This is a genomic window from Paraburkholderia podalyriae (genome assembly GCF_014397785.1).
GTDB lineage: Bacteria > Pseudomonadota > Gammaproteobacteria > Burkholderiales > Burkholderiaceae > Paraburkholderia > Paraburkholderia podalyriae.
In genome coordinates this window covers 1-57,671 of the sequence record NZ_VZQQ01000034.1, presented here as the reverse complement: position 1 = coordinate 57,671, position 57,671 = coordinate 1, and the positions used below count along the sequence as shown (strand labels likewise).

The following is a 57,671-nucleotide window of genomic DNA, read 5'->3' as shown; positions in this document are numbered from 1 at the left end:
CGCGTTCGTCAAGGCCTTGGGCGAGAAGGGCAACTACGTCGAACTGGTCGGACGCGAGTCCGATATCAACGCGGGCATCCGCTCGAAGGGCTATCACGACGTGATCGATCAGTTCCCGAACCTGAAGATGGTCGAGCGGCAATCGGCGAACTGGAGCCAAACGGAAGCGTACCGGGTGATGGAAACGATTCTGCAGAGCCATCCGGACATCAAGGGCGTGATCGCCGGCAACGACACGATGGCGATGGGCGCATCGGCGGCACTGAAGGCGGCCAGGCGGCCGGACGTGATCGTGGTCGGCTTCGACGGCAGCAATGACGTGCGCGACGCGATCAAGCGCGACGAAATCCGCGCGACCGTGCTGCAACCGGCCGCGCTGGCCGCCAACGAAGCGGTCGAACAGGCGGACAAGTATCTGAAAACGGGCGCGACCGGCAAGCCCGAAAAGCAGCTGATCAACTGCACGCTGATCACCAAGGCGAACGCCGGTAAGCTCGACCTGTTCGCGCTGCGCTGATCGCGGAGCGCCGTGAGGATGCGGGTGAGCATCCCTCGCGGCGCGACATGCTGTTCCATCGGTGTGGCATGAGGTGAACCATGAGAGGTTGCATCCGCGGCGCGCTCATCGTGATCGCAATGAGCGGTGCCCTGACCGGTTGCAAGCTGGTCAAGCATGACGCGCAGGCGTCGAAACATTCGCGCGATGCGTACGCATCCGCGGGCTACGATCCGACCGCGATGGTCGCGTCGATGTGGTCCAGCAAGATCGTGCCCGATGTCGAGAAGCGCGCGACCGACTACCCGACGTTGCGCGACGCGATCAAGGCGGACCCGGACGCGGCGGGCCGCAAGTACGGCTATCGCGGCAAGGACGACAGCGCGCCGTGGAATTTTCCGACGAAGCTGCACGGCAAGATCGTCGAAGTGGACATGCAATCGAGCCAAGGCACCGTCGGCGTCGATGTCGATGGCGGCGGCAAGGTCGACGTCATCGTCGATATCGGCCCGACGGTACTCGGCACCACGCTGCGCGACACGCTCGATTTCCTCTCGTTCGAGAGCTTTCGCAATCAGATCGAATATGCGCAGTTCGGCACCGCGCTCAACAGCTATGCCGCGGCGCATGTGATGAAACCGCTATCGCGCGACGGCCTGAAGGGCAAGGAAATCACCGTAACGGGTGCGTTCTCGTACGACTCATCGGCGGAACAGCCGGAAGTCGTGCCGCTCGCCATCGCCGTCGGAGACAAGCCATGAGCGCGACGCAAACGCAGGACGAGGTGATTCTGCAAGTCGAGGCGGTGACGAAGATCTATCCGGGCACGATCGCGCTAAAGGAAGTGAACTTCGCGGTGCGGCGCGCGGCCGTGAACGTGCTGGTCGGCGAAAACGGCGCAGGCAAGTCCACGCTGATGAAGATCATCGCGGGCGCCGAGACGCCAACGTCGGGACGGCTGATGCTCGACGGCGCGCCGATCGAGCTGGAAAACAGCGCACACGCATTGCAGCGAGGCATCGGCATTGTTTATCAGGAACTGAATCTGTTTCCGAATCTGTCGATTGCCGAGAACGTCTTCATCGCGCACGAACTCACGCGTGCCGGTGTGCACATCGACATCGACGCACAACGGGAGCGCGTGCGTGAGCTGCTCGCGCGTCTCGAACTCGACCTGAGTCCGGATACGCTGGTCGAGGATCTGCGCATCGGCCAGCAGCAACTCGTAGAAATCGCGAAGGCGCTCGCGCACGACGCGCGTGTGCTGATTCTCGACGAACCGACTTCGGCGCTGAGCGCGGCCGAAGTCGACGTGCTGTTCCGGGTCATCGCCGAACTGAAAGCGCAGGGCGTGGCGATCGTCTACATCTCACATCGGCTGGAGGAGCTGATCCGGATCGGCGACTACATCACGGTGCTGCGCGATGGCCGTATCACCGGCCATCAACCGATGGCACAGGTCGACGTCCCGTGGATCGTGCGCCAGATGGTGGGCCGCGACACCAAGGATTTCTCGCGGCCGATCGGACACGCGCGCGGCGACGAGGTGCTGTGCGTGCGAGACGTGTCGCTGCCGGGCAAGACCCACGGCTTCACGGTCGATCATGTGTCGCTGACGCTGCATGCCGGTGAAATCGTCGGCATTTATGGGCTGATGGGCGCCGGGCGCTCCGAGCTGTTCGAGTGCATTCTCGGCTGTCACCGCCAGGCGAGCGGCGAGGTCGTGCTCAACGGTAAGCCGCTGCAACGCACGCCGGTGGCGGGCCGGGTCGCGGCGGGCATCGCGCTGATTCCCGAGGATCGCAAGACCGATGCGCTGTTACCGGTGCTGTCGATCGGCGAGAACATGACGATCGCGAGCCTCGCCGAGTTTGCGCGCGGCTTTCATATCAATTCCGCGCGCGAGCAGCGCTCGATCGGCCAGTACATCCGCGAGCTCGCGATCAAGGTCGCGGACTGGCGACTGCCGGTCAGCTCGCTGTCGGGCGGCAATCAGCAGAAGGTGGTGATCGCACGGGCGCTGATGACCACACCCACCGTGCTGCTGATGGACGAGCCGAGCCGCGGCATCGACGTCGGCGCGAAGGCCGACATTTTCAAGGTGATGCGCGATCTGGCCGTGAAAGGGCTCGGCATTCTCTTCGTCACGTCGGATCTGGAAGAGGTGATGGCGCTGTCCGACCGCATTCTGGTGATGTCGAACGGGCGCCTGACCGCCGGGTTCGACGCCGCCGACGCGACCCAGCACGCGCTCGTCGCCGCCTCGGCGATCGGGCATCGTACCGCTCACGTCAGCGCATCCAACCACACAATCACTGCATGAGGGAGAACCGGATGGCGATCATCTTGAAGGGCGAGGTTTCGGGCGCGAGCCTGAGCGAGGCGCCGCTCCTGTTGCTGTTGAAACTGCGCACCTTCATCGCGTTGTTCGCGGTGGTGATTTTCTTTTCGTTCGCGGCGCACAACTTCGTGAGCTGGGAAAACCTGCTGATCATGTCGCGCCACGTCGCGCTCAATGCCTTTCTCGCGATCGGCATGACCTTCGTGATCGTGGCGGGCGGCATCGATCTGTCGGTCGGGTCGATCGTCGGCCTGTCGGGCATGGTGGCGGGCGGGCTGATTCTGCACGGCATTCCGCTCGGCGACGAATACACGCTTTACCTGAGCGTGCCGGAAGTGGTCATCGTCGCGCTGCTGACGGGTGTCGCGCTCGGCGCGATCAACGGGCTGCTGATCACGCGGCTGAACGTCGCGCCGTTCATCGCGACGCTCGGCACGTTGTATATCGCGCGCGGCGCCGCGTTGCTGTCGTCGAACGGCGAGACGTTCCCGAATCTGACCGGCGATCCGGACTATGGCACCACCGGCTTTCCGATCCTCGGCTCGGCGACGATCCTGGGGATTCCGTTGACGATCTGGCTGCTCGTTGCGCTCGGCGCGATCGCCGCCTACATCGCCGGGCGCACGCCACTCGGCCGTCAGATCTACGCGGTCGGCAGCAACGAGCGCGCTGCGCAGTTGTCCGGCGTGCGAGTCAATCGCGTGAAGATGTTCGTTTATATGTTCTCGGGGCTGTGTGCGGCGATCGTCGGCTTGATCATCGCGTCGGAACTGGTCGCCTCGCATCCGATGAGCGGCGAAACCTTCGAACTCAACGCGATCGCGGCGGCCGTGCTCGGCGGCACCTCGATGTCCGGCGGGCGCGGCAAGTTCGGCGGCACGATCATCGGCGCGTTCGTGATCGGGATCCTGTCGGACGGGCTCGTGATGATGGGCGTCAGTGCGTTCTGGCAGACCGTGATCAAGGGCGTCGTGATCGTCGCGGCAGTAGTCGTCGACCAGATCCAGCGGCGTGTGCAGCAGCGCTTCGCGTTGCAGAAGCAGGCGGCGACGGGGGCCTGAGCGATGAGCGCAGCGAGCATGCGGACCGTTTCCAACGGGGAGCAGACAGTGTTCAAAGGTGCGTTGATCGGCTGTGGGTTTTTCTCGCGAAATCATCTGCACGCGTGGCGCGAAATCGGGGAGGCGCGCATCGTCGCGCTGTGCGACGCGGACCAAACGCGGCTTCAGGCGGCCGGCCGCGAGTTCGGCATCGAGCGTCTTTACACCGATGCGGCCGCGATGCTGGCAGCAGAGCAGTTGGATTTCGTCGATATCGCAACCACGGTGGCGAGCCATAAAGCGCTTGTCGAACTCGCCGCGCGGGCAAAGCTCGCAGTGATCTGTCAGAAGCCATTCGCGCGCACGCTCGACGATGCCCGCGCGATGGTCGACGCGTGCAAAGAGGCGGGCGTAGCACTGATGGTTCACGAGAACTTCCGCTGGCAAAGCGCGATTCAGTCGGTCGGCGCGGCCTTGCAGCGCGGCGAGATCGGCAAGCCGTTCTGGGGACGCGTGTCGTTCCGCTCGGGATTCGACGTGTTCAGTGGCCAACCGTATCTGGCCGAAGGCGAGCGCTTTATCGTCGAGGATCTCGGCATTCATGTGCTCGATATCGCGCGGTTTCTGTTCGGCGACGTGAAGCGGCTCTATGCGAGCACATCGCGCGTGAATCCGGCGATCAGAGGCGAGGACGTCGCGACGATCATGCTGAGCCACGAGCAGGGCGTGACCAGTATCGTCGATTGCAGCTACGCGACACGGCTGCCGCGCGAGCTGTTTCCGCAAGCGCTGGTCGAAGTGGATGGTTCGGCGGGCACGCTACGTCTGTCCGCGGACTATCGGTTGCAGATTCATACCGCGGCAGGAACCGAAATGCGCGACGTGACACCGCCGACCCTTTCGTGGGCGAGCGCGCCGTGGGAGGCGATCCAGGGCAGCGTGGCGAGCATTCAATCGCACTGGATCGACTGCCTGCGCCGCGGTGTCGAGCCCGCGACCAGCGGGCGCGACAATCTCGCGACGCTCGCGCTCGTCGAGGCGACTTATGTTTCAGCGCGGCAAGGACGCGGCATCGAGATGACGGAGATGCTCGGCGCCGCTGCGAAGAAGGCGCAATGAGCGTGGACGTCGCGATAGCCCGCTATGGCACGACGCAGAGCAGGGAACAGGAGCGGTGTGTGCGGGCCGGCCCGTGGTCGGCGCTGCTGGTCGACGGTGCGTTGCGCGAAATCCGCTATTGCGATGTCGAAGTGATCCGCTCGGTCGCGTTGCTGGTTCGCGACAAGGACTGGGGCACCTGCCGTCCGAAACTGGAGGGCGTCGAACTCGACGAGGACGAGCACGGCTTTCGCATCGCTTATCGGGCGCAGTGTGCGAATCCCGATGGACAGGTGCTGAACTACGACCTGCGCATCGTCTGCTCGGCCGATGCCGCGCTGCGCTTCGATGCGTCCGTGACCGCCCAAAATGATTTTCTGACGGCCCGCTGCGGATTCTGCGTGCTGCATCCGATCGATGGTGTGGCAGGCGCGCCCGCACGCGTCGAGCATGGAGACGGAACGCAAGAGCAATCGGCATTTCCAGAGCTGATCGATCCGTGGCAGCCGTTCAAGGACATCTGCGCGATCGAACACGATCTCGCCTGCGGGCTCACGGTGCGCTGCGCATTCACCGGCGACGTGTTCGAGATGGAAGACCAGCGCAACTGGTCCGATGCGTCATTCAAGACTTATTCGCGGCCGCTCGCGTTGCCGTGGCCTTACACGCTCCGGGCAGGGGCCGTGGAGCGCCAGAGCGTGACGCTGAGTGTCGAAGCCTGCAGCGGGGCGGTCTCGGGCGGCGCAGGCGTGCCGTCGATCCCGGCGCAGGACGATACTGCGACGATCACACTCGACCTGACTCAGGAAACGAACGAAACGATGCCGGCCCTCGGCATCGCGATTGCCGCTAGCGAGATCGACGCAGCGCTTGCGCATCCCGGATTGCTTGCCGAGCTGGCCCCTCAGCAACTCACGTTGAGCTTCGATCCCGTGGCGGGACACGGCATGGCCGAACTGGAACGGTTCGCGGCATTGCAGCGGCGCACGGGTATCGCGGCCGTGCTCGAATACGCGCTGCCCGGCATCGATGAACCGCGGTGCGAACTCGACGCGCTGGCCGCGCTGATCGAGGCGGCAAAACTGCCTATCGACGGGATCATCGTCAGCCCCTCCGTGCACCGGCAGTCGAATCCGCCGGGCAGCATCAGCCCGCCGTGCCCGGCGCTCGACGACGTGTATCGCGCCGCGCGCGCCGCCTTTCCGGGACGGAGGATCGGCGGCGGGATGCTGAGCTATTTCACCGAGCTCAATCGTAAGCGCCCGTCGCTCGCGCGTGTCGATTGGGTCACGCATGCGACGTGTCCGATTGTCCACGCGGCCGACGATCGTAGCGTGATGCAGACGCTCGAAGCCATTCCACACATCACCCGATCATGTCGCTCGCTGGTCGGCGCGCAACCTTACTCGATCGGGCCGGTGTCGATCGGCATGCGCCAGAATCCGTACGGCTCGCGCGTGATGCCCAACCCGCACCGCGAACGGATTGCGATGGCCGGCCTCGATCCGCGGCAGACCTCGCTGTTCGGCGGCGCGTGGCTCGCGGGTTACGCGGCGGCGCTCGAAGGTGCGCAGATCGACACCTTGACGCTAGGTGCGTTGACGGGAGAGCGAGGTCTCGCAGACGTCAGCGATGGCGTGACGCGATATCCGATGTTTGCAGTGGCCCGCGTGCTCGCTGCCATGTCGGGGTCGGACAGGCTTCCTGTCGCCGTCGCAGCGGCGCAGCGGTCCGCGATCGCATGCATCGCCGCCCGCGACACGCAAGGGCGCATTCGAGTCGTGGTAGCCAATCTGACTGACCGCGCGCACACGGTGCGACTGACGCTTGTTGGGGGGACCGCATCTTTCCACGCGTCTATCCTTGATGAAGAGACGGTGCGAGACACGGACGTCATGCCGTGTCCCGCGCGGGCGGAGCTTATTCGCCTGGTGTTGCTGCGTCCGTATGCTTTGGTTATCGCGGTGGCTGTTTGACTTTCGTGCATTGACTCGACGTGATGACGGAAATTGCGCGGTAGCGCGTCAAACATGTAGCCGCCTTGGACAACAGCGCGCGCGTCGCTGATTGCGCTCAGCCGGTTATCCCTTCTTGCGATCGAAAAGCGACGATTTTTGTCGCTCAGCCAGAGTCAGATATCTGCGCTCGCGCGCATTTGCCGCTGCTCCAGCCGTAACTTTTCGATACAACTCCCTACGGTCTTGGGCGCCAATGTCGAACAAATGTCTTTCCGCTTCTCTCTAACTGATAGGAGGTGAAAGTGGTGTCGGTGTCGGCTTCAGTGGCCACGGCGAGCACGGTGGACATGGCGGCCACGGCAGGTAACTTTAGTAGCCCCGCGGTGAGATATTTGCCTGGAAGGTCATGCCGCACCTGCAGCATTCCGGCCGGAACAGGCATCGAACCGCACGTATTGAGCGCCTCCACTGTTGGACCGATGGAGAGGACGATGACTATGATCAGATGGACCCTGGCGGTTGGCCTGGTATGCGGATGCAGCCTGGCCGGTACGGGCAACGCGGGAACAAACGACCGGGCTTTAAAGCTGCTGCAGTTGCAAACCTTAAATCGTATAGCGTCGGAGAGCGCGCCGACGAAGAAGAACGCTTCGAGCGACAACAGTGCGCGCCAGGATCGTGGGGCAGGCCGTCCAGGGGGCCAGCCACAGCCAGACAATCGAGGCGCTTCCGGCAACGTGCCGGCGCGAAAGCCATAACGGATCGGCCGGGTACAGCGCTTGCTGCTGGTAGCGCACTCTGTCCGTGCTCCGCGAGGGATGAACAACCACGATGGTACGAGGATAGCTCCTTGCATAAGCTGACATTCCTCCGTTAAATCTTATGGAAATCTGAAGCACGACATCTACTACCTGGGAAAACGATAAGGACCGCTGTTTAACGAAATGCCTAAGCTATAGCAGCGTCCCTTTCTTCCGGCACGCGCTTGAGCCAGGTCTATTCCGACGACGATGATGGGAGGTGTACGATGCGGAGATACGTGTGGACGAATGCATTGGCGACTTCTGCGGCTATCGCGATTGCAGGTTGTGGTGGTGGGGATCATCTCAACACTAGCGGACCGCATCATGTATCGGACATCGCCATCCCAAACATCGCGGCAGGCGTCAACTTCTCATTCGATATCGGCACCGTTTCGGGTAGCCAATACTATTTCACCGACAGGAATAACGCATCTCTGGATCAAATCGACATACTGTCGAAGACCTTCGTCAAGTCCATCAAGGGAAGCGGCCCGCTCGCGTTCACGGGGCTTGGCCCGGGGCCGAATTCACAGGCCGGTCCGGACGGCGCGACCCCTGTCGGCGACCTCATCTACGTGGGCGACGTGAACTCCGTGAAGGTGGTCGATCCCGCTGCTGGCGTCGTGACAAGCAAAATCACGGTTAGCACGACGGGCCTGCGCGCGGATGAAGGTTGTCTGGATCCCACGCACGGCATCTTTATGATATCGAGCCCGGAAGAGACGCCGCCGTTCGCCACCTTCATCAACACGGCCACGCAGACCGTCGTCGCCAAAGTGACGTTCACCGACAGCGCAGGCAAGCCCACCGCGGGCCTCGAAGCCTGCCGGTACGATTCCGCCAGCGACAACTTCTATGTGAACGTCGACGGAAGCACGGCGAATCCTCATGGCGAACTGGTGAAATTGCCTGGGGCGTCCATTCGCGCGATACCGAAGGGTGGCACGCAGAACTACGCGACCCTTGCGGGCGTCGCGATGTACCCCGAAGGCAATTGTGATCCTACTGGGCTGGCACTCGGACCCGGAAACGATATCGCGGTCGGGTGCAGGGAAGGGACGACTGGCGCGCCCTTGCTCATGCAGATTTTTGACCGTTCGAACGGCGCGCTTCTGGCGTCCCTGAACGCAGGCGGCGGCGATCAACTCGAATATGATCCGTCCACCAATCGCTACTACAACGCAGCGAGCCGGTGGACGTCTTCTGGCAATGCGTCGACGAACGGCGCCTGCTCGACGGCATCTCCATGCACGCCTGTGTTGACTATCGTCGATGCCGGCAATCGCAGTGTCGTTACCCGCCTGAACGCGGGCAATAACGCGCATTCGGTTGCGATCGACCCGGCGAGCGGGCTCATCTTCGTTCCATACTCTTCAGCGACAGCGCCGGCGGGGTGTCCGAGTTGCGCGGCAAACGGGTTCGTCAACGGCGGGGTGTCGGTATTCGCCGCTAAGTGAGGCGCGGCACAACTTCGGGGTTCACTTGCGTGACATCTTGACGCGCATGTAATAGTAAGCTGGAAGGCGGCGCGCCGGCCTGGAGGTACGGGTCGCCGCCCAACCAGTCCCATCCGCACTCGTCGTATAAGGTCTCGAACCAGCCGGCGCACACGCGCCATTCCATCTCACATCATCCGACCTTAGCGGATCCCGCGTTTGATCAGTCGAGAGGACCGTATTCCAAACAATAAGGGCTTCCGCCCCTCTGCGCTGTCGAACTCAATCCTCACCGGCGTCATGGGAGCCCAAGCTATCGCTCTTCCCGATCAACTTTCTCGCGATGGTCTCCGCGCGCGTCATGTCATCGTCAGGCGCTGGTGCCGCGTTTGCATCCGCCCGCGCGGTGGCGCTGGTGCTTAGCGCTCCGTCGCGTTGATGCGTATCGACCGACACTGTCATCGAGAGGCCGACTCGCAACGGATGCGCGGCCAGTTCCTCGGGGTTCAGCGAAATGATGACGGGCACGCGCTGAACGACCTTGATCCAGTTGCCGGCCGCGTTCTGCGGCGGCAACATGGAAAAGGCGCTGCCGGTTCCCGGTGACAGTCCGCCAACCCGGCCATGAAATACCACGTTCGATCCGTAGAGGTCGGCGACCGCGGAAACTGGCTGGCCGATACGCAGGTTGCGGACTTGTCCTTCCTTGAAGTTGGCCTCGATCCACAACTGCTTGACGGGCACGACCGTCATCAGCTGTGCGCCGGCCGCAACCGGCTGGCCGATCTGCACCGAACGCAGGGCAACGGCGCCTTCGACCGGCGCAACGAGTGTCGTTCGCGCGTTTCGGACATACGCAAGCTCCACTTGCTGTACGGCCTGCATCACGGCCGGGTCGTCTTCGATTCGGCCCGAGCCGCTCGCGGCGAGTCCGCTGGCAAGCTGACTGCGGGCCGATGCAAGATTGGCCCGCGCAACTTTCACCGCTTCCTCGGCTCGTGCATACTCTTCCGCGGAGACCACTTCCACCGTTGCGCCCGAGCGCGCTTTCAGGCTCTGTTCGGCAAGCGCGAGCTCCGCGGCGCGCGCGTCGACGGCAGCCCGGTACATGGCGTTGGAGAATCTGGCGCTGCGCGCCTGCCTCACCGCGCGGATCAACTGTCCCTCGGCCTCTTGCAGCGCGATGCGCGCCTCGGTGTCGTCGAGCCGGACAAGTGGTTGACCGGCCTTGACGTACTGCGTATTGCCGACCAGCACTTCGCGCGCCGTGCCTGCAATCCGCGCGGCGATCGGCACCACGTTGCCGCTGACATACGCATTGTCCGTTTCCTCGACGTAACGCCCAGAGACGAACCAGTGCCCGCCCGCCGCAACCGCCGCCACCGACACGACGCCGAACAGCAGCGCGAGCCGGCGGTTCCGGCGGCTGACCTTCGTTGTATCGCGCTCCGTCATCGGCACGCGTTCGCCAAGCAGATTTTCTGTACTCATGAGGCCTGGCTGGAGGAGGGAAGGAAAGAAGAGCGGCTATCGCGGCGGCTATCGCCGATGTTTTCGTGCGACTCCTGATTCGCGTGGCTGCCCGGCGAAGCGGCCGAGGGGCTGCTTGCGGTCGCATCGAACCCACCGCCGAGCGCCCGGATCAACGCGATACGAGCGTCGCGTCGTTGCCCGTTGAGTTCGAGCAGACGCAACTGATCATCGAGCCGCATGTCACGCAGCGCCAGCACGTCCGCCTGCTGGACGAGGCCACGGCGTTGCCGTTCGGTGGCGACGGTGAGCATCCTGTCGCGCGCCGCGGCTATCTGTGTCTGCGCGTCGATGAGTGCGGTGACGTTGCGCATTGTCGCGATGGAACGGGCGACCTCGGCCAGCGCGCCGTCAAGCGTCTTGTTGTACAGCGCGATCATTTCGTCGGCTTGCGCGTAGTCGCCATGCAGTTGTGAGCGCAGCCGCGAGCGTTCGAAGACCGGCAACGAAACGGCAGGGCCCAATGCGAAGAAGAGCGACGCGCTCGAAAACAGCGAGCCGAGGCTAAGCGAGGCCAGGCCGCCCGCCGCCGACAGATTGATGTTCGGATAGAACGCCGCGCGCGTTGCCGCGATTTTTGCGGTCGCGGCCTGCACGCGCAACTTTGCGGCGACGACGTCCGGGCGCCGGCCGAGCAGGTCGAATGGCAGATTCGCGGGCACGGAGATAGTAGCGGCGTCGGCGTTGGCAAGCGTGGGGCGCCGCAATGCGAGGCCGCGTTCCGGTCCGTCGCCAGTCAGGACGCCGATCTGCAATTGCGTTTGCGTGATCGCGTCGTCGGTCGTCTGCAATTGCATGCGCAGCGTGGCCTGCTCGATACGTGCCTGCTGCGCGGCGTAGGTGCTGTCGATTCCCCTTGCCTCGCGCGTGCGCCGGATCTCATCGAGTTGGTCCGCTTGTTGCCGCTTCGCCGCAATCAGATCCCGCTTTGCGTATTCGTCGGCAAAACGGCCGTATAGCGTGACCAGCGACGTGGTGATGATCAGGCGGGCCTGCTGTTCTTCGACATGCGCAGCGTCGCGTGCGGACACGAGCTCCTGGGTCACGGCACGGTTCCTGCCCCACAGATCCAGGTCGTAGTTCGCACCGGCGATAACGCTCGCGGGCGAGACCCACGGATCGCTGAAGAGATTGATGGGAACCGTGGTGCCCGCCACATTCACGTCCGCCGCGCCGTTGATGGCGGGCATGCGCGCTTTGTATGCCGCGGCCGCGACGCCGCCCGTGAGTCCCGTGCCCGAAGCGAACTGGTCGAGTTGCGATTGCGCCTCGGCCAGACGCGCGCCGACGGCCTGGATATCCGGATTGCCCGCGCATGCCTCGGCGATCAATGCATCGAGCTGCTTGTCGTGAAACGACTCGAACCATTGCGCTTGCGGCCATGCGTCGTTCGTGGCCTTCGCATCTTGCCTGATCCGCGCGAGCGCCTCGGGGCCCGGCGAATGCATCGCAAGCGGATGGTAAGGGCTGTTGTCCGCGCAACCCGCGACTGCGCACAGCGCGCATAGCGAAGCGGTGGACACGAACGCCGTCCATAAGCGCTTTGGTGCGAAGCCGATGCGGCAAGAATCGGTCGTCATCGGTCAGCCGTGTCGGAGGCGCGCCGCAAGCCGCGGGCGCGCCGTTTCGAGCGGACCGAGCCGGCCGAGAAGGCCGTCGACGATCCCGCAACCGATACTGGAGAGTTTCGCCAGCTTGCCGGACTCGAACAGCAGCACCTGGAAGACTTGCAGCAGCGTGATGAAATTGGGCACGAGCGCGACCGGCAGGGACGGGACATATTGAACGCACAGGTGCATGCCGTTACGCGCCATGTAATAGCGTCGAAAAGCCGGGTGATTCATCGACGTGATGCGCACCGGGCCGAGACGATGTTGCCGTTTGTGGCCGATGCGATGTAACAGCGTGAGTCGCGGCTCGACATAGAACTGGACGCCGCGCAGCAGTGCGCGCAATGAATATTCGGTGTCGACGTGATCGATGAACAGCGCTTCCGCGAACGCACCGAGGCGCTCGTACGCGAGGCGCGAGATCACGCAACCGGAGGACAGCAGAAAGGAGCACGGCTGCAAGGATGCGTCCGCTTCGAACACCAGCGTGCGGATCGAAAAGCCGTTGCTAACCATCTGCGGCAGGAAGTGCCTGACGTTCTCGTCGTAAATGCGCGGTCCGATCGCGAAAGCTCGTGGGCCGAGCGCCTTGCATGACTCGAGCATCAACCGGAAGTAATCGGTGCTCACCTGCGAATCCTGATCCAATAGCGCGACGGCGCCGAGGCCGCGTTCGAACATCCGCGCAAGGCCCCGGTTATAAGCACCGGCAATGCCGCCACGATTCGCGTTGCACAGATACTCCGCGCCGTGCGCGTTCAGCGCATCAGCCAACGCGCCGGAGGCCGCCGGCGAATTATCGACGACCAGCAACGGCGTGCCGTGCGCGCAGAGTTCCAGCAGATGAGTCAGGTGCTCGGAAGTTGGGCGGTACAACACCACCAGCGCGCCGAGCAGCGGCACTGCGTAACCGGCGCTGGCCGCAGCGCCGGAAGAGGAGATCGTCTGGCTCATGATCGTCACCCTGTCAGGAGTATTAATGTCCGACGCGCTGGGCCGATACGCCGCGCCAGGGTTTGGTGGCCCACATCAGCGCCGCGAGCGCGAGGCACACGAGGCTCGCCACGTAAAACAGGTCGTTGGTCGCCATCATGTACGCCTGTTGCTGAACGACATCGCGGATGGCCGCTAATGGGTTGGCGCCGAATCCGAGCGTTTGCAGCGACCGCGTGAAAAGGCCGGTGCCCTCGGATGCCTGCGTGACAGATTGCGCGAGTGTGCCGTAGTGATGTGCCGCGCGGTTGTCCCACCAGGTCACGCTGAGGGCGGTGCCGAGCGCGGCGGACAGCGTGCGCAGGAAGTTCGACAGGCCCGATGCGGCAGCGAGCTTCTCGTTGGGAATGCGCGACAGAATCGCTGCGCTCAGCGGAATGAAAAAGCAAGGCAGGCCGATACCTTGAATAAACGTCGGCGTGACGATTTGCCAGAAGGACATCGTCAGCGTGAAGTGCGCGTCCCATGCCAGCACCGCGAAAAACACGAGAAAGCCGAACGATGTCACGACGCGGGCATCGAACCGGTCCAGAAAAATCCCTATCAGCATGGAAAAGACGAGGGCGAGGATGCCGAGCGGCGCAACGCTCAGTCCGGCCTGAAACGCGGAGTAGCCCATCACGGTTTGCAGCCACAGCGGAAAGATGACGCCGATCACCGAAAAGCTCACCATCCCGAGGCAAATGATCGCGACGCCGAAAGAGAAAGTGCGGTCGCGAAACAGGTCGAGGTCGATGACGGGAAAAGGTTCAGCCGACTCCCAGATCAACAGGCAAACCAGCGCGAGCGCGGCCGTCAACGACAGCGCAACGATCAGCGGCGAGTCGAACCAGCCGTGGTCGCGCCCGAGGTCGAGCACAGCCTGTAGTGCGCCCACGCCGACGACGAGCAGCACGATACCCATCATGTCGATCGGCGGCTGCCGGATATCCGGACGCTCGCGCGGCAATAGCGCGGCGCAGGCCGCGAAGGCGAACAGGCCGATCGGCAGATTGATGAAGAAGATCCACGGCCAGGAGAATTGATCGATGATCCAGCCACCGAGCACCGGACCGAAGATCGGCGCGAGCAGAACCGTCATTGCCCACAGTGCAAGCGCGAGCACCCGCTTTTGCGGCGGAAACGAGCGCAACAGGATGGCCTGCGACAGCGGCACCATCGGACCTGAACAGAGTCCCTGCATGGCGCGGCATAGAACGAGCAGTTCCAGGTTGCCGGCGATGCCGCACAGCAGCGACGTCAGCGTGAACAGCAGCACTGACCAGACGAAAAGGCGTGCTTCGCCAATCCTCTGTGACAGCCATCCCGTCAGCGGAACCGCGATAGCCGCCGCGACCGAATAGGAACTGATGACCCACGTCGCCTGGGAATTCGACACGGCGAGGCTCCCGGCGATGGACGGCACGGCGACGTTCGTGACCGTCGAGTCGAGCACCTCGATGAAGGTGGCGAGCGAGAGCGCGAAGGTCAGCAACGCGAGCCACGCGCCGCGCAGTGGCGGCGCGTCGCGGCCGCCGACGTCCTGTATGACCATGCCGCTTGAAGTACTCATGTGGACGATATTTCCCGAAGCCGTTCAGGCGACCGAACGGATGCTGAGGTCGCCGCGCTGATCTGCGCAGCGTTCGATATATCGCGCGGCCGCCTCGCAGGCGTCGGGCGCCGCATCGATGAGCCGTTTGACGATCGAGCAACGGGCTGTCACGAGCTTGTCCGTGGTGACGCGCACGAGTGCCGAGGCCTGTGCCTTGCCGCTTGCGGGACTGTCGATGCGAAGGCCGCAGCCGCTTTTCGCCACGCGCTGCGCATTGTCGAACTGGTCGTGCGCGAACGGGGTGACGACCTGTGGAATGCCTGCCGCGTATGCGAGTGCCGCCGTGCCGATGCCGCCGTGATGGACCATGGCTGCGCAGTGCGGCAGCAGCATTCCCAAGGGTACGAAGTCGCGCACCAGCACGTCGCGGCGCGCGAGCGCCCGCGCTGCGGCGGTGCCGGCGAGCACGATCGCGCGGGCACCCGTGCGGCGCACGGCTTCGTCGACGGCGCTCAAATAGATCCGCTCGTCGATCAGCGAGGAGCCTGGCGTGAACACGACCGGACGTTCGCCCGACGCGACGAAGGCGCGCAGTTCGTCGTCGAAGGCGTTCGGCGCTACATCGTTGAAGAGGGGAAAGCCCGCCATGAAATGATTGCGCGGCCAGTCGGGTTGAGCAGGGGCAAACCAGTCCGGGAACAGACACAGCACGCCGTCGGGCGAGTGCAGCCACTCACCGAGTATGCGGTTCGCGGGCGCAAGCCCAAGCTTTTCCCGGACGTCGTTCAGAGCAGGTCCGCACGCCTTGTCGAGCACGCCTTTTTCGATCATTTCCATGCACTTTGCCCTGACGGGTAGCGGCAGCCACATCGGCACGGTCAGACGCTTGTGCGTGGGAGGAGCGCTTGCGGAAAGCAGCGTCGAAGGCGACACCTGGACCGATACGTAGGGCGTGCCATGAACCTCTTGCATCAGACGCGCGGCGAACGCCCACAGCGAGCCGACCAGTATGGTGTCGGAGGTCGCTATCGCGGCGAGCGCATCGAAGTGAGGACGGATGGTCGGCGCGATGACGGTCCATAGCGTGCGAAACGAGGTCCGCGGATTCCACAGCGCCGGGCTTGCAATCGCCCGCGCATACTCGTCCCACGTTCCGATCGGCACGAACGCGAAGCCGTGTTGTGCCGCGAGCGCGGCGAACTGCGGATGCGTGCAGAACACGATCCGATGTCCGCGTTCTGCCAGCGTTCGCGCAATGCCGATGAACGGATGAACGTCGCCTGCCGAGCCGATTGCAGTAATGACGATTTGTGCCATGGTTTGCTCGCGGCTCCTCAATAGAGCCACGGCACGAGCGCCCGTACCTCCTCGCGATAGGCACGGTACGGCGTACCGAAATGCTCGGATAACCACTGTTCCTCGACGCGCACCTTATACGCGAGCGAAGCGAAGATCAGTATGAAGCCGATCACGCCGCGCCATTGTTCGTTGACGAGCGCGGCGCCGGCAATCGCCAGCAGGCAACCTGAGTAGATCGGATGACGCACGAGCGCGTAAGGGCCACTGCGGACGAGTTCGTGGTCGGCTTTCAGCGTGACCGACACGCTCCAGTTAGGCCCGAGATGGCGACGGCCCCACACCGAGAAAGCGAGACCGGCCACGACGATCGCGAGGCCGATCCATTGCTGCAAATCGAATTGAGCAGCCGCCGGACTCGAGACGGTGATGCCGTCCGGCAACACAACCAGCGCGCAGCCGACGATCAGCGGGATCGACTGAAGCGTGCGTGAAAGTCGATCCTCGCGTCTTAGGGTTTTCTTCACACCGGACGATGCTTTCATCCAGTAGGCGACCCAGACGGCCCATGGGCCGAGAACGGCAAGCGTGTGATAGATCGTCATTTTCCGCTCCCGAATTCGACGTTCAGTCCCGAGTGAGCAAACGTTTGCGCTTCTGCCGCGGACGACAGCGCGTCGAGCCGTGAACGATCGAACTCCTGGTTGACGCCGAAGAAGCCGAGAATCTCTTCGCGCATCGTGGCGGCCTGCGCCCGTCCTTCGAGTTCAAGGAAATGCCCGGTGTTCGGTGCGGTCGCGAAATGCGCGTGACGGACATAGCGCGCCATGGTGCGAATGTCGTGCGCAGTGGTGTATTCGTCGAGCTCGCCGTTGATGAACTTGACCCGGCAGCGAATGTTCGCCAACTGATCCAGATAGGTTTCGGGCCTTAACGTCAGTATCTGCTCGACGTGAAAGGCGACCTGGCTTTGCTCTTCCTTCGGCAGGCTCGTCAGATAGCGGTAATTCAGGAGTTTCAGTATGCGCGGCAGATGTTTGCCCACGGTGTCGTTCAGCAGTTGCGCGGCTTGCAGATTCTCGCCCGTATCGAGCAGATGCCTCGCTTGCGTCACATAGGCGACCATCGCATCGTTGAGAAACGGTGAGAAGGAGCCGATTACCGCCCGCTCGATAGAAGCAGGCTGCCGCGCCAGCGCGAGCAATGACGCGAGTCCTCCCCATGACACGGAATACAGGAAGCGGGGTTCGAAGTGTTGAATCAGGCGCAGCAGGATTTCGACTTCGTCCTCTTTCGTCAGGAGGGATCCGGCCCGATTGTGCTGCTTTGATTGCCCCGCATACGGCAGGTCGAAGCAAATGACGTTGTATCGCTCACCGAGATACCTGATTGTCTGTCCGAACGATGCCGTTGTTGCTAAAGCACCATTGACCAATATTACGGTTTTACGACCGACTTCAAAAATGTGCGATTCGACTTGTACTTTAAGCGAGTTGGGTAAGCGAAAGATAATTTTCTCGACAGACATAGGTCCCCCTGCATTTGAAAATGCATGACGAATTGACGTTTATATGACGGCGACAATGCGGCAGATACGACAGGACACCGCCAGCTAAGCTGCTGAAATAAATCGCATTTAACGGTGGTTCGGCGCAATGTCCGGCGAATTGATATTGTCTTAACAAATGTGAAAAATCAAGCGTGTTTTTTCTGATTTTTTAACAAGCAAATTGAGTAAAAAATACTGCTTCATGCTTAATGGATTATTCTTCCACTTATCGCCGATAAGCACCATTAGCATGAAAACTCACGGCATCAGAAAAGCAAGGTCGGCCGCAGCGTACGCATCGACTCCATTCACGAGGCGCGAATGTCTGGAAACCAACCCCTGGGCTTCTCATCACCCTCTGCGCGAGCAGATCAATCTGAAGCACCGGCTGGTGCGTCTGGCCGATCTGATCAACTGGGATCGGCTGAGTGTGTCGATGAGCGAAAGATTCGTGTCGCGCAAGGGTCGAAGGCAGCGGCACGGCATGGCCTGAAGCTGCGGCAGAACTACAACCGAGAGGCGCCGCGTCTGGGGCTGCAGATTGGCCGCTACGCTCACGCGAAGCAGTACAAACGCATGAGGAAAGCGTTGCGCACGCTACGCTCGCGCGTTGGGCGGGTGATGCGTGACGTGGAGCGACGGTCGCCCAGGTGGCAGAGTCAGGCCGTGCTGCATTAACGGAGTTGATTGGATGCACGAAGCGCATCCTGGCGCAGAAGCCGAAAGACAGGAACAAGCTTTACGCGCTGCATGCGCCGGAAGTCGAGTGTCTGGCCACGGGCAAAGCCCGCACACCCTACGAATTCGGCGTGAAGGTGTCGATCGCGACGACCCACAAAGACAGACTGGTGGTTGGTATGCGCTCGATGCCGGGCAATCCGTACGACGGTCACACGCTGGCTGAAGCGCTGGAACAGGGCGAGATCCTGAGTGACGCGAAGCCCGAGGTGGCAATCGTGGATCGTGGTTACAAGGGTGTCACTGTCGACGGCGTGAAGATCTACCACCAGGCTTGCGCCGGGGTATCACACGCGGACTACGCGCAATGAACAATCGACGCGGCGCAATCGAGCCGGCCATCGGTCACATGAAGACAGACGGAAAACTTGATCGCAACTGGCTCAAAGGCGCGCTCGGCGCCCGTTCAACTGCTGCATTGCCGCTGATGTGCCGGCGTGACGCCGGCGGCACGTGAAGCGAATTGTTCAGGGGCGACCAAATAGTCGCCCGTATTACCTCGTCCAAACCACCAAGCAACGAACCGACGTCAACAAGGCAAAGAGAACAGAGCGCCATAGCCGGCGCTCCGTTCATTCATGAGTTACAGCAGGCAGGCTTACTTGATCGCAGTCAGATAAGAGCCCGACAGGAAGCGTTGCGAACGCGGAATGCTCGCCGTGTAGGCTTGAATCGCGGCTGCCAGCTGCGGACGAATCAGGTTGCGGTTGTAGTCGTAGATCGAATAGCCGTCGCCTTCGCCATTGCTCGGATCGCCGTTACGCACGACATACCAGAACGCCTTTGCCACCGAACCGTTGTTCATCAGGACCTTCAACTGGTTGAATGCGGCCGTTTGTCCAGCGTCCGTACCGCTGGTGCCATTGTTGGTCTCGGTCAGCCAGATCGGCTTTGCGCCACTGCTGGAGAGGTTGGCCACCGTGGTCATGAATGCCTGCACCAGCATGTCGTAGTCGGCGCTGCTGAAGTACGGGTGAACGTCGACGACGTCGATCGTGGTGTTCAACGGGCTGGTAGCACTCTTCGTGTTGTTACCCATCGCCTTGATGTAGTCGGTCGCCTGGATCAGCTCGTTTCCTGCGGGCGGTTTCCAGCCGTTATTCGGGTACGCCGAGTTGTAGAAGTACGAGATGCCCTGAGTGTGCAGAACCGTTTTGTAGCCCGACTGGCTTTTCGTGTTCAGGATCTGCCTGGTTTCCGAATAGAGCGTCTTGCTGCGATTCAGAATGTATCCGGAGATACCGTTCGGATCGCCGTAAGACGGGTCCGAAGCGGAGAACGACCAGTTGGTCTCATTGAACAGTTCGATGTCAGCCGTAAAGGGCAGAACGACGTCCATGAGCGAGCCGAGATACTTCGTGAACGTCGCGTCGCAGAAGTCGAGTCGCGGTGACGATGCGCTCGGCGGATTCCGGGTGGCCGAGCATTGGTATGCGCTAGACGGCGCGTACATGCCCACCTGGAAAAGAATCTTCATGCCGCGCGTGCGTGCGGCGTTCAGAAGCGACTTCAGGAAAGCCACTTTGTTGGGGTCCAGCGTGCTGCCGTCGGCCAGCGTCATGAAGTCCCACGAAGCGCCGAGGCGAACCGTACCGACGCCCAATCCGGCAATCAGATCCAGGTCCTTTGAGCATTCGCTGAGCGCCGTCTGATTCGCACTCCAGAGATTGCAGTTCACGTCCATTGCAAAACGGTCGTTTCCGCTTCCGGTGGGCGGCGGCTGCAGCGCTGCTAGTTGCTGGGCCGAACTTGTCTGGGAGAACGCTGACATCGATTGCCCGCACAACAGGGCTAAAACGGCGAATAAGGAGAAGAGTCTTAGTTTCATGGCTTAGCTATAAGTTGCTACTGACTGGGGATGGTCCGAGAACGTTGAAGTTACGTGTGCCGATGAACATCAGTTGCTGAAGCGATGGCATTCGTAACGCAGATATGTCAAACGTGATATCAACTGTCGTTGACATCACGATTGCGATTGGTCTTGCACTGCATATGCAGGCGTCGTATGCATCGTCGCGAAACCGATTCAGTCGCCTTGTCCCGCCCGTTGCACCACGGCGCGGCTATAAGGCTGACCGTTCGCTTGAACCGGCGGCGAACCATTGTCGGTAGGCACTACGCCGTTGCTATACGCATCCGTAGCTGCGTTCGCGACTGCGTCGGCTGAAGGGGAGTTGGCGGTCACGGACGACGTGCTGCCATCATCGGTTGTTTCACCGCCACAACCTGCAAGCATTAGCACTCCTGCGCTAACTGCAAGCGCTGCGGCAGTCTTTGCAACCTGAGGGAACTGACGAAATGACGTTTCGAGTCTTGGAGGGAGTCTGCTGAAAAAGGACATCTGTCTGTGAAAGCCGATGGAACCTGGCCGCTAAAAACGAACAAGTTTCGCGTGATAAGGACGTCGCCACGAAATAACTACGCAACAACACGAAGTAGAACGAATTAATGGTCCGGTCTTGTCAAGAGCGCCTGTTGCCGGGCCGGGCACTAATCGCGTTTAATCCTCATATTTAACGCGATGTACCAGAAATCCGCTTTCATCATTTGAATCGGGAGATTCGCTAATTAGTCGCAAATTGCGAAGTTTCGCCGATCAGAAACAAAATCCACAAAGGTTTTCCCTGAGTGATCTGAGGAATACGAATGATACAGAGCTGAAACAAATCTTGCGACATTGGGCGTAACTAAGCGTAACGATGAGATTTGTGATAAGGGAGCCTACCGGTAATGTGTCGCGACTCCCTTCCTAGCCTTGCCCAGAGGCCTTCCGAGGCTGTAGTTCTGAATTCACAAAACAGCAAAATAACCGTTACAAAGTTGTTACGTGGCGCGTTTAGACAGGTCGAGCGCTTATTTCCTGCCAATGTATCGTTCTTGGCGGATGGCTGAGGACGTAATTAAATGCTTTAGTATGGTTTTAAAGAGAAAGGCCGTGCTATCGAGGCATTTATGTGCGCCGCACCGGTCGCATCAAATAAATCGCGGAATGCGAATTTTGCCACGGTTCGCTTTTGCGCTTTAGAACAAGGAGACGGCCGGGAGCTAGAGTCGCGGAACCTGCATATCATCGCCAGCGAAACACGGAACGCGTGCATTTCGTGGAACCGATGCGCAGGAGGCCGTCGCGACCAAGATTTTCGACTACACCATCACGAGTCTCGACTGGGCGCGCAAGAAGCTCGATTTCGAAGCGATCAGGCGGGCCATCGATCTGCTTGCAGCCGCCTCGCGAATTGAGTTTTTCGGCTTTGGCGTATCGGGCATCGTCGCGCTCGACGCCCAGCAGAAGTTTCCGCTCTTCGGCGTGCCGTGCATCGCGCATCAGGATTCGCATCAGCAGTTCATCTCCGCTTCGATGCTCAAGCCCCGTTGACGCCGTGGTCGCCATTTCGAATACGGGCGCGACCCGGTCGCTGATCGAGGTGGTGCGCACCGCGAAGGAGCGGGCCGCGTGCGTGGTCCTCATCACGGGCACGCACGGGCCGCTCCGTTACTGCGACGTGGCGGTCGTGACCGAAACGCTCGAGAACACGGACGTCTATACGCCCATCACATCGCGGCTCGCGGCGCTCGTGATCGTCGACATTCTCTCGACGAGTGTCGCGCTAAGGAAGGGCGAGTCTCACGTGCGCGATGTGCAGGGACATGAAGCGCCACCTGGCCGATATGTGCACGTCAGGCGTGATCTAAGCGCGGGGTTCGCCTGCGCGTTCAGGCTGTCCTAAGCCGACCGTTGGCGCCGGCGAGCTTGCTGTCGCTGAGCGGGCGCCAACGGGTTCTCTGGTGTCAGTCAAATCCCTCGCGATCGAAGGTGTGTGGTCTCCCGATTCGAAGCCATTCTCAACCGTCAATCTGGCGCACTCGCTAGCAATACGCCACCTGCGGCCCCGTTCGACCGCCTTAACGAAACACTCGACCCCGCGGCGCTTGAATTCAATAGTCCAAGTACTTACCCCTGAAATACCAGGGTCGCTGCCGCAGGAAATGCGCAGCGCTTTCTCAACGTTAGAGGGATACGAAAATGAAACTGACGACCAAGACCATCATCGTCGCCGCAACCGTCATGATTCCGGCACTCGCGTCCGCCGAAACGAATGGGCCGCTCGCGCGCGCGCAGGTTCGCGCACAACTCGTCGAGCTCGAACAGGCTGGCTACAATCCCGGCGCTGATTGCCCGGCCAATTGTCCGGAGAGTCTCCAGCACGCGGAGGCCGTTGTCGCGCAACAACAGGCCAACGCAAACGCAGCTTACGGTCCGGCTTTCAGCGGCACCGTGCAAGCCGGCAAACGAGTCGGTCACAGTTGGATCGGCCCGCGAAGAAGCCGTACCGGCCGATCCCTGTGCCGGCACGGGGCAACCGTCCTTTAACCAACCAGTCAAGCACCAGGCAAAATTTCTCAATAGACCGGTGGCCACGCGATAGTAAGAATCCCGCTGCATTATAAGAAAAACCAGCGAGACAACTCAATCCACCACCGGTGGCGAGATCGTCGAAGCCTGTGACGGAAAGTTGCCCGGGAATGGCGATACCCAACTCTTCCGCTTCCCGCAGAACGCCAAGCGCAATATGATCGTTGCCGCAGATGATCGCTGTCGGACGCGGCCCCGGCTGTTGCCAGAGCGAGCGCAACGCGCGCCGGCCAAAATCGAGCGTGGATTCACCTTCGACGAGATGCTCCGGCCGCACCGCGAGGCCATGACGCTCGAGCGCGATGCGGATGCCCGCGAGCCGCGCCTGCACACGGTCGTTGTCGCGCGTCGGTTGGATGCAGACTGCGAACGGGGAAACTCCCTAAACGATTCATCGGACCGGCGATCGCGCTCCGCTCGCCCGCAGGATCATGCTCACCACTTCTTCCGTCGTAGCCTCGAAGCGCTTCGTCGAGAGCGCGCGTTTGCCCGAGAGTGCGCATATTTGAGCCTCGAAATCCGCGTAGTGCTGCGTGGTCGCCCAGATCATGAAGAGGAGCGTCCGAGGGTCGACGGGCGCGAGCAACCCTTTGGCTATCCATCGCTCGATCAGCTTCACGCGTGTGTCCATCCACGGCTTCACGCGTTCGAGCAGGATCTCTTGCATGTGCAGCGCCCCGCTGATTATTTCGTTGGCCCACACCTTCGAGCCAAGTGGGCGGCGCCGTGACAGGGCCATCTTGGCGCGCACGTAGCCGCCAATCGCCTCGACCGGATCGTCGCTTGCATCGAACAGGTTGGCGGCGGCGTTCCATTCCTCGAACACATCGTCGAGTACGCGCCAGTACAGCGCCAGCTTGGTCGGGAAATAGTAGTGCAGATTCGCCTTCGGTAAGCCCGCGCGCTCTGCGATCAGCGCCGTGCTCGCGCCTTCGAATCCGCGTTCGGCGAACACGGCTTCGGCACAGGCGAGTAGATGGGATTCATTCGACGCACGAATGGAGGCTTTGCGCCGATGTGGCTTGTGCGATGTGTCGGCGGCTCGTTGCGCCTGCGCGGTGCCGCGCGTCGCGAGGGGCGCGGCTCGCGTGGTGGGTTCGTCGTCGCGCATGTTCGGTCCATTCGGAAGAGAAAAGGAGCGCGGCGGCCGCGCGCATGCCGGAACCATTGTAGCCACGATGCAAGTGCGCCGCGAATTCACCGACATCCGGACAAACGCGCAGCACGGACGCCTTGTTTTTTTCACGCACTGCAGCATCAATGGCACGCTTCTCGCTGGTAACTCCGCATTGAATTCGCGAGGTTTCTCGTCTAAAACCTGTCCAATCGGACAGGATTCGAAGGGCTGGGTTTCAGGGGCCGCGCAGTGCCATCGAGACGTGCACCGTCGTGATTCTTCGCGCCCCACACGGTGGCATGCATGCACGTTTGACAAGCACGGACAGGAGAACACGCATGAACGCAGTAAGCGAAGCCGCGCTGACGACCGCGATCCACGTGAACGGTCAGCGATTGTGGGACAGCCTGATGGAGATGGCCAGGATTGGCGCCACGCCCAAAGGCGGCGTGTGCCGTCTTGCGCTGACCGACCTCGACAAGCAGGGCCGCGATCTCATCGTGCAATGGGCGAAAGAGGCGCGCTGCACGATCACGGTCGATCAGATGGGCAACGTGTTCATGCGCCGCGCGGGGCGCAACAACGACCTGCCGCCCGTGATGACCGGCTCGCACGCCGACTCGCAGCCAACGGGTGGGCGCTTCGACGGTATCTATGGGGTGCTAGGCGGCCTCGAAGTGATTCGCTCGCTCAATGATTACGGCATCGAAACCGAGCGCCCTGTTGAAACGGTGATCTGGACCAACGAAGAAGGCTCGCGCTTCGCGCCGGCGATGGTCGCCTCGGGCGTATTTGCGGGTGTGTTTGCGCTCGAGTACGGGCTGTCTCGCAAGGACGTCGACGGCAAGACCATCGGCGAGGAATTGCAGCGCATCGGCTACGCGGGCGCGTTGCCGTGCGGCGGCCGCAAGATTCACGCGGCGTTCGAACTGCACATCGAACAGGGGCCAATACTCGAGGCCGAAAACAGGACGATCGGCGTGGTCACCGACGCGCAAGGTCAGCGCTGGTACGAAGTCGTGCTCACGGGTCAGGAGGCGCACGCGGGGCCTACGCCCATGCCGCGCCGCCGCGATGCGCTGCTGGGCGCCTCGCGCGTCGTGCAGCTCGTCAACGAAATCGGCCTGCGTCATGCGCCGCTCGCGTGCGCGACGGTCGGCATGATGCAGGTGCATCCGAACTCGCGCAACGTGATTCCGGGCCGCGTGTTCTTCACCATCGATTTTCGCCATCCGCAGGACGAGGTGCTGGCGCAGATGAACGCCGAGCTGCGCGAAGGCATCGAGAAGATCGCGGAACAGGGCAAGCTCGAAGCCGACGTCGAGCAGATTTTCTACTACGCGCCCGTGCCGTTCGACGAGGCGTGCGTGAAGTCCGTGCGCGCGGCGGCCGAGCGCTTCGGCTATTCGAATCGCGACATCGTTTCGGGCGCAGGTCACGACGCGTGCTATCTCGCGACGGTCGCGCCGACCTCGATGGTGTTCGTACCGTGCATCGACGGCATCAGCCACAACGAAGTCGAGGACGCGACGATCGAATGGATCGAAGCCGGCGCGAACGTGTTGCTGCACGCCATGCTCGAACGCGCGAGCGAGCCCGGCTGACGCAATTTCGATCGAACGCAAGCGGTCTCAGCGCCGCGCCGTCTTTCCAACGATTCCCCACGTACCGGCCGCGCACGTCACGCACACGGCCGGCGGACCCGTGTTTTGCCTCGCAAGGAGCATCCGGATGTCCCAGACCACCTCGAATGCCGCCAACGGCATCGCGCCAGGCCGTCTCAGTGCCGAGCAACTCGGCTGCAATTTCGCCGACGTCGCGCCGCCGCTTTCCGCGAATGCGGCCGTGATCGCCGCCGACCGCTGTCATTACTGTTACGACGCGCCTTGCGTGAACGCGTGCCCCACGGGCATCGACATTCCCGGTTTCATCCGCAAGATCGGCAACGGCAATCTCAAGGGCGCGGCGCGCGATATCCTCAGCGCGAACCCGCTGGGCGGCATGTGCGCACGCGTGTGCCCGACCGAGATTCTCTGCGAAGGCGCCTGCGTGAGAAATCATCAGGATGGCGAGCCCGTTAAGATCGGCGCGCTGCAACGTCATGCCACCGACTTCCAGATGGCGCGCGAAGCCGCCGGTGCCCCCGCGCTGTTCACGCGGGCCAGCGAAACAGGCCGTCGTGTTGCCGTGGCCGGAGCGGGTCCCGCGGGTCTCGCTTGCGCGCACACGCTCGCGCTTGCCGGGCATCGCGTGTGCGTATTCGACGCGCGCGAACAGCCGGGCGGCCTGAACGAGTACGGCATAGCCGCGTACAAGACTGTCGACGGCTACGCGCAGCGCGAAGTGCAGTGGCTTCTTTCCGTTGGCGGGATAGAACTGCGCCAAGGCCAGCGACTGGGGCATGACGTGATGCTAGCGGAGCTACGCGCGGCGTATGACGCAGTGTTCATCGGCGTTGGCCTCGGCGGCACACGTTCGCTGTCCATCGAAGGCGAACTGCTCGACGGCGTGCTCGATGCGGTGGATTTCATCGCGCGCGTGCGCGAAGCCGACGATCTTTCCAACCTGCCCGTGGGCCGCAACGTGGTGGTGCTCGGAGGCGGCAATACGGCAATCGACGCAGCCGTGCAAAGCCGCAAGTTGGGCGCGCAGCAGGTGACGCTCGCCTACCGTCGCGGCGCGGCACAGATGAGCGCCACCTGGGCCGAAAAAGAATTCGCGCGCAGCCAGGGTGTGGTGTTTGCCGAGTGGATGAAGCCGCTGCGAATCGTCGGCGACACGCAGTTGCGGGCCGTGGAGTTCGAGCGCACCGAGCTCGATATGAGCGGCGCATTGCGCGGCACTAGGGAGATCGTGCGCGTGGAGGCCGATATGGTGCTGAAGGCAATTGGCCAAACGCTGTTGCCCGAAGGCCTCGACGGGTTGCTACTCACCGAGGAAGGCGGGCGTGTCGCGGTGGATGCGAACGGCGCCACGTCCCTTGCGGGCGTTTTCGCAGGCGGCGACTGTGCCGGCCACGGCGCCACCGATCTGACCGTCCAGGCCGTGCAGGACGGCAAGCTCGCCGCGCACGCTATCGACCGCTTTCTTGCGAATCAGTCTGCCAGGGCCGCCTGAGCTGCTCGATAGCCACACCGAATCCAGATAAAACCAGGGAGTCGCATCATGGCCGACTTGCGCTGCACGATTGCCGGCGTTCAATCGCCTAATCCGTTCTGGCTCGCTTCCGCGCCGCCCACCGACAAGGCCTACAACGTCAACCGTGCCTTCGAGGCGGGTTGGGGCGGCGTGGTCTGGAAAACGCTCGGGCTCGACCCGCACGTGGTGAACGTAAGCTCGCGCTATGGCGCCACCACCTGGCGCGGCCAGCGCATGGCGGGTCTGAACAACATCGAGCTCATCACCGACCGGCCGCTCGACGTGAACCTGAAGGAAATCGCACAGGTGAAGCGGGACTGGCCCGACCGGGCGCTCGTCGTCTCGCTGATGGTCCCTTGCAACGAGCATGACTGGAAGTGGATTCTGCCTCAGGTGGCAGACACTGGCGCGGACGCCGTGGAACTGAACTTCGGCTGTCCGCACGGCATGAGCGAGCGCGGCATGGGCGCAGCGGTGGGTCAGGTGCCCGAGTACATCGAAATGGTCACCCGCTGGGTGAAAGAAGGCACGCGGCTGCCTTGCCTCGTGAAGCTCACACCGAACGTCACCGACATTCGTCACGGCGCACGCGCGGCGATGAAGGGTGGTGCGGACGGCGTCTCGCTGATCAACACCATCAATTCGATCGTCGGTGTCGATCTCGACGTGATGGCGCCGCTGCCCACCGTGGACGGCAAGGGCACGCATGGCGGCTATTGCGGTCCTGCCGCGAAGCCCATTGCGCTGCACATGGTCGCGGAGATCGCGCGCGACCCGCAAACGCACGGCCTGCCCATCTCTGGCATCGGGGGCATTTCCGACTGGCGCGACGCCGCGGAATTCATCGTGCTGGGAGCGGGCAGCGTGCAGGTATGCACCGCGGCGATGCACTACGGTTTCCGGATCGTCAGCGACATGATCGACGGCCTTTCCAACTGGATGGACGACAAAGGGTACGCGAGCCTCGACGCGATTCGCGGCCGCGCCGTGCCGAACGTCACCGACTGGCAATACCTGAACCTCAACTACGACATCAAGGCGCGTATCGATCAGGACCGCTGCATCCAGTGCGGGCTCTGCCATGTCGCCTGTGAAGACACCTCGCATCAGGCGATCACCGCCACGCGCGACGGCAAGCGCCACTTCGAGGTGGTCGATGCGAACTGCGTCGGGTGCAATCTGTGCATGCATGTCTGCCCGGTCGATCAATGCATCACGATGGAGCGAGTCGATTCGGGCGAGCGCTACGAGAACTGGACCACGCACCCGAACAACCCGGCGCGAGTCGCCGACCCGAAAGCCGCCTGACACTTTGAAGCTCGGATCGATCCAGACCCACGACAAGCACGGAGAACCCACGACATGAGCCAGCCCTTTGCAGTCGACGCAAATGCGCGCCGCGCGGAAAGCGAGCTATACAACGATGATCTCGCGCCCACTGGCGCTGCGCAGCGCACATGGCGCTGGTACCACTTCGCGGCACTATGGGTAGGCATGGTGATGAACATCGCCTCCTATATGCTCGCCGCCGGCCTCACCGAACAGGGCATGGCGCCATGGCAAGCCGTGCTCACCGTGCTGCTCGGCAATCTGATCGTGCTCATGCCGATGCTGCTGATCGGTCATGCAGGTACGAAGTACGGCATTCCTTATGCGGTGCTCGTGCGAGCGTCGTTCGGCACCCAGGGCGCGAAGCTGCCAGCCATGCTGCGCGCCGTCGTGGCGTGCGGCTGGTACGGCATTCAATCATGGCTTGGCGGCAGCGCCATCTATACGCTCATCAACATCCTCACGCACAACGCGCTGGTGGGCGACGCACTGCCGTGGCTCGGCATTTCGATCGGACAGGCTAGCTGCTTCCTGGTCTTCTGGGTATTCCAGCTGTACTTCATCCTGCACGGCACCGATTCGATCCGCTGGCTCGAAAGCTGGTCCGCGCCCATCAAGGTCGTGATGTGCGCAGTGCTCGTGTGGTGGGCATGTTCGAAGGCAGGCGGCGTGGGCTCGATGCTGTCGCAACCGTCACAGTTCGCTGCCGGCGGCAAGAAGGCGGGCCTCTTCTGGGCGACGTTCTGGCCGAGCCTCACGGCCATGGTGGGTTTCTGGGCCACGCTCGCGCTCAACATTCCCGACTTCACGCGTTTCGCAAAAACGCAAAAGGACCAGTTCGTGGGCCAGGCCATCGGCCTGCCCATTCCGATGGCGTTGCTCTCGGTGGTGTCCGTGGTCGTGACCTCGGCAACGGTTGTGATTTACGGAAGGGCGATCTGGGACCCGATCGACCTCACGAGTCGCATGGAGGGCGTCGGTGTGGGCATCGCGCTCATCATCCTCACACTGGACACGATGTGCTGCAATCTCGCCGCGAATCTCGTCGGGCCAGCTTATGACTTCTCGAGCCTCTGGCCCAAGGGTATCTCGTACAAGACGGGCGGTCTCATCACCGCGGGTATCGCCATCGTGATGATGCCGTGGAAGATCCTTGCCACCACGCAGGGCTACATCTTCACGTGGCTCGTCGGTTATTCGGCGCTGCTTGGGCCTGTGGCCGGCATCCTGATGGTCGACTACTTTCTGGTTCGCGGCACACGCCTCGACACGGCCCAGCTGTTCGAGGAAAACGGCGAATACGCCTACTCGAACGGCTGGAATCCGGCTGCCGTGATCGCGCTGATCGCAGGTGTGCTGCCGAACCTGCCGGGCTTTCTCAATGTCGCGTTCCCGAATGCGTTTGCCACCGTGCCCGATGCGTTCAAAAGCATTTACACCTATGCCTGGTTCGTGGGGCTCGCCATTGCGGCGCTCGTCTATGGCGTGATGATGAAGCTCGGTAAGAGCCGGCGCCCGCATGTTGCGAGCGCGTGAGCGTTTCAAGCGTGAATGTTCAACTGAAGGAGACTTGGCATCATGGCGATCCTGATTCGAGGCGGCACCGTCGTCAATGCAGACAAGAGCTGGCGTGCGGACGTGCTCTGCGAAAACGGCGTGATCCAGAGCGTTGGCGAGAACCTCGACGCGCCTGCGGGCGCGACCGTGGTCGACGCCGGTGGCCAATATGTGATGCCTGGCGGCATCGATCCGCACACGCATATGGAACTGCCCTTCATGGGCACGACCGCCAGCGACGACTTTTACACGGGCACGGCGGCGGGGCTTGCGGGCGGCACGACATCGATCATCGACTTCGTCATCCCTAACCCGAAGCAACCGCTGATGGACGCCTTTCGCGAGTGGCGCGGCTGGGCCGAAAAAGCCGCTTCCGACTATGGCTTTCACGTGGCGGTGACGTGGTGGGATGAAAGCGTGTATCGGGACATGGGGCTCCTCGTGAACGAGCATGGCGTATCGAGCTTCAAGCACTTCATGGCCTACAAGAACGCCATCATGGCCGACGACGAGATTCTCGTGAACAGCTTTGCGCGCTCACTCGAACTGGGCGCGCTGCCTACCGTGCATGCTGAAAACGGCGAGCTCGTATTCCAGTTGCAACGCCAGTTGCTTGCGCGCGGTTTCACGGGGCCCGAGGCGCATCCGCTTTCACGGCCACCCGAAGTCGAAGGCGAGGCAGCGAATCGCGCCATCCGCATCGCGCAGGTGCTCGGAGTGCCGGTGTACATCGTGCATGTCTCGGCGAAAGACGCACTCGAGGCAATCACGCGCGCGCGCAGCGAAGGGCAGCGCGTATTCGGTGAAGTGCTGGCGGGGCATCTCGTGATCGATGAGTCGGTCTATCGCGACCCGGACTGGACCCGCGCCGCCGCCCACGTGATGAGTCCGCCGTTCCGTACCCAGGAGCATCGCGACGCGCTCTGGCGCGGGCTTCAAGGCGGCCTGCTGCACACCACCGCAACCGACCACTGCGTGTTCTGCGCTTCGCAGAAAGCCATGGGCCGCCATGATTTCACGAGAATTCCGAATGGTTGCGGCGGCGTGGAAGATCGCATGGCGGTGTTGTGGGATCAAGGTGTAAACACCGGCCGGCTCACGCCGAACGAATTTGTGCGCGTCACCTCCACCAATGCGGCGCAAATCTTCAACCTGTACCCGCGCAAGGGCACGGTGGCCGTGGGTGCCGACGCCGATCTCGTCGTCTGGGATCCCGAGGCCACGCGCACGATATCAGTCAAGACGCATCATCAGAACGTGGACTTCAACGTGTTCGAAGGGATGACGGTTCGCGGCGTGCCAACACACACCGTCTCACAAGGCGAACTCGTGTGGGCGGGCGGCGACCTGCGCGCGCGGCGCGGCGCCGGGCGTTATCTGAAGCGGCCCGCGAATCCCGGCTATCTGCAGGCGTCGCGCCTCGCGAAGAGCCTGAAGCAGACGCAGCCGGTGCATCGCGAAGGTGACGCACCACAATAAACACGGCAACGCGTGGAGGCACTGCAGCGGATATCGGGGGCTCGACGCGACAGGATTCGCGTTGCGCCCCGGTAGTTCGAGTGCAAACCGGTCGGCGTTTTTTATCTGTGTCGGAGCTCGCCATTGCGCGATCAGATACAAGAAAAGCGCGAGCGATCCATGCGCTATCCGGTCGCTGTTCCAGTCAGCGATTCGCAGACCTGCCAGAGGCGTCTTGCATCGGTTCCGTTTCTTGCCTGACTGGCGACGTTCGCTGGTCCCACGACTCGACCACGTGTTTCGAACAATCCGAGCGGACCATAGTAGCCATTGGACTACGGTTGCGCCGCGCCGGGCGTCAGCAACGCTGAGCCGGGTCCATGGCACGCAGCGCAGGCGCCGCAACGAGTCGATGAACTCGTGCGCGGTTTGCGGCCCGTGCGTGGCAAGTGTCTCTTTTAGCAACACATCCGCGTTCGACTGCGCCAGCGTGCAACAACGGTGCTCACGTGACGCAGACCGCTTATCCGCACCGCCGCTCCGGTCCTTCCGGGTCTGCTGCGGCTCGCGGCGATCCGGCGGCCAATGGCATGCGATTTGCCTTGAATGGTCAGCAGCCAGACTGCGTTCACCAGACGATGGCGCCGCCGCACGGCCTCGCGTCGATAACTCAACAGGAGACAAGGATGAAAGCACGTTCAAGTTCGGTGACGCGGCCAAAAGCGCTTGCGATGAGCGTTGCCGCGGCCGTCGGTTTGATACTCGGGTCGGCTGCTGTAGCCGACGATTATCCGCCCGTCACATACGAGCGCCTGACGGCGGCGCAAAGCGATCCTGGCTGGCTCACGTACTACCGCACCTATAACGGTCAGGCACATTCGCCGCTCAAGCAGATCGACGCGGCCAATGTCAGGAACCTCAAACAGGTATGGAGCTACAAGTTTCCAGCGGACCTGCAGCAGGGTTTCGAAGCCACGCCGATCGTCAATGGCCGCTACCTGTTCGTGACCACGCCGAAGGACAATGTGTATGCGTTCGATGCGGCGAGCGGCAAGCAACTGTGGAAGTTCGAACCCAAGCTTGACGCCGAATCGTTCAAGACGGCATGTTGCGACGTGATCAATCGCGGTGTGGCCTTGTATGGCAAGCACGTCTACGTCGCAATGCTGAGCGGCGACGTCGTCGCGCTCGATGCGCAAACAGGCGCGCTGGCGTGGCGCAAGCAGATGTTCGAGCCCGGACTGGGTTATGCGTTTTCACTTGCGCCGCTCGCGCTCGACGGCGCGTTGGTGGTGGGAAGTGCGGGCGGGGAATACGGCGCACGCGGCTTTATCGCGGCGTTGAACCCAGACAACGGCAACGTGCTTTGGAAGCGGTTCACCGTGCCGGCGGCCGGCGAGAAGGGCGGCGAGACATGGCCGAACGGCATGCAGGAGCATGGCGGTGCGCCAGCCTGGCTGACGGGCACCTATGACGCCGCATCGAAAACGCTCTACTGGGGTGTCGGCAACCCCGGACCGTGGCTCGCCGATCTGCGGCCGGGCGACAACCTCTACTCGGACTCGCTGCTCGCGCTCGATCCGAAAACCGGCAATCTCAAGTGGCACTATCAGTACACGAAACACGACACATGGGACTACGACGGCGTCAACACGCCGGTGCTTGCCACGATCAAGTATCAGGACAAGGAATACGACGCCATCATCCATGCCGACCGCAACGGCTTCTTTCACGCGATCGACCGCGGTACGGGCAAGCTGATCTATGCGAAGCCCTTCGTCACAGCAAGCTCGGTAACGGGCTATACGGCGGACGGCTCGCCGATCCAGGATGGGTCGAAATACCCGAAGGCAGGCACGACGATCGAAACCTGTCCAAGCTTCCTCGGCGGCAAGAACTGGTGGTCGGTTTCGTACGACCCGGACAAGCATCTCGCGATCGTCCCCGCGTTGCATGCGTGCATGTCGCTGTCCGGCAAGTCGGTGAACTATATGGAGGGGCTGCCTTACCTCGGTGAAGGATTCGAGATCAAGCCGGAACCCGGCAGCAAGGGCTATGGCGAACTGCAGGCAATCGACGTCGACACCGGCAAGAAAGTCTGGAGTCACTGGAGCAAGCTGCCGTGGAACGGCGGCGTCGCGACGACCGCGGGTGGCCTCGCCTTTAGCGGCTCCCTCGACGGCCACCTGTATGCGTTCGATGAGGCGACCGGCAAGGTGTTGTGGCAGAGCCCGAAACTCGCCAGCGGGATCGTGGCTCAACCGTCGGTGTTCGAAGTCGACGGCAAGGAGTATGTCGCCATTCTCGCCGGCTACGGCGGCGCGAACCCCATCTGGGGCGGCCCGATGGCGAAGGCTGCGGAGAAAGTTCCTCGCGGCGGCACGCTGTACGTGTTCGCACTCAACCACGGCTGATGTTCACGCGGTTGCCACGCCGGCCTGCTCAACGCGCATTCGCGTAAGAAGACGGATTGTGGCGGCCCCGCCTTTCCGGAAGCAAGACCATGAAGACTCGACTCAATTCGATTGCTCTCGCCAGTGTGTTGCTGGCCACTGGCGCGATCACGCCTGGCTTCGCTAGCGCTGGCGTGCGCGTCTGTACGTTTCCCGGCAGTCCGTCGACCGTGCTCGACGAGGCAGTGACGCGCGAGGCGTTTCGCACGGCCGGTGTCGCGCTGTCGCTCACACCCGGCGGTTTCGACGGTAGCGACGACGATGGCGTGTCGCTCAAAGAACTCAACAAGGCGCTCGCTCGCAAATGCGACGTCATCGCCGGCTTTCCGCGCTCGACGGTTGCCGATGGCTCGGGCAGCAAGCTAACTTTCTCGCGTGGCTACCTGCACTCTGGCTACGTGAGCGTGACTCTGCGCGAGCCGTCGGTACACCCCGGCGGCGCGGAGGTCGTTGCGGCAACTTATGCGAGCCCCGCGCAGTTGATTGCCGTACAGCAGCCCAACGTGAAGCTCGACCTGGAGAATACGGCAGAACTCACGGTGGATGCCGTCGCAAGCGGGCATGCGCAACGCGCGATCGTCTGGTATCCGGCACTCGTGGCTTATACGTTCACGCATCCGGAGCAGCACTTCCAGATTGCGGACGCCGCCTCGGCGTATGCGGACTGGCATCTGGTGTTCGCGTTCGGGAAGAGCGGCGCGACGTTGCAGCCGCGTATCGACGCCGCATTGGCGAAGATGGCGTCCGACGGCAGACTGGCAGCGTTGACGCGCCGCTGGGCTTTGCCCGAGCCATCTCAGGCGGCTCGGCCGACCGGAGCTACGTTGGCCTATCGCGACGGCCCAGGCCGATCTGATTCAGCGTGGCGAATGACGCTGGCCGGCAGCCGGCAGCCACGGCAAGGCGGCTTTATCAAGGTCGATGCGAGCGCGCCAGCCGATGCCCCTGGCTTCGACCGCACGCAGGTGGCGCACGGCAAGACCCTGTATTCGAGTTCGTGCGCGAAATGCCATGGTCCCGAACTGCAAGGGCTGAATGCGCCCGCCTTGCGCGGTCCGGCCTTCGCGCCGGCGGCCAACGCGAAACTCACCATCGGCGGCGTGTACGGATACATGGCGAACAATATGCCGGCGGACCGTCCCGGCAAGATGAAGCCGCAGGATTATGCGGACATCATGGCGTTCCTGTTGTATTCGAACGGCTACAGCGCCGGTGCGACCAAGCTGACCGACGACAACGCGAAAGCGTCCTCGACGCCATTGACCGCGCGAATGCCGAAGTAGTCTAAAAATAGCTAGCGACATAGCAAACGGCCCGGTGATCCTTCTATGTTCATGAGGATCGCCGGGCGGGCGTTAGGGCGCTGGTGAGACACCGCGCTGGTAAGACTTTGCACACACAGGGTCAGCGGCTGCGGCGTCTCCGGTCAGCAGATATGCCTGGCAGCGGCATCCTCCATGATCGGTCTCGCGCTCGTCGCAGGTCTTGCAGGGCCCGCCTCGAAGTAATCGGGGACCACGAACAGGATGCGGCAGCGATCGCCGACACGTTCGCGGTATCGGTTGACCGTCGCCTCGGCTTCCTGCAACTGTTCGCTGGTCGGCATCAACTGGCCGCGGTTGAGCATGGCCCAGCCGTAGTACTGCGTGTTCGCGAGTTCGAGGTAGTCGGCGCCGATCTCGAGCGCCATCTCGATGATCTGCCCGACGTGCGGCAGGTTATAACGATGCAGGACGCAATTGAGCACCATTGGATAACCGAGCGCCTTGATCAGGCGCGCCACGCGCTGTTTCAGTTCGAAGGTCTTCGTGCTGGATACGAAATCGTTCAGCTCGCGCGTCGAATCCTGAAACGAGAGCTGGATATGATCCAGGCCCGCCTCTTTCAGGCGGGCAATGCGCGTCTCATTGAGCCCTACACCCGAGGTGATCAGGTTCGTATAGAAGCCAAGGCCACGGGCATGCGCGACCAGCGTTTCGAGGTCGTCGCGCACCAGCGGTTCGCCGCCAGAGAAGCCGATTTGCGCGGCGCCCATGCTGCGCGCCTGCGTGATCACGTCGCGCCAGGCCTGAGTGTCGAGCTCCGCGCCATGGCTGGCGAAGTCGACCGGGTTGTGGCAGAACGCGCAGTGCAGCGGGCAGCGATACGTGAGTTCCGCCAGCAGCCACAACGGCGGGGAAGGGCGAGCGCCAAGGGCGCCGGTCACAGTGTCCATGTCAATCCAGCCAGCCGCGTTGCCGCGCATGATCGATAAAACGATAAACGTCGGCGGCGAGATTCGACGCACTGAACAGATCTTCCAGTTCGTCGATGATGTCGTCGAGTTCGCGGGTTCCGTCGCAGCGCTTGAGGATTTCTCCCGCACTCGGATTGAGCTTGACCATTCCTTCTGGATACAGCAAGACGTAGGCATCTTGCGCGACTTCCCATTGCAGGCGGAACAGGGAGCGCAAACGCGGCCGCAGGCTGGCGTAGTGATCGGTGTTCGGGGCGTTCATAAGGGGTACGCCTTTTCGATGTCGATGGCATCGAGCGTCGACCAGAGAATGTCGAGCTTGAAGCGCAGTATGTCGAGTGCGCGCTGTTGCGCGTCCGGTGTCCTGAAGTGGTTAAGCGTAACGTCGAGCCCGTGCTCGACATCGCGCTGGGCAAGCGGAATGCGGCTGTGAAAGCATTGCAGCCCTTGCGCGTCGATCCAGGGATACCTATCCGGCCAGCCAGCCAGCCGGTCTCGATGAATCTGCGGCGCGAACATCTCCGCGAGCGAGGAGCAGACTGCCTCCTGCCATGGCGCCCGCCGCGCGAAGTTTACGTACGCGTCGACTGCGAAGCGCACGCCCGGCAGTACGTGTTCGAGCGACCACAGTTCCGCACGGGGTGCGGCTTCATCGTTGTTTCACCGATTGGCGATGTACATCGTGATTTCAAAGCCGAAACGCAGATTGGTATAGGCGGGGGTGGTCCATTGCATGGCTGTCTCCTTGGATACGACATGTGATTGAGGAACCGCATCGAGGAAGCGGTCACAGCATTCAAACGCAAGCTCCATGCCGATCGTGTCGTGCAGCGCTTGAGGCTCTGTCGAAGCGCGACGAAAGCGTTGTCTCCCGGCACGAGGCGACGTTGGACCGTCGTTGCACATGAGCGCGCGTATTACAGTGCGGTTACTGATCACCCCGAGTGGCGCAAGCGTCAGCGTGCTGTTCAATTGGAGAACACCGCTGTTGCAAAATGGAGCACTGCGGCACAGGCACGACACAGGCAGTCAGGCTGCGTCTTCAGAATTGTCGAGACCGCGGGCGGGCAGCTTGCGGTAGATCGTATTGCGCGAAATGCCGAGCGCGCGAGCGGCTGCCGACACGTTGCCACCATGCTGTGCAACGGCGTTGGCGATGACGCTGGTGGCGACGTCCTCGAGCCGCCCGCTGGGAAGCGGCACGGCTTCAATGATCCGGGCGGACGTTGTGGCGGTGCTGCGCAAGTCGTCGAAGAAGTCGTCGGGTAAATGCTCGCATCGGATCTGGCCGTCCGCATCGACCATGGCGGCGGCGGTGCGCAGAAGGTTGCCGAGCTGGCGAAAATTGCCGGGCCATGCGCATTGCTCAAACAGTCTCATCACGTCGTCCGCAACGCTGAGTCGTTGGCCGTCAGCGCTTTCAGACGACGCGCATTGCAGCATCTTTTGAATCACGGCGGACAAATCGGTGCGCTCGCGCAACGGCGGCAATTTCACCACCAGTCCGTTGAGGCGGTAGTACAGGTCCTCGCGAAAGCGGTTCTGCGCGATCATTCCACGCAGATCGCGATGGGTTGCGCAAATGATCGCGACATCTACCGAAATCGACTTCGAGGAGCCGAGCGGGTTAACCAGACGCTCCTGCAGCACGCGCAGCAGCCGCACCTGCAGCGGATAGGGCATGTCGCCGATTTCGTCCAGAAAGAGCGTGCCGCCATTGGCCTGCAGCAATTTACCGGCGGCGCCCTTGCGCCGCGCGCCGGTGAAGGCGCCTTCTTCATAGCCGAACAGCTCGGATTCGATCAGCGTTTCCGGTATCGATGCGCAGTTGACCGCAACGAACGCACCTGCGCGGCGCGGCGAGTCGTTGTGGATCGCCTGGGCGAGCAGCTCTTTGCCGGTGCCGGTTTCGCCCGTGATCAGAATCGGGATGTCCCTGCCGATCACCTTACGGACTTTGACGATCACTGCCGCGATCTGTGGATCGCCGGTATCAAGGTAGCTCAGTCTCGACAGCAAACTGGCGGCGGGTGAGTGTAGCTCGCCGCGGTGCGCCGGTCCTGGCTCGGGACGCACCTCCGGCGGCCGTCCGTCGTCAGCGAGCGTGGCGCGCCGGAACGCTACATGTGCGCACACCACCGCGCCGTTGCTCAGATTCAGCGACAGATGCCGGTCGCGGTTCGTGCGTAGGCGGTCGATCAGTTGCGCGCTGGTCAGGCCGAACAGGGATGACAGGGTATGGGCCCGCAAGCCGGTGAGCGGCAGGCCCAACTGGAACTGCGCACTGCGATTGGCTGACAGGAAGCGGCCATCGCAGGTGAACGCGACAATGCCTTCCATCAAGGTGCCGAGAAACTCGGGGCGGCCGTGAAAGACAATTTGCAAGGTCTCGCGGAAGGTATTGGTAAACAGATGATTCTCGATCATCTGGACGGACATCCTGGCAAGCGCCATGGTGTGCTGATGGTAGCTGCGATGGTCTCCGGTAACGTCGAGCACGCCGATCGGATCGCCGTACGGATCGAGAATCGGCACGCTGGAGCAGGTGAGAAAGCGGTTGGCTGCGAGATAGTGCTGCGGGCCATGCACGACGGTCGGGCAGCGCTCGGCGAGCGCCGTGCCGATCGCATTGGTACCTTGCCGCGCTTCAGCCCAGTTGGCGCCCGGACGCAGCGCGACTCTCTCGGCTCGCCGCAGAAAGTCATCGTCGCCGATCGAATGAAGAACCAAACCGTCGGCGTCGGTCAGCACGATCATGCTGTGCGTGTTGACGATCTGCTCGTGCAACGTTTCCATCACCGGCGTGGCATGCGCGCACAGGACGCGGCTTTGTTCCAGCTTCAGCGCAAGTTCGGCGGCCGGCAGCACGTCATAGTCCGGGCGCATCGAAGCACTCAAGCCAAAGATTTCCGAGCGTTCGTGGGATTTCTGAATCGACGGGGTGAGCCAGCCATCCTCACGAGGCGCCATTGGCCTTATAGCGTGATAGGCGTCATCGTGCATTGTCTCCTCCTGGTCGGGCCCCGGTCGTTTCGCCGGGATCGTGCTGGTACGGCAGCAAGCAGATTCCGCGCCAGGCCGGTGCCAACCCTCGGCTTTTGAATCAATGCTACTGGAATGAGGGATGAGTTGTCGCGTCGACGAGAACGAGATGCCGGTAGCCGTTCAGCTGTTTGCCTTCCAGAATTTCTCAGACCCAAGACTGGCACAGCATGGCCACGCGCCTCGCGTAGTCACAAGCAAGCCGTGAGGGCAAAGCATTCGACGTGCCGCCACTTGCAACGCGCGCGACGACGACCCTTTGACCCACGCCAGGATTTCTACTCGCTGCAATTTGCCCGCCGCTTCCCTATAAATAAAAGAGGACGAGCGAGCAAACCGTTCGCGTCCTGATGGCCCATTGCTGGCAAACATGCTGCAGCCGAATCTCAAGCCGACTTTGATTCACGCGAGATCGTGTATCGGGTCGATCGCATCCCTGCGCGCGGAAACGCTGGAACGCTCGGCGCTATCACACGCGCGAAATATTTTCTTCACAGTGCAACGCATAATGGGGGGCGCTGTGTCTGACCTGACTCAATCGACCCGTTCAACTCGGGCTCGCGTCTGGTTTTACACTGCCGTGACAACGGCATGTCTGATCGGTTGTTCCTGCGCGGACGCAGCCGCAGTCGTCACTTCTCCGGCAACCGCTTCCGCGGTTGCGCCTGCATCGGCGCCACCATCGGCGCCTGCCACCGCGCCAGCGAAGGGGAAGCGCGCTGCAACCGGCAGCACGGCCGCGCCAATCGACTTTCCCGCGGTCGTCGAGCGTTATGGGCCGGCTGTCGTGAATATCCGCGCGACAGTGCCGGTGAATGCGCCCGCCAGCGCGATGCCCGCTTTGGGTCCCAGCGCCGAAGCGGTCGACCGCGACGATCCCATCTTCTCGTTCTTCAAGCAGGCCTTGCCACAATCGCAAAACGGTCAGGGCGCTACGCCGCGCGCGATGTCCGGCGTCGGATCGGGCTTCATCGTGAGCTCGAACGGTCTCATTCTGACAACGGCGCATGTCGTCGATCAGTCGGATGACGTGACCGTGCGTCTGACCGACCGGCGCGAGTTCAAGGCGAAAATCGTGGCCGTCGATACGCAAAGCGACATCGCCGTGATCCAGATCGACGCGACGGAACTGCCTACCGTCAAGCTCGGCGATTCGGCGCGCGTGCGCGTGGGCGAGCAGGTGCTGACGATCGGTTCGCCAGACAGCTATCAGAACACGGTCACGGCGGGCATCGTCAGCGCGACGTCGCGCACGCTCGCCGATGGCAGCACCTTTCCGTTCTTCCAGACGGACGTGTCGCTGAACCCCGACAACTCGGGCGGCCCCGTGTTCAACCGCGCGGGCGAAGTGGTCGGCATCGACGTGCAGGTGTATGCCGATAGCGATCGCTTGCAGAGCCTGACGTTCGCAATCCCCATCAATATGGCGAACAAGGTGCGCTCGCAGTTGCAAGACGGGCAAGCCCCGCAGGACCAGCAAAGCGCGCAAAACGATGCTCGCAGCAATCTGGGCATTCAGGTACAGGACGTCGATGCGAATCTGGCTGGCGCGTTCGGCCTGCCGCGCGCGGCGGGCGCGCTGGTGACGTTGGTCGATCCGGGCAGTCCGGCGGCGGCGAGCAATCTGAAAACGGGCGACGTGATCGTGCAACTCGCCGACAAGCCTATCGACCGCGCGGCCGATCTAACCGAACAGAACCCAGCATTGCAGACCGGAACGAAAGTCCCGCTGAAGCTGATCCGCGATCGCAAGCCGATGACGGTGATGGTGAATGTCGGGCCAGCGTCGCAACAGGCGAACGCAGCTGCGGGCGGGGTTGCAGGCCCAAGCTCTGACGCAGGCTCGCGGCAGTTTCACGCGCTCGATCATCTTGGCCTCACGATGCATTCTTTGACCGACCAGGAGCGGCGCAGCATGGACCTTCCTCAAGGTCTGATGGTCGATGGCGTGTCGGGGACAGCGGCCGCTGCCGGCATCAAGCCGGGCGATGTCGTGCTGTCGTTGAACGGCACGCTGGTCGCGTCGCAGGATGAACTGGCGTCGCTTGCGGCAAGGGCTGGCAAGAAAGCAGCGTTGCTGATTCAGCGCAATCACGCACGAAGCTTCGTCACGGTCGAGCTCAAATAAAAAGCGAGCAAGCGTCAGGCGCAGGCGGTGTTTCGCGAAGCACAAATTCGTCGTGACAACGGGATCGAGGAGATACGCGTGCGACGCGGATGACTCGACGAAAAATCAACGAACAAGCCGAAGCGCCTCGTTTAACCCAGAAGGAAATCCTGACACGCGAATCAGCCATTTCCGATGACACAATCCGTCGACACCGATGGAAGTCGGATCCACGGCTGCCTACGATGTCTTCAACAAGCGGCAGCGGCAATGGTGGAACTTGGTTCTTTGCGCGCAGCCGTCGGAAAGTGGCCATGACACACCCGCAGCACGGCTCGCTTGCTAACTGTGTATCGCTCCAGGTGCGTGGCCGCAGACGGCGGAAAGCCCCGGATGCGCTGCTTTTTTTCAACGATGCCGATTGCGGCTGACAGATTGACACCTGAAGAGAGGGCGCGTGTGCTCTTTGGCGTCGTCCATTGAACGCACGCGATTCGGAAAAATGATCCGGATGATGCGATCAAGATCTGACGGAAGGGAATTGCAGCCCGCGGCAGAAAAGATGGGTGCATAGTATGTCCGCATTTATACCACTGAGCGACGCGGACTGGGCGCGTATCGTCGACCTCTTCCGGTTCGATGAAGCAAGGCGTTTTGGAAAGAAACGCAGGCATCCGCGCGAAATATTGAACGCGATACTTTGGGTCTTGACCGAGCAAAAGACATGGAACTGTTTGCCGCCTGACATGCCTCCTGCTCAGACCTGCTACATAAAATGCCTTCAATGGCGCCGCGACGGGACCTTGAAACAAGTGGAAGCCATACTCGGGCTGCGCATGGATTTCCACTAACACTGGACCGTCGGCCGGAAGCCTGGATCAAGAACCCGCTGTTCGGCCATGCTCGTACCTACGCATTCCGCCCATGACTGCACGCCCGGCTACCACCACCACCTATTTCGGCGACCCTCCACGTTGGCTGAGTTACTTCGGTAACGTGCCATCGACCCCCTGCACGAACCAGTTGAGCCGCAGCAATTCGGCGTCGGGCAGCGACGTGCCGGCTGCCACCTTGATCGCGCCATTCTGATCCTTGATCGGTCCGGAGAACGGATCGAATCTGCCAGCGATAATGTCGTCGCGCTTTTGCACCAGCGCCTTTTGCGCGGCAGGCGATACGGCTGCAGTGTTGATGTCAGCGAGGTCGATTGCTTTTTCCTTGAGACCCCACCACGTCGGCGCGTTGGTCCACGTGCCGGATTGCACCTGTTCGACCAGGTGAGAGTAGTAGACGCCCCAGTAGCTCACGCATGCGCCCAATTGGGCATTCGGGCCGAACTTCTTCATGTCCGAGTCCCAGCCGAACGCGTGCACTTTCTTCTGCTCGGCAGTCTGCATTGTCGCCGTCGAATCGGTGTTCTGGATCAGCACGTCGGCTCCCTGGCCAATCAGCGTTTCGGCCGCCTGTTTCTCCTTGCCTGGATCGAACCAGCTATTGATCCATATGACCTTTACCTTCGCATTCGGATTGATCGAACGCGCACCCATTGTGAAGGCGTTGATGTTGCGTACCACTTCCGGGACCGGCACCGAGGCGACGAAGCCGAGCGTATTCGTCTTCGTCGTATAGCCGCCGACGAGCCCAGCCAGATAGGCGCTCTGGTACGTGCGCACGTCATAGGTCGCAAAGTTCGTGGCCTTCTTGTATCCGGTCGCATGCTCGAAGACGACGGCGGGATAATCCTTTGCAGTCTTCAGTTCGAAGTCCTGGAATCCGAAGCTCGAGCCCACGATAATCTTGTTGCCCTTGTTCGCGAGGTCGCGAAACACGCGCTCCGAGTCAGCGGATTCGGGTACGTTCTCGACGCGCGTGACCTTGATCTTGTCACCGAACCTCGCTTCGATCGCCTTCACACCCTGTTCGTGTGCGTAGGTCCAGCCAGCGTCACCGGGGTTGCCGAGGTAGACGAACGCGACGCCCATCGGCACCGCGGCGGCGGCAGCGGGGCTCAACGCGACATAGATGCCAAGCGCGGCTAAAAGCGTAACCGCAGGGCGCAGTGAGCGCACCGCCGCGCGAGCGAAGTTTGTTCTCATGGAGTCTCCGAAGATGGGGAACTGGAAGGAGACGACGCCAGTCGGCGGACGACTGGCTGCGTCGCGTCAGCGATGATGGTGGTGAGTCAATATCAAGGCCGAAATTTTGATTCGTTATGTGTTGTATAACGGAATTGATATGAAGCCATTGGGAAATTGGCCTGCGGATCGCGGAGTTCGAATAGGAGACCGCGCCAAAGCAGGGGCACTACGCGGCGGTATGGCGATCGCTATTGTTGGCCCCGAGCGTCGGATACCATCGCTCGAAGCATGATCGCAAAGGTTCATTCAGGCCGTGGGGCCGCCTGCAATCGATCGAGACACCGGTTGGTTGGATGACGAACCGTCAACGCCTCCCTACTGTTTTCGCTGATCTACTCCGCGTGCCCGAAATAGGTGCGATGCACCAACAGCAGGCGCATCGGGCACGTCAAAGGGGCCGGGCGTTTGAGCGCGGGCGCCCTGACTATTCGTCGCCACCGAGCGCAGTCTCGCGGAGCGCTGATGGCACATGTATTGCTTTCTTGAAAGTGTCGGGCCAACGGTGGCCCAATCAAACGAAGACCCCGCACAAAACGGCGGGTAGAGTTGATCATGCGGGGCAACGGCGTCCCGAAGTGACACTATGGGCATGGTTTCCATGTCCGGTGCGCTTCGGGACGCTTTTTTGTTTGCCCGAAGGGGGCACCACGCTTCGCCTCGCATATCGGACCATTCTCGGGATCGGGTGCGTTACTCATGATGAACAAGCGGGACCTTACAGATACGGTATCGGGGGAAATCGTTGGTGAACTCATCAACCTCGCGGGCCGGCAGCGCATGCTCTCGCAGCGCATCGTGCTGCACGTTCTGCTGAGCGTCCGTGGCGAAGCGGCTGCGCTTGCCGTCGCACGGACGTGCCTCGCGACGTTTGCGCAGGCGCACGCCCAGCTAGTCGACGGCGACGATCGTTTACCCGGCGCGTTCTCGGACGCGCTACGCGCCCTCTATTTTGGCTCGCAGAGGGCCGATGAGCGCATTCGTGGCTTCATGAGACTCGCAGCGGACGCCATCGAAGCGCTCGAACGGAATCCCCAACCGGTTTGTGTACTCCGCGACGAAGCCGTTGGCCGGCTCACCGACGAAGCCTCTCCGCTGCTGGATCTTCTGCAGGCCATTACGCAGGCGTATCAGGACGAAATGCAGAGTGTCGAGACGGCGGCGCGCCGGCGTCAGTTAGCCGTCGTCGACGAACTGGCAGCGATCTCCATGCGTGCAAACATCGTCGCGCTGAATGCGCGCGTTGCTGCCGCGCGCGCTGGGCAGTTCGGACGCGAATTCGCCGTGATTACGGGGGAACTGGCGCATGTGATCGGCGAAATGGACAGCCTGGTGCAAAGCGCCGTCGGCGCACGCAGAGGTGTCGATGCCAGGGACGGCGCGGTAGCGCTTCGTCGAGGGCGAATCGACGGAGCCGGAATTCAACGGTTACATAGCCGTTACACGGGTTGAAATCCATTTACCCGGAGAGCTTTGTTCTTGTCGATGCACCGTTCAACAATTGACGTCGCCGACCAAGCGAGGATAGGGCCACTGCCAGCCGACCGCCAGCCGAGCCGGATGGTTGGCTCTTTGTGACGCATTGACTCAGGTTATTTGTTACCAGGCCGGGGTTGTTGCCTCATGTAATTTGCTACCTTCCAGATGTCTGGCGGGTGCGGCTTGAATATGCCGCGTCTTGCCCGCGCAGCGCGTATCACTCAGATCGGCTAGGCGGATTATCATGGTAGAAGCTGCATTCATCAGCGCAGGAGCACATCATGACCTCCAATCCATCCGCTGAGCCGACCGGCACCTCTCTCGACCCCGCGCAAACTTCCGCCGGCACGACTCGCCAGCCCGATCCGAAGGGCCTGCAAAATCCGGCCCCAGACGACCTTCCTAACGCAGACGCGGCAGAGCCCGAGCCTCACGAGCATCTCCCGTCCAGAAGCGACGACAACTGACTCAACACCGCAGGTGCCGACGTCGTCCGCATGACAATTTCGCATGCTTTCGCGCCGACGCCGTGAAATCGGGGAGCACTCGCGGTTCACGCAAATGGCTCGATGCATTTCGTCAGACAAGGTCACGGCCCGGTTTGAACCGCACAGGAGCAGATCATGCAGAACGTGCTGGTAGGTTATGACGGGTCGGCGTCCGCGCAATATGCCGTTGCTTTCGCGGTCGATCTCGCGAAGCGTTTCGACGCGCACTTGCATGTACTCGTCGTCGCGCGCACGCCGGACTGGGGCGCGATAGAAGTTGAGCGAAAAAATCTGATCGATCTGGAAGTGCGCCATGCCACCGCGATCCTCGACGACATCAAGGCGAAGCTCGCCGCTTCGATCGGGGCCGTGGAGTTCGATCTCGTGGTCGGCCCGCCGGCGAAGGAGATCGTGCTGTACGCGGAGCGGCAAGCTATCGACCATCTCGTGGTGGGGCATCGCGGACATACGCCGTTCGATCGCTGGCTGATAGGTTCGGTCGCCCGCCAGGTGCTCGCCTACGCGCCGTGCGCGGTCACCATCGTGCGCGATCCGGCGACGATGAAAAAATCGCGGCATGAGAACTGAACACCATCGGCATAAAATCCGCACCTGGCCAATCACGCACACGGCCCGCGCGATTGCGACCACATATCTCGAGCACGGCACAGTCAGTCCGGCGATGCCATGCGGCGAGGCGTTCTTTGAGTATGACGCGATGAGGTGCCGCGTTCATCTGATAAGCCTCTCCGGACACGGACCAGGCCCTAATGCCGTTCAGTTAAGCAACTGAACGGCATTTTTGTTGTCTGCGCAAAGTGGTTGTAAACGAGGCGTGGCGATGTTAGCTTCCATCGCCATACTGGTCGATGATTTGCGCCTCCTCGTTGAATCACAGCCGCCGCTCGAATGGCGACGGCTGGGTCAGCATCTGCCGTACGAATGGAGCGCATTTAATGTGGTCGACGTGTATTTTCTGGACGCGGAAGGGGGTGAGGTCCAGATTACTGCGGTCATCCGGCATCCATCACAATGCACGTTTTGTCCGGGTGAACGTCGTCTCTGTCCATTGAGGGGAACGCGGCTCAGGCTCTAAATTGGCGTCATTAAATCCACCGGGCGCTTGCGAGAAACAAGGGCATCTTGCGCGCCACCCCGCCCGAGCAAGCCGCCAGCGCAGCGGTATGTTCGGGCGGCTCTAGAGGAGACACCGCCATGGCCCATCAGATAGCCCTCCGTTTTGAGGACGAAGTGACCCGCTTCATCGAGTGCGAGGAGGGCGAGCGCGTCACCGACGCCGCCATTCGCGCGAAGATCAATATTCCACTCGATTGCCGTGATGGCGTGTGTGGCACCTGCAAGGCGGACTGCGAGTCCGGCGAGTACGTTCTGGGCGACTGCGTGGAAGATGCGCTTAGCCCGGAGGAGGCGAGCGCCCGCAAGGTTCTCACCTGCCAGATGAGCCCACGTTCCGACTGCGTGATCCAGATCGCCACGAACTCCGATGTCTCGGGTACCGGCCCCTCCTCCCACAGGGGACGGATCGTCGCCTGCCAACGAGCGTCGGACACCACGATCGCCTTTTCGGTCGAGCTCGAGAACCGCGCGGATCTCGGCTTTCTTCCTGGGCAGTATGTCAACGTCCAGGTGCCCGGCACCGACCAGACACGGTCCTACTCCTTCAGCTCGGGGCCGTCCGAGCCGCACGTGTCCTTTCTTGTGCGCAATGTGCGTCAAGGGGTGATGTCGACCTGGCTCAGCGAAACCGCCAAAGTAGGCGACGCAATCGAGTTTCGCGGCCCGATGGGAAGCTTCTACCTGCGCGCCATTGAACGGCCGGTGCTGTTTCTGGCGGGTGGCACGGGCCTCGCGCCGTTCCTCTCGATGCTGGACAAGATCGTCGAGGACGGCGGCAGCCCGTATCCGATCCACATGATCCTTGGTGTGAACACCGATGAGGATCTGGTTGGCATCGACCGGCTCGAAACCTATGCGCAGCGCCTGCCGAACTTCACCTATGCCTGCACCGTCTCCAGCCCCGACAGTGCCTATCCCAACAAGGGCTATGTGACCCACCACATCAGCGCTTCCCAGCTCAACGGTGGCGATGCGGATGTTTACCTCTGCGGCCCGCCGCCGATGGTCGATGCGGTACGCGATTTTCTGTCGTCCGAAGGGCTGACGCCGCGCCATTTCTATTATGAGAAGTTCGCCGGTACAGGCCTGGTGGTCCAGACCGGCGAGGAGCGCATCGCTCCTGTCGATGTCGATGAAGCCTTCGACCTGCGCATGGCTCTCGAACTGGGGGCGGCTCAGCTGACCATGGGCCGGCTGTCGAGCGAGCAATTGATCACCTTCCGCCAGCTCGCCGAGGCGACGGCGCCGTTCGTGCGCGGGCGGCACTTTACGGACGTTCCGCGCTACATCGAGGCGAACCACGCCTTCCACATGTTCACGATCGAAGCTTCCGGGAACGCACAGTTGATCGCGCTCTACCGGCAACTGGCCGTGCAGGACTACATCGCTCGCGCGCTGACCGACCAGATCGAGATCGTCGGCGATATCGTTCAGCAGCACCGGGACATTGTCGCCGCCTTCGAACTGGGCGACCTGAACGCGGCGCGGGACGTGATCGGGCTGCATGCGCTCCATTCCAAGGCCACGATGAGCCGGGCGCTGGAGCGCATGGCGATGGGCAAGCAGGCACCCGTGGCCGCGGCGGCCCCCGCTCTCCCGTCTGCCGTGCCGCACAGCGCGCCGCAAGTCTGCCCATTCACGGGCAGCACGCTTCCGTCCTATTCACACGAACTGGACTGGCCCGAGGGGTTGGAGCCATTCAAGGTGGTCGATGACGGCTCGCAAGGCGATCCTTACGAGCACTACCGCTGGATGCGGGAGCATGCGCCAGTGCTGCGTTGCCAGTCGTCGACTTCGGACGTGTGGTTCCTGTCGCGCTATGACGATGTCTACCAGGCGATCCGCAACCCGAAGCTGTTTTCTTCCGAGGTCGTCAGCCCGCCACCGCTGACGTTCCTGACGCTGTTCGATGCACCCGACCATTCGCGGTTACGCAAGGTCGTCCAGCCGTCCTTCCTGCCCTTGGCGCTCGATCCCTTTATCGATCAGATCGCGCAAAGGGCGGAGGACCTCCTCGACGCGATGATTGCCAAAGGCGGCGGTGATGTCGTCAACGATTTCGCGATCCCGCTCAGCATCTCGACCATCTCCACGATGATCGACGTGCCGAACGAGGATGAGGAAAAGATGAAGTTCTGGTCGGACGAGACCTTTAGCTATTTCGGGCGCCTCGCCCGCAATGCGCCCGGGACCGGCACCGACGAGCAGAGCGCGCAAGCTTTCTTCGCCTACCTGAAGGAAGCACTGGAGCGGCTCGCTCTCACCGACAGCCAGTCGATCGGCGGACATATCGCGCGCATGTGGAAGGACGGGCTGCTTTCGGAAAAGGAAGCGAAGGAGCTGTGCGCGTTCGTCTTCATCGCCGGGCACGACACGACGACTATCCTTGTCGCCAACGCTTTTCGCATGTTTGCCGAGCAGCCGGATCTCCTGGGACGTATCCGCGAAAACCCCGCCGACGCTGACCGGTTCGTCGAGGAGGTGGCGCGCTATCGCGGTACCGTCCAGCGCGTGAGCCGAATCACCACCGAGGCGACCACTATCGCGGGCGTCGATCTGCCCAAGGGCGCGGTGGTGCGCTTGCTGCTGTCGGCTGCGAACCGCGACAGCCGCAAGTTCGCCGAAGGCGAGACGTTCGACATCGACCGCGATTCCAGCGGCCATCTGGGTTTCGGCAACGGCATGCACAAATGCCTTGGCGCGCCGCTCGCCAAGCTGGAGACGCTGATCGCGACGAAGGCTCTGGCCCGCAAGATTGGCGCTATTGCGCTCGATCCGGCAAGGCCGATCCAGTATGTGCGGGGCAACAATCTGACCAACTCCGGGCCGGAGCACCTGTTCGTGAGGCTAGGTGGGTTGTCGGCCTGAAGCGGATCAGGGGGCGAGGGCGAGTCAGCCCGCTCTCGCCTTTTCTGGCGGCAAGGATCGATCGTGGGCTGCGGAGCGATATTCGGTTGGCCGGAGTCCCGTCTGTTTGCGGAAGAAACGACCGAAATAGGCCTCGTCCTGAAAGCCCAGTTCACTGGCGATCTGCTTCACGCTGAGCGTCGAATAGCCGAGCAGCCGTTTGGCCTCGTGGATCGAGCGTGCATCGATCGCCTCGATTGCCGAGACCCCGAACGTAGCGCGGCAGATGCGGGAGAGCTGGCCGGTGGTCACGCCCATCGCGTCGGCATAGCTGGCGACCGGCCGCCGCTCACGGCAATGTCGGTCGAGCAGGGCGCGGAACCGCTCGATCCGCGCGGCCATTGTCCGCTGCTCGGAACTGGCAGAAAGCCGCGCGCTCTCGCTGAGGCGCCCGATCTTGACGAACAGGGCGATCGTCAGTGCTGCGCCTGCCGTGAACTGCCAGCGCTCGTGGCTCTCCGCCTCGTGCCCGATCGACTGAAACAGGGTGTCCAGAGGTGTGCCGCGCTCGACGTCGGGATCGATCGACAGCACGGTCGGCGTGCGGATGAATTCCAGCAGCTCGGGCGCGGCCGTCATCGCCAGCGATTCCAGCGCGGACTGCGCTGCGGTGATGACGTGACCGTCGATGTCGCTGCGGAAGTGAAAGCCGTGGACCGAGCGCGCTGGCACGACGATCAGGCATGGCGCAACGACCGCCCAGGTCTTGCCGTCGATGAAGGTTTCGCCGCCCCCGGCGGTGACGTAGAGCACCTGGATCAGCGCATCGTGGACGTGCGGCTCGATGTCGAAGTCGAAACGGCCGGCACGCAGGGGAATGCGTTCGTAATGGACCATGTCGACCCAGGGTTGGTCCGCTTCCGCGCCATAGAGCGCGAAATGCAGCACGGTCCGGCGGCGCTGCTGGTCAGAGGCCATGATGCACGTTATGTCCTGCTCTATGTAGTCTCTGTCCATTGTTCCATATGCGCTCGAGGCGTTCAATGGCGATACGAATTTCAGAGAAGCGCAATCGCATACAAATTTCAGGAAGGTAATGACATGAGACAGGAACTTGAAAATCGCGCAGCTGCGTCGACCCCGTACGCGCTGAACCTGCACGGAAAGGTCTGCGTGGTCACGGGTGCGGGCAGCGGCATTGGTGCCGGCATCGCACGCGCCTTCGCCGAAGTCGGAGCACATGTGGCGCTTGTGGATCGGAATCTTGCCGGCGCTGAAGCGGTCGCCGCCGAACTTCGGAAGGCCGGTGCGGTGGCGCAGGCGATCGGCTGCGACGTGTCGGACGAAGCCTCGGTTGCCGCAGCTGCTGACAAGGCTCGCGCAGAGCTAGGGCCGGCCAGCGCGCTCGTCAACAATGCAGGGCTTCTGCGCGCCGGAACTCTCGAGACGGTCTCGATCGAGGACTGGAACCAGGCCATCGCCGTTAACCTGACCGGCTATCTCCTGTGTGCTCGAGCTTTCGGGCGCGACATGCTGGCGGCGGGCAAGGGCAGTATCGTCCACGTTGCCTCGATTGCGGGGCTCAATCCGCAGACCAATAGCGGTTCCTATAGCCCTAGCAAGGCGGGCGTGTTGCTGCTTTCGCGGCAGTTGGCGGCGGAGTGGGGCCCACGCGGGGTGCGCAGCAACTGCGTGCTGCCCGGCATGATCCGCACCGCGCTGTCCGCGAAGTTCTATGAGGAGCCCGGCTTCGAGGCTCGCCGCGCCGCCGCCACCGCGAGCCGCCGCATCGGCGAGCCAGAGGACCTCGCCGGCCCGGCTATGTTCCTCGCCTCTGACCTGGCTGCCTACGTCAACGGCGCGGAGGTGCTCGTCGACGGCGGGCTCGATTGCATGCTGATGGACATGGTCCCGCGCCCCGGTTTCAATGCCACCCCGGCCGCGTGAGCTGGATCACACCATAACGACAAGGAGATTGGATATGACCAAGGAGATCACTTGCGATCTGGTCGTGGTCGGATCGGGTGCCGCGGGCCTCGCCACTGCGATCACTGCACGCAAGCGCGGCCTTGATGTGATCGTGCTCGAAAAGGAGCCCGTGTTCGGTGGTACGACCGCGCTGTCGGGCGGGGTCTTATGGATTCCGCTGAGCAAATACGGCCGACAGCAGAACCCGGCTGACACCGTCGAGCGCGTGCGCGAATACATGATGAGCGAGACGGGCAACAACTTCGATGCCGCCGCGGTCCAGTGCTTTATCGAGAACGGGCCGGCTATGGTCGAGTTCTTCGAGCGCGAGACCGAGATGAAGTTCGTGCCCACGCTCTATCCGGACTATCACCCGGATGCGCCCGGCGGCGTCGACATCGGCCGCTCGATCCTTGCCGCGCCCTATGACATTCGCGGGCTGGGCAAGGATATGCGCCGCCTCAAGCCGCCGCTCGAGACGATCACGTTCATGGGAATGATGTTCAATTCCTCGAATGCGGACCTCAAGCACTTCTTTCGCGCGACCAAGTCCCTTGTTTCGTTCCTCTATGTGGCCCGCCGTCTGGCAACGCACGTCAAGGAGTTGGCGCTCTACCGGCGGGGGATCAACGTCACGAGCGGCAACGCGCTCGCCGCGAGGCTCGCGAAGTCGGCACTGGCGATCGACATTCCGATCCTCACGTCGACGCGTGTGAAGGAACTGCTGAGCGAGGACGGCAAGGTGATCGGTGTGCGCGCGACCGCAGCGGACGGCGACCTTCGGATCACCGCACGGCACGGCGTCGTGCTGGCTTGTGGTGGCTTCCCGCACGATCTCGAGCGTATCGCGCAGGTCTATCCGCATGTGAAGCGTGGGGGTGAGCATTTGTCGCCCACACCCGTCGGCAATACCGGCGACGGGCTGACCATGGCGGAGAAGGTGGGTGGTGCCGTGAAGCTCGGCTTCACCGATGCGTCGGCCTGGATGCCTGTCTCAAAGGTGCCCTTCGGCAAGGGCCGCACTGGCGTATTCCCGCATCTGCTCGACCGCTATAAGCCCGGCGTGATCGGCGTGTTGCTGAGCGGTCGGCGCTTCACCAATGAATCGAATTCCTATCACGATGTCGGCGCGGCGTTGATGCGCGCCTGCGAGGGTGAGCGGGAGACGGCGATGTGGCTGATCTGCGACAAGGTGGCGCTGGGCAAGTATGGACTGGGATATGCCAAGCCCGCGCCGATGCCGGTGGGGCCGTTGCTGCGCAAAGGCTACCTGATCAAGGGCGAGACGATCGGCGAGTTGGCGCGCAATTGCGGGATCGTTCCCGATGCGCTTGAGATGACGGTCCATGCCTACAATCTCGATGCGGAGCGCGGAGAAGACCCGTCGTTCCATCGCGGTCGCACATCGTTCAACCGTTATCTCGCCGATCCGGACAACAAGCCCAATCCTTGCGTTGCGCCTATTGCGACCGGCCCCTTCTATGCGGTGAAGGTCGTGATGGGCGATCTGGGCACGTTCGACGGCCTCGGGACTAGCGTCACCGGCGAGGTGCTGCGGGCCGACGGCAGTCAGATCGAGGGCCTTTACGCGGTCGGCAATGACCGGCGCAGCGTGATGGGCGGCAACTATCCGGGCGCCGGTATCACCCATGGGCCCAATATGACGTTCGGCTATGTCACCGGTAACGCCATCGCGACCAAAGCCATGGCCTGCAAAGAGAAGGTGCACGCATGAGTACCCACCCAATGTTTCTGGCGAAGCCCCTCGTGGACTTCCGGGTCTACACTATCGCGCTGCGCAAGATGCCCGAGTTTCTCGATGTGTTTGACAGGCTCGCCATGCCGATCCTGCGTGAGACGCTTGGACATCCGCTCGGCTTCTGGACAAGTCTGGTCGGGCCGCAGAACCAGTTCACCCACCTGTGGGGGTATGACGATCTGGCAGACTACGAACGACGTTGCCTTGCACGCGATACGCATCCGGATTTCCCCGCCTATCTCAAGGCATCGGGCCATCTGATCACGGCACAAGAGACACGGCTCATTCGTGCCGCCGCGCTGGATAGTGTCGCAGAGTAGGCCGATGCTCGAGAGTTCTGCTGTGAGTTGACAGCCGAGCGTCGGATCGCGCTGGTCTTTGATACCTGCAGAGATTGAAACGATAGTGCGTCGGCTGCGGTGAGCAGGCGAACAGGCATTGCGGGTCCGTGTCGACGAAGGATGCGGTGAGCGATTGTCGACGAACTGGGCAGCACAGTCGACCGTCTCTTCATGGCCGACACTACCCTGTCAATCGCAGAGCCAGATTGCTGCCTTTTGAAGACACCGATGTCAGCTCCGCAGAACGCTTACGGAACCGGTGCTGTCGGTTAATTTCGGCTACTCGGCGGAGCCATGCGATGGTCACTCGAACGGCTGGTCTGCTCGGAATCCGGCCCAATGCCCGAAACACGCATGTCTGCCGAAGCGGGCTCCCTCAGTGAGCCCGCGTGCTTCATCAATTGAGGGACCGGCTCAGGTCTGGTTGCCCCACAGATCGTCAATCGCGCGGATCGCTAGCAAATATCCGTTCGCTCCTGCCCCGCAGATCACCGCAGTGGCCGCCACCGAGATCGTCGAGTGACGATATTCTTCCGAACGCTTGTGGAGGTTGGTGATATGCAATTCCACTACCGGCCGGCGGATGAACTTGACCGCTTCTCTTGACCTTGGCCTTTCAATGGATGCTGTTGTGGCGGATGGCGGGCGCTCGTAGTGCGGTCTTCCGCAAGCGGCGAAGAGCGGCCCCTTGGCGGCGGAGTTACGGTCTGCGTTGAAATTTGACTCGCACAATAACTCGTCGCAAGGCGTAGCGGCGGGTAGAGCCGTTAGGCGGCAACGGTCCTAGAAGGCATTGTCGACCGGTTCCGGTGCGCCGTCGTTGGCTACAGAGCGGTATCCTGCCTCGACGACAGCGATCGCATGCTCTGCCTCGCGCAACCCTGCAACGGGAGGACAATCATTCGCCAGATCGGCCCAGCTGCGCCTTAAGAACACCGAATAAAACTCGTCCGTGTTGTACTCCACCTTCGTGGCGCGCCCCTGCTGTTGGCCCCGCGCCTTGATATAAAGCTGGTCCGCGTAACCCCGTGCGTAGGCGGAGGTATGTGAGATGGAAAACGCGAAGTCTCGCTGATCTTCCGCTGTTGATGGATACAGGTAGCCCGTTTCAATTACTCCGATTTGGCCCGCAGCGTTCCGGCAGGTGAAGACGGCTTGCTCTTCAACGGTCACATCAGGCCGATACGTTCGCATCTGCGCCGAGACGTGGGTGATTGGGCCGTTTGTCAGGGTTGAGATCAGGTCGATGAAATGAACCCCGACATTTAACGTGGACCCTCCACCTGCATGCCGTTTATCAAGCATCCAGCTGCACCCGCCGCGCTCATATCGAGCTACCGGGCCAACGATGAACCTGAACGAGAGATGCTGGTATCCCTCCGGCGTAAATCCCTCCGCGGGGGAAAGACAGGTAGCCAGATCGCTCACACGCATGATGAAGGGAACACTGACGTAAACGCCGTGCTTCTCGGCGAGCTGCCGGACCCGGCGGACCTCCTGGAGGTTAAGTCCGCAAGGCTTCTCGATGAGAAACGGAATCCCGCGGGCGATTAGCCGCTCGGCCAGTCCCGCCATTTCCGAGTGGCGGCTGAATACCAGAGCAAAGTCGAAATCCTCGTTGAGGAGCTCTTCGTTGGAGCCGTACAGCTTGCACTTCAGCTGGTCCGCGACTGTTGATCCAGCAAACGAGGCAGTATCTGAGATACCCACAACCTGGACACCAGGATCTCGCAACGCGGAGAGATACAGGGGAAAGTGCCAGTGGCTGACGTCGAAAACAGCAATTCTCATAATGGGCTCCACAGCAGTGCGATCATCGAGGCCATCAATCCATGTAGGAGCCGCCATTCACACTGAGTGTCTCACCGAAGATATAGCTTGCATCATCCGAGACGAGGAAGGCAGCGGCCCGTGCAATCTCCTCGGGGCGCCCAAGGCGGCCCGCGGTAATGTTAGAGATGGTCGTCGCCTTCATCTCGGGGCTCATCTCATCGGTGAGTTCCGTCGCGACGAGGCCCGGCGCGATGGCATTGACATTGATGCCAAAGGGTGCCGCGTAGCGTGCGAGCGATTTTGTCAGGCCGATGATTCCAGCCTTCGCAGCGGTGTAATGTGCGTTTCCACTGAAGTCGCCACGCTTGCCGGCCACTGAACTCACGTTGACGATCTTTCCATACCTTTGCGCCTTCATCGACGCGAGAACAGCCTGGCAGCAGATGAACGAGCCCTTGAGATGGACGTTAATCATCCGATCCCATTTCTCCGGGCTAATCTCGGGAAAACTGACGAAGTCGCCAATTCCAGCGTTGTTAATCAGGATGTCGACACGGCCATGGTCCGCAAGGAGCCGGCGGAAGGCCGCCTCGACCTGGTCCGTATCAGCCACGTCGAAAGCGACGGCGCTGGCGCTTGCCCCTCTTCGTCGAATGTTTTCCGCCGCCTCGGTTGCGGGTTCAAGTGTGCGGTCGTTGACGATCACATGCGCACCACGGTCGGCGAGAACATCGGCGATGGCGATGCCCAACCCGCGCCCTGCGCCCGTGACCACGGCGATCTTGCCCGACAGGTCCTGCTGATTTAACGTCATGATCATCCCCGGTGTTGTTGGCTCGCGAGAACCTCGGTGCGCAGATGGTTTGCGAAGTCCTGCGAGTCGGCTGTTTCGGTTGCCCCCACCATCATCTCGGCACGCAGGCGATCGTAGTCGCCTTTCGGTACGGGGACCGCGTTGCGGTTGCCGAGGTCGTGGAGGCGGATCCGGTACGTCTCGCGCGTGGTGAAAGCGGCAATCGCGGCCACGACACAGATGCCGAATGTCAGGGCTCCGATCTTCAGCGGAATATTCGCGGAGCCGGGAGGCGCGACCGCGACAAAGAATGCCGGGAGAAGCGCGGAAAGCGTCGTCCCGACGTTCTGCCCGATGGCCATCCCGGACACGCGCACGCGCGTGTGGAACAGTTCCGGGAAGAGGCTTGGGAATACGCCGTTGAAGCCCTGATAGGCAATGCCCCACATGAGTACCGAGAGAATCATCGCCAGCCACAGGTTATGGATGCTGATCGCGTACAGATACACGAACGAGAGCAGTCCGGCGCTGAGCGTGCCGACAAGAACTGGCGGCCTGCGGCCAATCTTGTCTGCGAGGTTGCCGACGAAGGGAATCAGGATCACCGCGCAGATATTTCCCAGAACAGGAATCCACAGATACACGCCGGAAGGGAAGCCGATGCCGTACGCCGGCTGAACCGCGTAGGCGGCACCGAACACCGCGGCGACCAGGGCGATCACGGCGGTAAGCGCCATGCAGACCACGCGCAGGATATCGGCCCAGCTCTGCCGGAATACTTCGACGACCGGCGAGGCGGGAACTTCGCCGTGTGCGCGCTCCTCGGCGAAGGCCGGGGTCTCGTCGACTTCGCGGCGAATGATGTAAGCCACAATCATGACGACGATGCTGAGCAGGAACGGAATCCGCCAGCCCCAGGAGGTGAACTGGTCCTTGGGCATGAAATGCGCGAGAGGCAGGAAGACCGCTGCCGCGAGGAGCTGTCCGGCCTGCACTCCCTGGAGCGTAAAGCTCGCGAAGTAGCCGCGCCGGCCGAACGGCGCGTGCTCGAGAATCATCGAGCTGGCACCGGAAAGCTCCCCGGCGACCGCGAAGCCCTGGACGAGGCGCAGAATCACGAGCAGCACCGGAGCCCAGATCCCGACCTGCTTATAAGTTGGCAGGACCCCGACGGCCATTGTCGACAAGCCCATCACGAACATGCAGAGGATCAGCACCGTCTTGCGGCCATGGCGGTCGCCCCAGTGCCCGAGGACGACGGCGCCCACTGGCCGGGCGACATAGCCGACACCGAAGCTCGCCAGTGAAGCGATGATCGCGACCGTTGGGTCGTCAGAGGGAAAGAAGAGTTGTGGGAACACCAGCGACGCCGCGGTCGCATAGATGAAGAAGTCGTAATACTCCAATGCCGAGCCGATCCAGCCGCTGGCCGCGGCTATCTTCGACTGGCGCTTGCCGTGGGGCCTAACCAGGGTGTTCGGTTTCATGATTCGTCTCCGTTTTTGATTGACTTTCTGTTGGTGCTTGTCTATTGTTGTAACACCGTTCCATTAAGAATCATGTTACGTCAATTATGAGAGTTGTCAAGGGTGCAGTTGACCGGTCGCTACAGGCGATCGAGTTGCTCGCAAGAGAAGCGCGATGGATGCGTATGTCGGACATCGCCGCGGAACTGGAG

46 protein-coding genes and 5 pseudogenes (1 of these 51 running past the window's edge) are annotated in these 57,671 nt (G+C 62.1%); 28 read left to right on the top strand and 23 right to left on the bottom strand.

The window, feature by feature from the left end:
* The 6 genes from F6X42_RS29045 to apnL form a co-directional block, all read left to right on the top strand.
* Positions 1-517, top strand: the 3' portion of a protein-coding gene (locus tag F6X42_RS29045; RefSeq protein WP_187637485.1) for a D-ribose ABC transporter substrate-binding protein. The gene continues 419 nt to the left of window position 1, outside the view; 517 of the gene's 936 nt are visible here — the last part of the coding sequence; the start codon falls outside the window, past its left edge; it ends in the stop codon at positions 515-517.
* A gap of 80 nt (positions 518-597) precedes the next feature.
* Positions 598-1,257 carry a DUF2291 family protein gene (locus F6X42_RS29040; protein ID WP_187637484.1) on the top strand — a complete coding sequence of 220 codons (660 nt, stop codon included), beginning with the start codon at positions 598-600 and terminating at the stop codon, positions 1,255-1,257.
* Positions 1,254-2,819, top strand: a complete 1,566-nt coding sequence (locus F6X42_RS29035) for a sugar ABC transporter ATP-binding protein (RefSeq protein ID WP_187637483.1) — start codon at positions 1,254-1,256, stop codon at positions 2,817-2,819. The genes F6X42_RS29040 and F6X42_RS29035 overlap by 4 nt, the downstream gene beginning before the upstream one ends.
* Before the next feature lie 11 nt (positions 2,820-2,830).
* Complete coding sequence (locus tag F6X42_RS29030) at positions 2,831-3,898, top strand: ABC transporter permease (RefSeq protein WP_187637482.1); 1,068 nt, start codon at positions 2,831-2,833, stop codon at positions 3,896-3,898.
* An 18-nt stretch (positions 3,899-3,916) separates the two neighbouring features.
* Entirely contained in the window at positions 3,917-4,996 is a 1,080-nt protein-coding gene (locus tag F6X42_RS29025; RefSeq protein ID WP_187637481.1) for a Gfo/Idh/MocA family protein, read from the top strand.
* Positions 4,993-6,951, top strand: a complete 1,959-nt coding sequence (gene apnL, locus F6X42_RS29020; protein ID WP_187637480.1) for a D-apionate lactonase — start codon at positions 4,993-4,995, stop codon at positions 6,949-6,951. Before F6X42_RS29025 ends, apnL begins: the two co-directional genes overlap by 4 nt.
* Positions 6,952-7,168: 217 nt before the next feature.
* On the opposite strand, the gene F6X42_RS29015 is transcribed toward apnL, so the two are convergent.
* The gene (locus tag F6X42_RS29015) at positions 7,169-7,594 is read right to left on the bottom strand and encodes a hypothetical protein (RefSeq protein WP_187637479.1); all 426 of its coding nucleotides are present in this window, start codon (positions 7,592-7,594) and stop codon (positions 7,169-7,171) included.
* 324 nt (positions 7,595-7,918) lie between these two features.
* Between F6X42_RS29015 and F6X42_RS29010 the strand changes: the two genes are divergently transcribed.
* Complete coding sequence (locus F6X42_RS29010; RefSeq protein WP_246530266.1) at positions 7,919-9,193, top strand: YncE family protein; 1,275 nt, start codon at positions 7,919-7,921, stop codon at positions 9,191-9,193.
* A gap of 261 nt (positions 9,194-9,454) precedes the next feature.
* Here the strand turns inward: F6X42_RS29010 and F6X42_RS29005 are convergent, their stop codons facing one another.
* The 7 genes from F6X42_RS29005 to F6X42_RS28975 are packed head-to-tail and all read right to left on the bottom strand — an operon-like array spanning position 9,455 to position 17,663.
* On the bottom strand, positions 9,455-10,663 hold the full coding sequence (locus F6X42_RS29005; protein WP_187637478.1) for an HlyD family secretion protein: 1,209 nt from the start codon (positions 10,661-10,663) through the stop codon (positions 9,455-9,457).
* The gene (locus F6X42_RS29000) at positions 10,660-12,225 is read right to left on the bottom strand and encodes an efflux transporter outer membrane subunit (protein ID WP_187637477.1); all 1,566 of its coding nucleotides are present in this window, start codon (positions 12,223-12,225) and stop codon (positions 10,660-10,662) included. The genes F6X42_RS29005 and F6X42_RS29000 overlap by 4 nt, the downstream gene beginning before the upstream one ends.
* A 60-nt stretch (positions 12,226-12,285) precedes the next feature.
* Positions 12,286-13,266, bottom strand: coding sequence for a glycosyltransferase family 2 protein (locus tag F6X42_RS28995; RefSeq protein WP_187637476.1), 981 nt, complete (start codon positions 13,264-13,266; stop codon positions 12,286-12,288).
* 22 nt (positions 13,267-13,288) lie between these two features.
* Positions 13,289-14,857, bottom strand: coding sequence for a DHA2 family efflux MFS transporter permease subunit (locus F6X42_RS28990; protein WP_187637475.1), 1,569 nt, complete (start codon positions 14,855-14,857; stop codon positions 13,289-13,291).
* Positions 14,858-14,881: 24 nt separating this feature from the next.
* A complete protein-coding gene (locus F6X42_RS28985) occupies positions 14,882-16,156 on the bottom strand; it encodes a glycosyltransferase (protein ID WP_187637474.1) in 1,275 nt (424 codons plus the stop codon).
* 17 nt (positions 16,157-16,173) lie between these two features.
* Positions 16,174-16,740, bottom strand: coding sequence for a methyltransferase family protein (locus F6X42_RS28980; protein ID WP_187637473.1), 567 nt, complete (start codon positions 16,738-16,740; stop codon positions 16,174-16,176).
* The gene (locus F6X42_RS28975; RefSeq protein ID WP_187637472.1) at positions 16,737-17,663 is read right to left on the bottom strand and encodes an alpha/beta fold hydrolase; all 927 of its coding nucleotides are present in this window, start codon (positions 17,661-17,663) and stop codon (positions 16,737-16,739) included. Before F6X42_RS28975 ends, F6X42_RS28980 begins: the two co-directional genes overlap by 4 nt.
* A gap of 271 nt (positions 17,664-17,934) precedes the next feature.
* Here F6X42_RS28975 and F6X42_RS44320 point away from each other — a divergent pair, with 271 nt between their 5' ends.
* Positions 17,935-18,177: a hypothetical protein gene (locus F6X42_RS44320; RefSeq protein WP_246530270.1), complete on the top strand. Its 243-nt coding sequence runs from the start codon at positions 17,935-17,937 to the stop codon at positions 18,175-18,177.
* Positions 18,153-18,843, top strand: a pseudogene (locus tag F6X42_RS28970) (transposase); the annotation flags it as partial. The gene F6X42_RS44320 and the pseudogene F6X42_RS28970, both read left to right, overlap by 25 nt.
* Before the next feature lie 177 nt (positions 18,844-19,020).
* Here the strand turns inward: F6X42_RS28970 and F6X42_RS28965 are convergent.
* On the bottom strand, positions 19,021-20,106 hold the full coding sequence (locus F6X42_RS28965) for a glycosyl hydrolase (RefSeq protein ID WP_187637471.1): 1,086 nt from the start codon (positions 20,104-20,106) through the stop codon (positions 19,021-19,023).
* Between the two features lie 1,383 nt (positions 20,107-21,489).
* Entirely contained in the window at positions 21,490-21,759 is a 270-nt protein-coding gene (locus F6X42_RS43490; RefSeq protein WP_222945761.1) for a hypothetical protein, read from the bottom strand.
* Positions 21,760-21,802: 43 nt separating this feature from the next.
* Here F6X42_RS43490 and F6X42_RS43485 point away from each other — a divergent pair, with 43 nt between their 5' ends.
* Positions 21,803-22,150 carry a MurR/RpiR family transcriptional regulator gene (locus tag F6X42_RS43485; RefSeq protein WP_222945760.1) on the top strand — a complete coding sequence of 116 codons (348 nt, stop codon included), beginning with the start codon at positions 21,803-21,805 and terminating at the stop codon, positions 22,148-22,150.
* A 296-nt stretch (positions 22,151-22,446) separates the two neighbouring features.
* Positions 22,447-22,794 (top strand): DUF4148 domain-containing protein, encoded by a 348-nt coding sequence (locus F6X42_RS28955; RefSeq protein ID WP_187637470.1) that lies wholly within the window; start codon positions 22,447-22,449, stop codon positions 22,792-22,794.
* A 112-nt stretch (positions 22,795-22,906) separates the two neighbouring features.
* Here the strand turns inward: F6X42_RS28955 and F6X42_RS28950 are convergent.
* Positions 22,907-23,218, bottom strand: a pseudogene (locus F6X42_RS28950) (substrate-binding domain-containing protein); the annotation flags it as partial.
* Between the two features lie 9 nt (positions 23,219-23,227).
* Positions 23,228-23,947: a TetR/AcrR family transcriptional regulator gene (locus F6X42_RS28945; protein WP_187637469.1), complete on the bottom strand. Its 720-nt coding sequence runs from the start codon at positions 23,945-23,947 to the stop codon at positions 23,228-23,230.
* Positions 23,948-24,291: 344 nt separating this feature from the next.
* On the opposite strand from F6X42_RS28945, the gene F6X42_RS28940 reads away from it, so the two are divergent.
* From F6X42_RS28940 to F6X42_RS28910, 7 genes are all read left to right on the top strand, one after another.
* Positions 24,292-25,557 carry a Zn-dependent hydrolase gene (locus tag F6X42_RS28940; protein WP_187637468.1) on the top strand — a complete coding sequence of 422 codons (1,266 nt, stop codon included), beginning with the start codon at positions 24,292-24,294 and terminating at the stop codon, positions 25,555-25,557.
* A 127-nt stretch (positions 25,558-25,684) separates the two neighbouring features.
* Entirely contained in the window at positions 25,685-27,070 is a 1,386-nt protein-coding gene (locus F6X42_RS28935; RefSeq protein WP_187637467.1) for an NAD(P)-dependent oxidoreductase, read from the top strand.
* Positions 27,071-27,118: 48 nt separating this feature from the next.
* Positions 27,119-28,399: an NAD-dependent dihydropyrimidine dehydrogenase subunit PreA gene (preA, locus tag F6X42_RS28930; RefSeq protein ID WP_187637466.1), complete on the top strand. Its 1,281-nt coding sequence runs from the start codon at positions 27,119-27,121 to the stop codon at positions 28,397-28,399.
* Positions 28,400-28,453: 54 nt separating this feature from the next.
* Complete coding sequence (locus F6X42_RS28925) at positions 28,454-29,956, top strand: NCS1 family nucleobase:cation symporter-1 (protein ID WP_187637465.1); 1,503 nt, start codon at positions 28,454-28,456, stop codon at positions 29,954-29,956.
* A gap of 42 nt (positions 29,957-29,998) precedes the next feature.
* On the top strand, positions 29,999-31,456 hold the full coding sequence (hydA, locus tag F6X42_RS28920; RefSeq protein WP_187637464.1) for a dihydropyrimidinase: 1,458 nt from the start codon (positions 29,999-30,001) through the stop codon (positions 31,454-31,456).
* A gap of 665 nt (positions 31,457-32,121) precedes the next feature.
* On the top strand, positions 32,122-33,849 hold the full coding sequence (locus F6X42_RS28915) for a methanol/ethanol family PQQ-dependent dehydrogenase (RefSeq protein ID WP_187637463.1): 1,728 nt from the start codon (positions 32,122-32,124) through the stop codon (positions 33,847-33,849).
* Positions 33,850-33,938: 89 nt separating this feature from the next.
* The gene (locus F6X42_RS28910; protein ID WP_187637462.1) at positions 33,939-35,171 is read left to right on the top strand and encodes a c-type cytochrome; all 1,233 of its coding nucleotides are present in this window, start codon (positions 33,939-33,941) and stop codon (positions 35,169-35,171) included.
* 90 nt (positions 35,172-35,261) lie between these two features.
* Here the strand turns inward: F6X42_RS28910 and F6X42_RS28905 are convergent.
* From F6X42_RS28905 to F6X42_RS28885, 5 genes and pseudogenes are all read right to left on the bottom strand, one after another.
* Positions 35,262-36,103, bottom strand: a pseudogene (locus F6X42_RS28905) (radical SAM protein); the annotation flags it as partial.
* A gap of 1 nt (position 36,104) precedes the next feature.
* Positions 36,105-36,386, bottom strand: coding sequence for a pyrroloquinoline quinone biosynthesis peptide chaperone PqqD (pqqD, locus tag F6X42_RS28900; protein WP_187637461.1), 282 nt, complete (start codon positions 36,384-36,386; stop codon positions 36,105-36,107).
* A pseudogene (locus F6X42_RS28895) lies at positions 36,383-36,763 on the bottom strand (thiaminase II/PqqC family protein); the annotation flags it as partial. The pseudogene F6X42_RS28895 and the gene pqqD, both read right to left, overlap by 4 nt.
* 21 nt (positions 36,764-36,784) lie before the next feature.
* Positions 36,785-36,859: a pyrroloquinoline quinone precursor peptide PqqA gene (pqqA, locus tag F6X42_RS28890; protein ID WP_187637499.1), complete on the bottom strand. Its 75-nt coding sequence runs from the start codon at positions 36,857-36,859 to the stop codon at positions 36,785-36,787.
* A 294-nt stretch (positions 36,860-37,153) separates the two neighbouring features.
* A complete protein-coding gene (locus F6X42_RS28885) occupies positions 37,154-39,127 on the bottom strand; it encodes a sigma-54-dependent Fis family transcriptional regulator (RefSeq protein WP_187637460.1) in 1,974 nt (657 codons plus the stop codon).
* Between the two features lie 826 nt (positions 39,128-39,953).
* Between F6X42_RS28885 and F6X42_RS28880 the strand changes: the two genes are divergently transcribed.
* Together F6X42_RS28880 and F6X42_RS46005 are read left to right on the top strand one after the other, a co-directional pair.
* Positions 39,954-41,294: a trypsin-like peptidase domain-containing protein gene (locus F6X42_RS28880; RefSeq protein WP_187637459.1), complete on the top strand. Its 1,341-nt coding sequence runs from the start codon at positions 39,954-39,956 to the stop codon at positions 41,292-41,294.
* Positions 41,295-41,848: 554 nt separating this feature from the next.
* A complete protein-coding gene (locus F6X42_RS46005) occupies positions 41,849-42,124 on the top strand; it encodes a transposase (protein ID WP_187637458.1) in 276 nt (91 codons plus the stop codon).
* Positions 42,125-42,256: 132 nt separating this feature from the next.
* Here the strand turns inward: F6X42_RS46005 and F6X42_RS28870 are convergent, their stop codons facing one another.
* Entirely contained in the window at positions 42,257-43,369 is a 1,113-nt protein-coding gene (locus tag F6X42_RS28870) for a BMP family ABC transporter substrate-binding protein (RefSeq protein WP_187637457.1), read from the bottom strand.
* Positions 43,370-44,107: 738 nt separating this feature from the next.
* Between F6X42_RS28870 and F6X42_RS45345 the strand changes: the two genes are divergently transcribed.
* From F6X42_RS45345 to benC, 5 genes are all read left to right on the top strand, one after another.
* Positions 44,108-44,860, top strand: a complete 753-nt coding sequence (locus tag F6X42_RS45345; protein ID WP_187637456.1) for a type IV pili methyl-accepting chemotaxis transducer N-terminal domain-containing protein — start codon at positions 44,108-44,110, stop codon at positions 44,858-44,860.
* Positions 44,861-45,168: 308 nt separating this feature from the next.
* Positions 45,169-45,354, top strand: a complete 186-nt coding sequence (locus tag F6X42_RS28860) for a hypothetical protein (protein WP_187637455.1) — start codon at positions 45,169-45,171, stop codon at positions 45,352-45,354.
* Between the two features lie 156 nt (positions 45,355-45,510).
* Entirely contained in the window at positions 45,511-45,963 is a 453-nt protein-coding gene (locus F6X42_RS28855; RefSeq protein WP_187637454.1) for a universal stress protein, read from the top strand.
* A gap of 253 nt (positions 45,964-46,216) precedes the next feature.
* A complete protein-coding gene (locus F6X42_RS44305; RefSeq protein ID WP_246530264.1) occupies positions 46,217-46,471 on the top strand; it encodes a hypothetical protein in 255 nt (84 codons plus the stop codon).
* Between the two features lie 119 nt (positions 46,472-46,590).
* Positions 46,591-49,380 (top strand): benzoate 1,2-dioxygenase electron transfer component BenC, encoded by a 2,790-nt coding sequence (gene benC, locus F6X42_RS28845; protein ID WP_187637453.1) that lies wholly within the window; start codon positions 46,591-46,593, stop codon positions 49,378-49,380.
* Positions 49,381-49,404: 24 nt separating this feature from the next.
* On the opposite strand, the gene F6X42_RS28840 is transcribed toward benC, so the two are convergent.
* Entirely contained in the window at positions 49,405-50,337 is a 933-nt protein-coding gene (locus F6X42_RS28840) for a helix-turn-helix domain-containing protein (protein ID WP_187637452.1), read from the bottom strand.
* A gap of 123 nt (positions 50,338-50,460) precedes the next feature.
* Between F6X42_RS28840 and F6X42_RS28835 the strand changes: the two genes are divergently transcribed.
* Genes F6X42_RS28835 through F6X42_RS28825 form a run of 3 tightly spaced genes read left to right on the top strand, consistent with a single transcriptional unit; the run spans position 50,461 to position 53,406 of the window.
* Positions 50,461-51,306, top strand: a complete 846-nt coding sequence (locus tag F6X42_RS28835) for an SDR family NAD(P)-dependent oxidoreductase (protein ID WP_187637451.1) — start codon at positions 50,461-50,463, stop codon at positions 51,304-51,306.
* 34 nt (positions 51,307-51,340) lie between these two features.
* Positions 51,341-53,062 carry an FAD-dependent oxidoreductase gene (locus F6X42_RS28830; RefSeq protein WP_187637498.1) on the top strand — a complete coding sequence of 574 codons (1,722 nt, stop codon included), beginning with the start codon at positions 51,341-51,343 and terminating at the stop codon, positions 53,060-53,062.
* Positions 53,059-53,406 carry an NIPSNAP family protein gene (locus tag F6X42_RS28825; protein ID WP_187637450.1) on the top strand — a complete coding sequence of 116 codons (348 nt, stop codon included), beginning with the start codon at positions 53,059-53,061 and terminating at the stop codon, positions 53,404-53,406. The genes F6X42_RS28830 and F6X42_RS28825 overlap by 4 nt, the downstream gene beginning before the upstream one ends.
* A gap of 435 nt (positions 53,407-53,841) precedes the next feature.
* On the opposite strand, the pseudogene F6X42_RS28820 reads toward F6X42_RS28825, so the two are convergent.
* The 4 genes and pseudogenes from F6X42_RS28820 to F6X42_RS28805 form a co-directional block, all read right to left on the bottom strand.
* Positions 53,842-54,027: pseudogene (locus tag F6X42_RS28820) on the bottom strand (type II 3-dehydroquinate dehydratase); the annotation flags it as partial.
* 183 nt (positions 54,028-54,210) lie between these two features.
* Complete coding sequence (locus F6X42_RS28815) at positions 54,211-55,218, bottom strand: Gfo/Idh/MocA family protein (protein WP_187637449.1); 1,008 nt, start codon at positions 55,216-55,218, stop codon at positions 54,211-54,213.
* Positions 55,219-55,252: 34 nt separating this feature from the next.
* The gene (locus F6X42_RS28810; RefSeq protein ID WP_187637448.1) at positions 55,253-56,014 is read right to left on the bottom strand and encodes an SDR family oxidoreductase; all 762 of its coding nucleotides are present in this window, start codon (positions 56,012-56,014) and stop codon (positions 55,253-55,255) included.
* A 2-nt stretch (positions 56,015-56,016) separates the two neighbouring features.
* Entirely contained in the window at positions 56,017-57,480 is a 1,464-nt protein-coding gene (locus F6X42_RS28805; RefSeq protein WP_187637447.1) for an MFS transporter, read from the bottom strand.
* Between the last annotated feature and the right edge of the window lie 191 nt (positions 57,481-57,671).

What these genes read in the sequence shown, in the direction of transcription:
- preA (WP_187637466.1), top strand. Translation starts at nt 27,119, where the DNA reads ATGGCCGACTTGCGCTGCACGATTGCCGGCGTTCAATCGCCTAATCCG.
- F6X42_RS43490 (WP_222945761.1), bottom strand. Translation starts at nt 21,759, where the DNA reads ATGCGAATCCTGATGCGCGATGCACGGCACGCCGAAGAGCGGAAACTT.
- F6X42_RS44320 (WP_246530270.1), top strand. Translation starts at nt 17,935, where the DNA reads ATGAAAACTCACGGCATCAGAAAAGCAAGGTCGGCCGCAGCGTACGCA.
- F6X42_RS28945 (WP_187637469.1), bottom strand. Translation starts at nt 23,947, where the DNA reads ATGCGCGACGACGAACCCACCACGCGAGCCGCGCCCCTCGCGACGCGC.
- F6X42_RS29030 (WP_187637482.1), top strand. Translation starts at nt 2,831, where the DNA reads ATGGCGATCATCTTGAAGGGCGAGGTTTCGGGCGCGAGCCTGAGCGAG.
- F6X42_RS28940 (WP_187637468.1), top strand. Translation starts at nt 24,292, where the DNA reads ATGAACGCAGTAAGCGAAGCCGCGCTGACGACCGCGATCCACGTGAAC.
- F6X42_RS28825 (WP_187637450.1), top strand. Translation starts at nt 53,059, where the DNA reads ATGAGTACCCACCCAATGTTTCTGGCGAAGCCCCTCGTGGACTTCCGG.
- F6X42_RS29025 (WP_187637481.1), top strand. Translation starts at nt 3,917, where the DNA reads ATGCGGACCGTTTCCAACGGGGAGCAGACAGTGTTCAAAGGTGCGTTG.
- F6X42_RS28925 (WP_187637465.1), top strand. Translation starts at nt 28,454, where the DNA reads ATGAGCCAGCCCTTTGCAGTCGACGCAAATGCGCGCCGCGCGGAAAGC.
- F6X42_RS29005 (WP_187637478.1), bottom strand. Translation starts at nt 10,663, where the DNA reads ATGAGTACAGAAAATCTGCTTGGCGAACGCGTGCCGATGACGGAGCGC.
- F6X42_RS28870 (WP_187637457.1), bottom strand. Translation starts at nt 43,369, where the DNA reads ATGAGAACAAACTTCGCTCGCGCGGCGGTGCGCTCACTGCGCCCTGCG.
- F6X42_RS28915 (WP_187637463.1), top strand. Translation starts at nt 32,122, where the DNA reads ATGAAAGCACGTTCAAGTTCGGTGACGCGGCCAAAAGCGCTTGCGATG.
- F6X42_RS28810 (WP_187637448.1), bottom strand. Translation starts at nt 56,014, where the DNA reads ATGACGTTAAATCAGCAGGACCTGTCGGGCAAGATCGCCGTGGTCACG.
- F6X42_RS44305 (WP_246530264.1), top strand. Translation starts at nt 46,217, where the DNA reads ATGTTAGCTTCCATCGCCATACTGGTCGATGATTTGCGCCTCCTCGTT.
- F6X42_RS28975 (WP_187637472.1), bottom strand. Translation starts at nt 17,663, where the DNA reads ATGTCTGTCGAGAAAATTATCTTTCGCTTACCCAACTCGCTTAAAGTA.
- apnL (WP_187637480.1), top strand. Translation starts at nt 4,993, where the DNA reads ATGAGCGTGGACGTCGCGATAGCCCGCTATGGCACGACGCAGAGCAGG.
- F6X42_RS28990 (WP_187637475.1), bottom strand. Translation starts at nt 14,857, where the DNA reads ATGAGTACTTCAAGCGGCATGGTCATACAGGACGTCGGCGGCCGCGAC.
- F6X42_RS28910 (WP_187637462.1), top strand. Translation starts at nt 33,939, where the DNA reads ATGAAGACTCGACTCAATTCGATTGCTCTCGCCAGTGTGTTGCTGGCC.
- F6X42_RS28840 (WP_187637452.1), bottom strand. Translation starts at nt 50,337, where the DNA reads ATGGCCTCTGACCAGCAGCGCCGCCGGACCGTGCTGCATTTCGCGCTC.
- F6X42_RS28805 (WP_187637447.1), bottom strand. Translation starts at nt 57,480, where the DNA reads ATGAAACCGAACACCCTGGTTAGGCCCCACGGCAAGCGCCAGTCGAAG.
- F6X42_RS28965 (WP_187637471.1), bottom strand. Translation starts at nt 20,106, where the DNA reads ATGGACGTGAACTGCAATCTCTGGAGTGCGAATCAGACGGCGCTCAGC.
- F6X42_RS45345 (WP_187637456.1), top strand. Translation starts at nt 44,108, where the DNA reads ATGATGAACAAGCGGGACCTTACAGATACGGTATCGGGGGAAATCGTT.
- benC (WP_187637453.1), top strand. Translation starts at nt 46,591, where the DNA reads ATGGCCCATCAGATAGCCCTCCGTTTTGAGGACGAAGTGACCCGCTTC.
- F6X42_RS28885 (WP_187637460.1), bottom strand. Translation starts at nt 39,127, where the DNA reads ATGCACGATGACGCCTATCACGCTATAAGGCCAATGGCGCCTCGTGAG.
- F6X42_RS28830 (WP_187637498.1), top strand. Translation starts at nt 51,341, where the DNA reads ATGACCAAGGAGATCACTTGCGATCTGGTCGTGGTCGGATCGGGTGCC.
- F6X42_RS28815 (WP_187637449.1), bottom strand. Translation starts at nt 55,218, where the DNA reads ATGAGAATTGCTGTTTTCGACGTCAGCCACTGGCACTTTCCCCTGTAT.
- hydA (WP_187637464.1), top strand. Translation starts at nt 29,999, where the DNA reads ATGGCGATCCTGATTCGAGGCGGCACCGTCGTCAATGCAGACAAGAGC.
- F6X42_RS28995 (WP_187637476.1), bottom strand. Translation starts at nt 13,266, where the DNA reads ATGAGCCAGACGATCTCCTCTTCCGGCGCTGCGGCCAGCGCCGGTTAC.
- pqqD (WP_187637461.1), bottom strand. Translation starts at nt 36,386, where the DNA reads ATGAACGCCCCGAACACCGATCACTACGCCAGCCTGCGGCCGCGTTTG.
- F6X42_RS29040 (WP_187637484.1), top strand. Translation starts at nt 598, where the DNA reads ATGAGAGGTTGCATCCGCGGCGCGCTCATCGTGATCGCAATGAGCGGT.
- F6X42_RS28980 (WP_187637473.1), bottom strand. Translation starts at nt 16,740, where the DNA reads ATGACGATCTATCACACGCTTGCCGTTCTCGGCCCATGGGCCGTCTGG.
- F6X42_RS28955 (WP_187637470.1), top strand. Translation starts at nt 22,447, where the DNA reads ATGAAACTGACGACCAAGACCATCATCGTCGCCGCAACCGTCATGATT.
- F6X42_RS28985 (WP_187637474.1), bottom strand. Translation starts at nt 16,156, where the DNA reads ATGGCACAAATCGTCATTACTGCAATCGGCTCGGCAGGCGACGTTCAT.
- F6X42_RS28835 (WP_187637451.1), top strand. Translation starts at nt 50,461, where the DNA reads ATGAGACAGGAACTTGAAAATCGCGCAGCTGCGTCGACCCCGTACGCG.
- F6X42_RS28935 (WP_187637467.1), top strand. Translation starts at nt 25,685, where the DNA reads ATGTCCCAGACCACCTCGAATGCCGCCAACGGCATCGCGCCAGGCCGT.
- F6X42_RS29035 (WP_187637483.1), top strand. Translation starts at nt 1,254, where the DNA reads ATGAGCGCGACGCAAACGCAGGACGAGGTGATTCTGCAAGTCGAGGCG.
- F6X42_RS28855 (WP_187637454.1), top strand. Translation starts at nt 45,511, where the DNA reads ATGCAGAACGTGCTGGTAGGTTATGACGGGTCGGCGTCCGCGCAATAT.
- F6X42_RS46005 (WP_187637458.1), top strand. Translation starts at nt 41,849, where the DNA reads ATGTCCGCATTTATACCACTGAGCGACGCGGACTGGGCGCGTATCGTC.
- F6X42_RS28860 (WP_187637455.1), top strand. Translation starts at nt 45,169, where the DNA reads ATGACCTCCAATCCATCCGCTGAGCCGACCGGCACCTCTCTCGACCCC.